Origin of the sequence: Kitasatospora sp. NPDC101183 (assembly GCF_044767945.1) — a bacterium.
Taxonomy (GTDB): Bacteria; Actinomycetota; Actinomycetes; order Streptomycetales; family Streptomycetaceae; genus Kitasatospora.
On the sequence record NZ_JBIWOW010000039.1, the window covers coordinates 1 to 54,217 of the forward strand.

Annotated in this window: 46 protein-coding genes, 2 tRNA genes and 1 rRNA gene; 14 read left to right on the forward strand and 35 right to left on the reverse strand. The window is 72.8% G+C overall.

What is annotated here, in order from left to right:
* Nucleotides 1–151: 151 nt before the first annotated feature.
* The 5 genes from clpX to ACIRRS_RS35210 all read right to left on the reverse strand — a co-directional run bounded on the left by clpX (nucleotide 152) and on the right by ACIRRS_RS35210 (nucleotide 5,089).
* Nucleotides 152–1,441 (reverse strand): ATP-dependent Clp protease ATP-binding subunit ClpX, encoded by a 1,290-nt coding sequence (clpX, locus tag ACIRRS_RS35190; RefSeq protein ID WP_030058268.1) that lies wholly within the window; start codon nucleotides 1,439–1,441, stop codon nucleotides 152–154.
* A gap of 251 nt (nucleotides 1,442–1,692) precedes the next feature.
* Nucleotides 1,693–2,355 carry an ATP-dependent Clp protease proteolytic subunit gene (locus ACIRRS_RS35195; RefSeq protein WP_402980044.1) on the reverse strand — a complete coding sequence of 221 codons (663 nt, stop codon included), beginning with the start codon at nucleotides 2,353–2,355 and terminating at the stop codon, nucleotides 1,693–1,695.
* Between the two features lie 56 nt (nucleotides 2,356–2,411).
* Nucleotides 2,412–3,029, reverse strand: a complete 618-nt coding sequence (locus ACIRRS_RS35200; RefSeq protein WP_045696927.1) for an ATP-dependent Clp protease proteolytic subunit — start codon at nucleotides 3,027–3,029, stop codon at nucleotides 2,412–2,414.
* Between the two features lie 268 nt (nucleotides 3,030–3,297).
* Nucleotides 3,298–4,704, reverse strand: a complete 1,407-nt coding sequence (tig, locus tag ACIRRS_RS35205; protein WP_402980047.1) for a trigger factor — start codon at nucleotides 4,702–4,704, stop codon at nucleotides 3,298–3,300.
* Nucleotides 4,705–5,015: 311 nt separating this feature from the next.
* Nucleotides 5,016–5,089 (reverse strand) — tRNA-Pro (locus tag ACIRRS_RS35210).
* Between the two features lie 158 nt (nucleotides 5,090–5,247).
* Here ACIRRS_RS35210 and ACIRRS_RS35215 point away from each other — a divergent pair.
* Nucleotides 5,248–5,318 (forward strand) — tRNA-Gly (locus tag ACIRRS_RS35215).
* A 56-nt stretch (nucleotides 5,319–5,374) separates the two neighbouring features.
* On the opposite strand, the gene ACIRRS_RS35220 is transcribed toward ACIRRS_RS35215, so the two are convergent.
* Nucleotides 5,375–5,911, reverse strand: coding sequence for a hypothetical protein (locus ACIRRS_RS35220; RefSeq protein WP_402980050.1), 537 nt, complete (start codon nucleotides 5,909–5,911; stop codon nucleotides 5,375–5,377).
* A 192-nt stretch (nucleotides 5,912–6,103) separates the two neighbouring features.
* Here ACIRRS_RS35220 and ACIRRS_RS35225 point away from each other — a divergent pair, with 192 nt between their 5' ends.
* Entirely contained in the window at nucleotides 6,104–6,889 is a 786-nt protein-coding gene (locus tag ACIRRS_RS35225; RefSeq protein WP_402980053.1) for a DUF6348 family protein, read from the forward strand.
* Nucleotides 6,890–6,926: 37 nt separating this feature from the next.
* On the opposite strand, the gene ACIRRS_RS35230 is transcribed toward ACIRRS_RS35225, so the two are convergent.
* The 4 genes from ACIRRS_RS35230 to ACIRRS_RS35245 form a co-directional block, all read right to left on the reverse strand.
* Nucleotides 6,927–7,124: a hypothetical protein gene (locus ACIRRS_RS35230; RefSeq protein ID WP_031075624.1), complete on the reverse strand. Its 198-nt coding sequence runs from the start codon at nucleotides 7,122–7,124 to the stop codon at nucleotides 6,927–6,929.
* 567 nt (nucleotides 7,125–7,691) lie between these two features.
* Nucleotides 7,692–8,909 (reverse strand): PP2C family protein-serine/threonine phosphatase, encoded by a 1,218-nt coding sequence (locus ACIRRS_RS35235; protein ID WP_402980056.1) that lies wholly within the window; start codon nucleotides 8,907–8,909, stop codon nucleotides 7,692–7,694.
* Between the two features lie 281 nt (nucleotides 8,910–9,190).
* Nucleotides 9,191–9,676, reverse strand: a complete 486-nt coding sequence (locus tag ACIRRS_RS35240; RefSeq protein WP_402980059.1) for a ribose-5-phosphate isomerase — start codon at nucleotides 9,674–9,676, stop codon at nucleotides 9,191–9,193.
* Nucleotides 9,677–9,743: 67 nt separating this feature from the next.
* Entirely contained in the window at nucleotides 9,744–10,343 is a 600-nt protein-coding gene (locus ACIRRS_RS35245) for a biotin transporter BioY (protein ID WP_402980061.1), read from the reverse strand.
* Between the two features lie 265 nt (nucleotides 10,344–10,608).
* Here ACIRRS_RS35245 and ACIRRS_RS35250 point away from each other — a divergent pair, with 265 nt between their 5' ends.
* Together ACIRRS_RS35250 and pepN are read left to right on the forward strand one after the other, a co-directional pair.
* Nucleotides 10,609–12,033, forward strand: coding sequence for an amino acid permease (locus tag ACIRRS_RS35250; protein ID WP_402980064.1), 1,425 nt, complete (start codon nucleotides 10,609–10,611; stop codon nucleotides 12,031–12,033).
* A 167-nt stretch (nucleotides 12,034–12,200) separates the two neighbouring features.
* Nucleotides 12,201–14,762 carry an aminopeptidase N gene (pepN, locus tag ACIRRS_RS35255; protein ID WP_402980066.1) on the forward strand — a complete coding sequence of 854 codons (2,562 nt, stop codon included), beginning with the start codon at nucleotides 12,201–12,203 and terminating at the stop codon, nucleotides 14,760–14,762.
* A gap of 83 nt (nucleotides 14,763–14,845) precedes the next feature.
* Here pepN and ACIRRS_RS35260 read toward each other — a convergent pair whose 3' ends face one another.
* On the reverse strand, nucleotides 14,846–16,216 hold the full coding sequence (locus ACIRRS_RS35260) for a glycoside hydrolase family 18 protein (protein WP_402980069.1): 1,371 nt from the start codon (nucleotides 16,214–16,216) through the stop codon (nucleotides 14,846–14,848).
* A gap of 214 nt (nucleotides 16,217–16,430) precedes the next feature.
* Entirely contained in the window at nucleotides 16,431–19,091 is a 2,661-nt protein-coding gene (acnA, locus tag ACIRRS_RS35265; protein ID WP_402980072.1) for an aconitate hydratase AcnA, read from the reverse strand.
* 279 nt (nucleotides 19,092–19,370) lie between these two features.
* Here acnA and ACIRRS_RS35270 point away from each other — a divergent pair, with 279 nt between their 5' ends.
* The 3 genes from ACIRRS_RS35270 (at nucleotide 19,371) to ACIRRS_RS35280 (ending at nucleotide 21,523) form a co-directional block, all read left to right on the forward strand.
* Complete coding sequence (locus tag ACIRRS_RS35270; RefSeq protein WP_402980075.1) at nucleotides 19,371–19,892, forward strand: SigE family RNA polymerase sigma factor; 522 nt, start codon at nucleotides 19,371–19,373, stop codon at nucleotides 19,890–19,892.
* A 44-nt stretch (nucleotides 19,893–19,936) separates the two neighbouring features.
* A complete protein-coding gene (locus ACIRRS_RS35275; protein ID WP_402980078.1) occupies nucleotides 19,937–20,890 on the forward strand; it encodes a hypothetical protein in 954 nt (317 codons plus the stop codon).
* A 99-nt stretch (nucleotides 20,891–20,989) separates the two neighbouring features.
* Nucleotides 20,990–21,523 (forward strand): superoxide dismutase family protein, encoded by a 534-nt coding sequence (locus tag ACIRRS_RS35280; RefSeq protein WP_402980081.1) that lies wholly within the window; start codon nucleotides 20,990–20,992, stop codon nucleotides 21,521–21,523.
* 12 nt (nucleotides 21,524–21,535) lie between these two features.
* Here ACIRRS_RS35280 and argF read toward each other — a convergent pair whose 3' ends face one another.
* The 3 genes from argF to ACIRRS_RS35295 form a co-directional block, all read right to left on the reverse strand.
* On the reverse strand, nucleotides 21,536–22,537 hold the full coding sequence (gene argF / locus ACIRRS_RS35285) for an ornithine carbamoyltransferase (protein WP_402980084.1): 1,002 nt from the start codon (nucleotides 22,535–22,537) through the stop codon (nucleotides 21,536–21,538).
* 158 nt (nucleotides 22,538–22,695) lie between these two features.
* Nucleotides 22,696–25,320, reverse strand: a complete 2,625-nt coding sequence (locus ACIRRS_RS35290; protein WP_402980087.1) for a polynucleotide kinase-phosphatase — start codon at nucleotides 25,318–25,320, stop codon at nucleotides 22,696–22,698.
* The gene (locus ACIRRS_RS35295; RefSeq protein ID WP_402980090.1) at nucleotides 25,317–26,876 is read right to left on the reverse strand and encodes a 3' terminal RNA ribose 2'-O-methyltransferase Hen1; all 1,560 of its coding nucleotides are present in this window, start codon (nucleotides 26,874–26,876) and stop codon (nucleotides 25,317–25,319) included. Before ACIRRS_RS35295 ends, ACIRRS_RS35290 begins: the two co-directional genes overlap by 4 nt.
* 163 nt (nucleotides 26,877–27,039) lie before the next feature.
* On the opposite strand from ACIRRS_RS35295, the gene dapD reads away from it, so the two are divergent.
* The gene (dapD, locus tag ACIRRS_RS35300; RefSeq protein WP_402980093.1) at nucleotides 27,040–28,032 is read left to right on the forward strand and encodes a 2,3,4,5-tetrahydropyridine-2,6-dicarboxylate N-succinyltransferase; all 993 of its coding nucleotides are present in this window, start codon (nucleotides 27,040–27,042) and stop codon (nucleotides 28,030–28,032) included.
* A gap of 145 nt (nucleotides 28,033–28,177) precedes the next feature.
* Here the strand turns inward: dapD and ACIRRS_RS35305 are convergent, their stop codons facing one another.
* The gene (locus tag ACIRRS_RS35305) at nucleotides 28,178–29,083 is read right to left on the reverse strand and encodes a UTP--glucose-1-phosphate uridylyltransferase (protein ID WP_402980096.1); all 906 of its coding nucleotides are present in this window, start codon (nucleotides 29,081–29,083) and stop codon (nucleotides 28,178–28,180) included.
* Between the two features lie 299 nt (nucleotides 29,084–29,382).
* Nucleotides 29,383–29,577 (reverse strand): hypothetical protein, encoded by a 195-nt coding sequence (locus ACIRRS_RS35310; RefSeq protein ID WP_402980099.1) that lies wholly within the window; start codon nucleotides 29,575–29,577, stop codon nucleotides 29,383–29,385.
* 12 nt (nucleotides 29,578–29,589) lie between these two features.
* Between ACIRRS_RS35310 and ACIRRS_RS35315 the strand changes: the two genes are divergently transcribed.
* Nucleotides 29,590–29,817 (forward strand): hypothetical protein, encoded by a 228-nt coding sequence (locus tag ACIRRS_RS35315; protein WP_402980102.1) that lies wholly within the window; start codon nucleotides 29,590–29,592, stop codon nucleotides 29,815–29,817.
* A 7-nt stretch (nucleotides 29,818–29,824) separates the two neighbouring features.
* On the opposite strand, the gene ACIRRS_RS35320 is transcribed toward ACIRRS_RS35315, so the two are convergent.
* A complete protein-coding gene (locus tag ACIRRS_RS35320) occupies nucleotides 29,825–30,760 on the reverse strand; it encodes an NADP-dependent oxidoreductase (protein WP_402980158.1) in 936 nt (311 codons plus the stop codon).
* Nucleotides 30,761–30,840: 80 nt separating this feature from the next.
* Between ACIRRS_RS35320 and ACIRRS_RS35325 the strand changes: the two genes are divergently transcribed.
* Nucleotides 30,841–31,809 carry a GlxA family transcriptional regulator gene (locus tag ACIRRS_RS35325; protein ID WP_402980105.1) on the forward strand — a complete coding sequence of 323 codons (969 nt, stop codon included), beginning with the start codon at nucleotides 30,841–30,843 and terminating at the stop codon, nucleotides 31,807–31,809.
* 309 nt (nucleotides 31,810–32,118) lie between these two features.
* Here the strand turns inward: ACIRRS_RS35325 and ACIRRS_RS35330 are convergent, their stop codons facing one another.
* The 6 genes from ACIRRS_RS35330 to ACIRRS_RS35355 form a co-directional block, all read right to left on the reverse strand.
* The gene (locus ACIRRS_RS35330) at nucleotides 32,119–32,754 is read right to left on the reverse strand and encodes a DUF6099 family protein (RefSeq protein WP_402980107.1); all 636 of its coding nucleotides are present in this window, start codon (nucleotides 32,752–32,754) and stop codon (nucleotides 32,119–32,121) included.
* Nucleotides 32,755–32,911: 157 nt separating this feature from the next.
* A complete protein-coding gene (locus tag ACIRRS_RS35335; protein WP_402980110.1) occupies nucleotides 32,912–33,334 on the reverse strand; it encodes a nucleotide pyrophosphohydrolase in 423 nt (140 codons plus the stop codon).
* Nucleotides 33,331–34,584, reverse strand: coding sequence for an AAA family ATPase (locus tag ACIRRS_RS35340; protein WP_402980112.1), 1,254 nt, complete (start codon nucleotides 34,582–34,584; stop codon nucleotides 33,331–33,333). The genes ACIRRS_RS35335 and ACIRRS_RS35340 overlap by 4 nt, the downstream gene beginning before the upstream one ends.
* Before the next feature lie 221 nt (nucleotides 34,585–34,805).
* Entirely contained in the window at nucleotides 34,806–35,654 is an 849-nt protein-coding gene (locus tag ACIRRS_RS35345; RefSeq protein WP_402980115.1) for a putative RNA methyltransferase, read from the reverse strand.
* Between the two features lie 77 nt (nucleotides 35,655–35,731).
* Complete coding sequence (locus ACIRRS_RS35350) at nucleotides 35,732–36,487, reverse strand: RimK family alpha-L-glutamate ligase (protein WP_402980118.1); 756 nt, start codon at nucleotides 36,485–36,487, stop codon at nucleotides 35,732–35,734.
* The gene (locus ACIRRS_RS35355) at nucleotides 36,484–37,374 is read right to left on the reverse strand and encodes a RimK family alpha-L-glutamate ligase (RefSeq protein WP_402980121.1); all 891 of its coding nucleotides are present in this window, start codon (nucleotides 37,372–37,374) and stop codon (nucleotides 36,484–36,486) included. The genes ACIRRS_RS35350 and ACIRRS_RS35355 overlap by 4 nt, the downstream gene beginning before the upstream one ends.
* Nucleotides 37,375–37,636: 262 nt before the next feature.
* Here ACIRRS_RS35355 and ACIRRS_RS35360 point away from each other — a divergent pair, with 262 nt between their 5' ends.
* Nucleotides 37,637–38,542: a GNAT family N-acetyltransferase gene (locus ACIRRS_RS35360; RefSeq protein ID WP_402980124.1), complete on the forward strand. Its 906-nt coding sequence runs from the start codon at nucleotides 37,637–37,639 to the stop codon at nucleotides 38,540–38,542.
* A 23-nt stretch (nucleotides 38,543–38,565) separates the two neighbouring features.
* Here ACIRRS_RS35360 and ACIRRS_RS35365 read toward each other — a convergent pair whose 3' ends face one another.
* The 4 genes from ACIRRS_RS35365 to ACIRRS_RS35380 all read right to left on the reverse strand — a co-directional run bounded on the left by ACIRRS_RS35365 (nucleotide 38,566) and on the right by ACIRRS_RS35380 (nucleotide 43,084).
* Nucleotides 38,566–38,994: a fic family toxin-antitoxin system, toxin component gene (locus ACIRRS_RS35365; protein ID WP_402980127.1), complete on the reverse strand. Its 429-nt coding sequence runs from the start codon at nucleotides 38,992–38,994 to the stop codon at nucleotides 38,566–38,568.
* A complete protein-coding gene (locus ACIRRS_RS35370; protein ID WP_402980130.1) occupies nucleotides 38,991–39,227 on the reverse strand; it encodes a toxin-antitoxin system HicB family antitoxin in 237 nt (78 codons plus the stop codon). Before ACIRRS_RS35370 ends, ACIRRS_RS35365 begins: the two co-directional genes overlap by 4 nt.
* Before the next feature lie 161 nt (nucleotides 39,228–39,388).
* A complete protein-coding gene (locus tag ACIRRS_RS35375; RefSeq protein ID WP_402980133.1) occupies nucleotides 39,389–41,968 on the reverse strand; it encodes a collagenase in 2,580 nt (859 codons plus the stop codon).
* A gap of 165 nt (nucleotides 41,969–42,133) precedes the next feature.
* A complete protein-coding gene (locus ACIRRS_RS35380) occupies nucleotides 42,134–43,084 on the reverse strand; it encodes a LysR family transcriptional regulator (protein ID WP_402980135.1) in 951 nt (316 codons plus the stop codon).
* Nucleotides 43,085–43,450: 366 nt separating this feature from the next.
* Between ACIRRS_RS35380 and ACIRRS_RS35385 the strand changes: the two genes are divergently transcribed.
* On the forward strand, nucleotides 43,451–43,645 hold the full coding sequence (locus tag ACIRRS_RS35385) for a hypothetical protein (RefSeq protein ID WP_402980138.1): 195 nt from the start codon (nucleotides 43,451–43,453) through the stop codon (nucleotides 43,643–43,645).
* 52 nt (nucleotides 43,646–43,697) lie between these two features.
* Here the strand turns inward: ACIRRS_RS35385 and ACIRRS_RS35390 are convergent, their stop codons facing one another.
* Nucleotides 43,698–45,044, reverse strand: a complete 1,347-nt coding sequence (locus ACIRRS_RS35390; protein ID WP_402980161.1) for a class I SAM-dependent RNA methyltransferase — start codon at nucleotides 45,042–45,044, stop codon at nucleotides 43,698–43,700.
* Nucleotides 45,045–45,409: 365 nt separating this feature from the next.
* The gene (locus ACIRRS_RS35395) at nucleotides 45,410–47,485 is read right to left on the reverse strand and encodes an APC family permease (protein WP_402980164.1); all 2,076 of its coding nucleotides are present in this window, start codon (nucleotides 47,483–47,485) and stop codon (nucleotides 45,410–45,412) included.
* Between the two features lie 268 nt (nucleotides 47,486–47,753).
* Here ACIRRS_RS35395 and ACIRRS_RS35400 point away from each other — a divergent pair, with 268 nt between their 5' ends.
* Together ACIRRS_RS35400 and ACIRRS_RS35405 are read left to right on the forward strand one after the other, a co-directional pair.
* Entirely contained in the window at nucleotides 47,754–48,422 is a 669-nt protein-coding gene (locus tag ACIRRS_RS35400; RefSeq protein ID WP_402980141.1) for a potassium channel family protein, read from the forward strand.
* Nucleotides 48,422–49,093 (forward strand): potassium channel family protein, encoded by a 672-nt coding sequence (locus ACIRRS_RS35405; RefSeq protein ID WP_402980144.1) that lies wholly within the window; start codon nucleotides 48,422–48,424, stop codon nucleotides 49,091–49,093. The genes ACIRRS_RS35400 and ACIRRS_RS35405 overlap by 1 nt, the downstream gene beginning before the upstream one ends.
* Before the next feature lie 73 nt (nucleotides 49,094–49,166).
* Here ACIRRS_RS35405 and ACIRRS_RS35410 read toward each other — a convergent pair whose 3' ends face one another.
* From ACIRRS_RS35410 to rrf, 5 genes are all read right to left on the reverse strand, one after another.
* Nucleotides 49,167–49,949, reverse strand: a complete 783-nt coding sequence (locus ACIRRS_RS35410; protein ID WP_402980147.1) for a DUF3159 domain-containing protein — start codon at nucleotides 49,947–49,949, stop codon at nucleotides 49,167–49,169.
* Nucleotides 49,946–50,359 carry an OB-fold nucleic acid binding domain-containing protein gene (locus ACIRRS_RS35415; RefSeq protein WP_402980150.1) on the reverse strand — a complete coding sequence of 138 codons (414 nt, stop codon included), beginning with the start codon at nucleotides 50,357–50,359 and terminating at the stop codon, nucleotides 49,946–49,948. Before ACIRRS_RS35415 ends, ACIRRS_RS35410 begins: the two co-directional genes overlap by 4 nt.
* A gap of 101 nt (nucleotides 50,360–50,460) precedes the next feature.
* Nucleotides 50,461–51,141 (reverse strand): response regulator, encoded by a 681-nt coding sequence (locus ACIRRS_RS35420; protein ID WP_045703856.1) that lies wholly within the window; start codon nucleotides 51,139–51,141, stop codon nucleotides 50,461–50,463.
* 65 nt (nucleotides 51,142–51,206) lie between these two features.
* The gene (locus tag ACIRRS_RS35425) at nucleotides 51,207–53,852 is read right to left on the reverse strand and encodes an ATP-binding protein (RefSeq protein WP_402980153.1); all 2,646 of its coding nucleotides are present in this window, start codon (nucleotides 53,850–53,852) and stop codon (nucleotides 51,207–51,209) included.
* 273 nt (nucleotides 53,853–54,125) lie between these two features.
* A 5S ribosomal RNA gene (gene rrf / locus ACIRRS_RS35430) occupies nucleotides 54,126–54,217 on the reverse strand; the annotation flags it as partial.

A 54,217-nucleotide genomic window follows, 5' to 3' on the forward strand; every position in this document is an offset into this window, starting at 1 on the left:
ACCAACACACCGGCCCCCCCCCCCCCCCCCCCCGGGGCCCCCCCCCGGGGGGGCCGCCCCCCCCCGGCGGGGGGGGGCCCCCCCCGGGGGGGCGCCCCCCCCCCCCGGGGGCGCCCCCCCCCCTCCTCACGTCTCTTCACGGCCTGGGCCGTCAGGCGCTCTTGTCCCGGCGCTCCCGCTTGATCATGTCGCGCGGGACGAGGGTCGGGATCGCGTGCTTGGAGACGACGTCCCCGGTCACCACCACGCGGGCGACGTCCTGGCGCGAGGGGACCTCGTACATCACGGACATCAGCACCTCCTCCATGATGGCCCGCAGACCGCGCGCGCCGGTGCCGCGCAGGATCGCCTGGTCGGCGATCGCCTCCAGCGCGTCCCGGGAGAACTCCAGCTCCACGCCGTCGAGTTCGAACAGCTTGCGGTACTGCTTCACCAGCGCGTTGCGCGGCTCGGTGAGGATCTGCAGCAGCGCCTCGCGGTCCAGGTTGTGCACGCTGGTGATCACCGGCAGACGGCCGATGAACTCGGGGATCATGCCGAACTTCACCAGGTCCTCGGGCATCACCTGGCGGAAGTGGTCGCTGGCGTCCGACTCCCGCTTGGAGCGGATGTTGGCGCCGAAGCCGATGCCCTTGGCACCCGCGCGGCCCTCGATGATCCGCTCCAGGCCGGCGAACGCGCCGCCGACGATGAACAGCACGTTGGTGGTGTCGATCTGGATGAACTCCTGGTGGGGGTGCTTGCGGCCCCCCTGCGGCGGCACCGAGGCGGTGGTGCCCTCCAGGATCTTCAGCAGCGCCTGCTGCACGCCCTCGCCGGAGACGTCCCGGGTGATCGACGGGTTCTCGCTCTTGCGGGCGACCTTGTCGATCTCATCGATGTAGATGATCCCGGTCTCGGCCTTCTTGACGTCGTAGTCGGCCGCCTGGATCAGCTTGAGCAGGATGTTCTCGACGTCCTCGCCGACGTAGCCGGCCTCCGTCAGCGCCGTGGCGTCCGCGATCGCGAACGGCACGTTCAGCATCCGGGCCAGGGTCTGCGCCAGCAGCGTCTTGCCGGAGCCCGTGGGGCCCAGCAGCAGGATGTTCGACTTGGCCAGCTCGATGGCGTCCTCGCGGCCGTTGCCCCCGCTGCGGCCCGCCTCGCCCGCCTGGACGCGCTTGTAGTGGTTGTAGACCGCCACCGACAGCGCCTTCTTGGCGAGGTCCTGGCCGACCACGTACTGGTCCAGGAACTCGTAGATCTCACGCGGCTTCGGAAGCTCCTCGAAGCGCACCTCGGAGGTCTCGGCGAGTTCCTCCTCGATGATCTCGTTGCACAGGTCGATGCACTCGTCGCAGATGTACACGCCTGGGCCGGCGATCAGCTTCTTCACCTGCTTCTGCGACTTGCCGCAGAACGAGCACTTGAGCAGGTCGCCACCGTCTCCGATGCGTGCCACGAGGTGCTTCCCCTTCGCCAGGGGCCCCGCAGGGGTTCCGGGGCCTGGTGCTGTGGACCGTCGACGCCCGACGGCGATCGGTCTCGCTATCCGAAGGTACTCTGCCGAGCCCGGGATTCCGGCCTCTTCGCCGGGTCTGCCCTACGCCCTCGGCGAATTGATACCGAACAGATGCCGTCGGCGGAGTCCGTCCGAACCGCGGCGGGGCCGCGCACACCGGGGTGCGCGACCCGCCGCGGCGAGTACTGGCCTCAGGAGGTCAGCGAGGTCTTGCGGGTGGAGATGATCTGGTCGATCAGGCCGTACTCCACGGCCTCCTCGGCGGTGAGGATCTTGTCGCGCTCGATGTCGTCGCGCACCTGCTCCACCGACTTGCTGGAGTGCTTGGAGAGCATCTCCTCCAGCTGCTCGCGCATCCGGAAGATCTCCCGGGCCTGGATCTCCAGGTCCGACACCTGACCGCGACCGGTCTCGGTGTACGGCTGGTGGATCAGGATACGGGCGTTCGGCAGCGCCATCCGCTTGCCGGGGGTGCCGGCGGCGAGCAGCACGGCGGCGGCGGAGGCCGCCTGGCCCATGCAGACCGTGGTGATGTCCGGCTTGACGTACTGCATGGTGTCGTAGATGGCCGTCAGGGCCGTGAACGAACCGCCCGGCGAGTTGATGTACATCTGGATCTCGCGGTCCGGGTCCATCGACTCCAGGCACAGCAGCTGCGCCATGATGTCGTTCGCCGAGACGTCGTCGACCTGCGAGCCGAGGAAGATGATGCGCTCCTCGAAGAGCTTCGCGTACGGGTCGTACTCGCGGATGCCCTGCGTGGTGCGCTCGACGAAGCGCGGGACGATGTAACGGCCCTCGGCGCGCATGTCCTCGACGCGCGCCTTGGCGGCCGACAGGCTGGGGATGTTCATGGGGGTCCTTGTCCTCCGGGGCGTTGGGACGGTGGTGTCGTGGGCCGGGCCGAGGCTCAGGCGCCCGTGCCGCCGCCGCCGGGGACGTCCGCGGCGCTGTGCATGATGTCGTCGATCAGGCCGTAGGCCTTGGCCTCCTCCGGCGTGAACCAGCGGTCGCGGTCGGAGTCCTGGGTGATCTGCTCGAAGGTCTGGCCGCTGTGGTGCGCGATCAGCTCGGACATGCGCTTCTTGGTCCGGAGCAGCTGCTCGGCCTGGATGCGGATGTCGGTCGCGGAGCCGCCGAGGCCCGCGGAGGGCTGGTGCATCAGGATGTTGGCGTTCGGCAGCGAGAAGCGCTTGCCGGGGGTGCCCGCCGTCAGCAGGAACTGGCCCATCGAGGCGGCCATGCCCATCGCGATGGTCACGACGTCGTTCTTGATGTACTGCATGGTGTCGTAGATCGCCATGCCGGCCGAGATCGAGCCGCCCGGAGAGTTGATGTAGAGGAAGATGTCCTTGTCCGGGTCAGCGGCCAGCAGGAGCAGCTGGGCGGTGATCTTGTTGGCGATGTCGTCGTCGACCTGCTGGCCGAGGAAGATGATCCGCTCGCCCAGCAGCCGGTTGTAGACCTGGTCGCCAAGGCCGCCGAGCACGTCACCAGCGGCGGCGTGCGGCGCCATCGGGCCAGGCATCTGCATCTGCGGGAACGTCACTTAGCCACCTGCTCAGTCGATTTGGAGGGCCGCTCCGCGGCCCTCACGGTGTCGCGCAGCTTCCGGGTATCACGTCGTGATTGTTGCTGTCCAAGGACCCTAACGCGCAGGCAGGGCCGCAGAATCCCTCACGCAGAACTGTTCGCTGTGAGCGCAGGGTCCCCACCCCCGCGGGGCGGGACGACAGCGGGCCCGGACACCGTACGGCGTCCGGGCCCGCTGTGTGCCTCAGGGGCTACCGGGGCGCTCAGGCCTCGGTCTTCTCCTCGGCGGCGGCGTCCTCGACCGCGGGGGCCTCGGCGGCGGCCTCGGCGGTCTCGCCCGCCTCGTCCTCGTCGTCGAAGTTGATCTCGTTGCCCTCGGTGTCGACGACCTTGGCGGCCTCGACCACGGTGGCGAGCGCCTTGCCGCGGGCGACCTCGCCGACCAGCATCGGCACCTGGCCGCCCTGGACGACCTGCTGCGCGAACTGGTCCGGGGTGAGGCCCGAGCCGGCGGCGCGGCGGATGAGGTGCTCGGTGAGCTCCTCCTGGTTAACACCCAGCTCCTCGTCGGCGACGATCTGGTCCAGGACGAACTGGGTCTTGATGCCCTTCTTCGCCTGCTCCTCGATCTCCGCGTCCCACTCCTCGCGGGACTTGCCCTGGGTCTCCAGGTAGGTGTCGAGGTTCAGGCCCATCGGCTCCAGCTGGTGGTGCTCCAGGTTGTGCTTGCGGGTCTGGATCTCGTCCGCGAGCAGCTTCTCCGGGAACTCGATCTCGACCAGGGCGAGCAGCGCGTCGAGCACCTTCTCCTGGGCCTGGGTGGCCTGGTCGTACTCCTTCATGCGCTCCAGGCGCTTGCGGGAGTCGGCGCGCAGGTCCTCCAGCGTGTCGAACTCGCTGGCCAGCTGGGCGAACTCGTCGTCCAGCTCCGGCAGCTCCTTCTCCTGGACGGCCGTGACGGTGACGGTGACCTCGGAGGTCTTGCCCGCCTGGGTGCCGCCCTTGAGCTCGGTCTCGAAGGTCTTCGACTCGCCGGCCGACAGGCCGACGACGGCCTCGTCGATGCCGTCGATCAGACGGCCCGAGCCGATCTCGTAGCTCACGCCGGTGGCGGTGCCGTCGTCCGGCACCTCGCCGTCGACCTTGGCCTCGAGGTCGACGACCACGACGTCGCCCTCGGCGGCGGCGCGCTCGACGTCCTTGACGGACGAGAAGCGCTCGCGCAGCTGCTCGAGCGACTTGTCGATGTCCTCGTCGGCGACGACGATCGGGTCGACGGTCACCTCGATGCCGGAGAACTCCGGCAGGGTGACCTCCGGACGGACGTCGACCTCGGCGGTGAACTTGAGGTCACCACCGTCGGCGAGCTTCTCGACACCCTCGATGTTGGTGATGTCGGGCTGTCCGAGGACCTCGATCTTGCCCTCGTCGACGGCCTGCGTGTAGAAGCGCGGCAGGGCGTCGTTGACGGCCTCCTCCAGCACGGCGCCACGGCCGAAACGCTGGTCGATGACACGGTTCGGGATCTTGCCCTTGCGGAAACCCGGGACCGAGACCTGCTGGTTGATCTTCTTGTACGCCGCGTCGAGGCTGGGCTTGAGCTCCTCGAAGGGCACCTCGACGGTGAGTCGAACCCGGGTCGGGTTCAGAGTCTCGACGGCGCTCTTCACGGTAAAGGTCTCCTATGGGCTTGCGGTCAGGTTGTCTACGCCCGCCCCTCGCCGCCCGGCCGGAGCCGGTACGGATGGGTCGGACGAGACGGGCGATGGGCGGTTGGAGCTGCATCTCCCGTGGGGGTGGACGGTGAGCTTGACTCCTCGCCCTCGTGCGGTTGACCTGGGTGGACGCCACAGGGACTACCGCCAGCGCCCCATCCTACCGGTACCACGAAAGGCGGACGCCAGGCGCCACCGTACCGCCGTTCACAGGCGCGTACACAGAACAGGGCCCCGCCCCTTCCGGACGAGACCCTGCCGCACTGTCGGGGTGGCCGGATTCGAACCGACGGCCTTCCGCTCCCAAAGCGGACGCGCTACCAAACTGCGCCACACCCCGTGGTGCCGAGAGGAAGCGTACACGCCGTGCTGGAAAGGCTCGTGGACTTGTCCGGGGCGGTCGGCGGAGACCACCGAGCGAAAAGCGGTGTGCGCGAGAGCGGTGGGACCGGGTACGCTGTCCCACGACCTTCCGGGCGCTGGTGCCCGGCGGATCGCGCGGGCGTAGCTCAATGGTAGAGCCCTAGTCTTCCAAACTAGTCACGCGAGTTCGATTCTCGTCGCCCGCTCCGTTCGACGGCCCCGGTGCTTCTGGCACCGGGGCCGTTCGCGTTTCCCGCCCCGCTCAGAGGCCCAGCCAGGCGGCCCGGGCGGCCGTGCGCTCCAGCAGCTGGTGGACGTCGGCCTGCCGGGTGGCGGGGTGGTCGTTGTAGGCGTCCGGGGAGTCCGCCCGGCGGCCGGTGGCGTGCAGGACCTCCATCAGCTGCGCCCGGCCGGTGCGCACCACGGCCGGGGTGCCGTAGCCGTGGGCGAGGACGGCGGCCTGGGCGCCCAGGAGGCAGACCCGGCCGCGCTCGTCCCACATGGCGCCCTGCAGCCAGCCGTGGACCAGGAGGTAGCGGGAGGCGAGCCGCAGGTGGTCGGCGGCGGTGACGGGCACCGGGCGGGGCGGGCGGCGCAGGGCGCGGTCGAGCAGGGTGGCGCGGGGCTGCGGGTGGCCGGCCCACCAGGGCTGCGGGGTGCTGCCGTAGGGGCAGACGTACGGCGCCGGGGCGCGGGCGGGGGCGGGCAGCGAGGCCAGGTACGCCTCGATCTCGGCGACCAGGCCGGTGCCGTCCGGGTGGACGAGGAGTACGGGGGGCGTCGGGGCGGTGCGGGGCATGTCGGGTTCTCCGGGGCGGCCGTCGTGCGGGGTCCGCTCCCCAAACTGGGGCACAGTGGACATTTCCGCGACCGGAGGGCGGTGGCGCCCGCGCGCTTTCCCGGCGGGGCGTCCGGCCGATAGCCTCGGCGACGTTCGAGTGCGGTTCGAACGGGCCTGGACCCGCCGCGCTCCCTAGGTGGAGGAGTCCCGGTGCGTCCGGAGGAGCGACTGGCCGTCATACAGCGCTGCGTGGTGCGGGAGATGGCACGCCTGGGCCAGGAGTTCGCGGTGGACGGCGAGGTGGTGCGCGGCCCGGGCACCACGGCGGTGGCGGTGCGCGAGCACCCGGGCGACGACGGCGCCGGGCACGTCGACCTCGGCTTCGTGCTGCACCTGGGACGGGCGGACGCGCCGGTGGTCTGGGACTGCGCGGCCGGCCTTGGCAAGACCGAGGAGGAGAAGCTCGCGAACGCCGTGAGGATGTGGGCGACCACCACCGCCTCGGTGCTGGTCGAGCTCGCGGACGGGCGCGGGGTGCACGCGGACCACCCGGACGTCCCCGAACTCCCGGGCTGGCACGCGGTGCAGGGGCCGGCGGCGGTGTTCGGGTTCGGCAACGAGCACCTGGCGGCCTGGCTCGCCGAGAACCGGGTGCTGCCGGCACTGGCGCCCGCGCTGCGCACGGAGGTCTCCGGGCCCGGGCCGGTGGGGGTCAAGCTCTTCCTGGGCGGGAAGGCGGGCGACGACGTGGCCGAGGTCCGGGTGGGCGGAGAGGTCTCGGAGGCGGCGTCGGCGGCGCTGCGCGCGCTGGACTGGCCGCGCGGTGAACGGCTGTGCTGGGCGCGGCTGTTCGTGCTGCTGACGGCCGAGCAGGCACGGGCTCAGCCGGTCGCGGCGCCGGCGGCCGTACGGTCGGCGGCGGTCGTGACGGCCCCGGCGGTACGCCCCCGGGGCCTGTTCGCGCGCTGGCGGGATGCCAGACGGGCCGGCCGGTAGTCCCCCGTCCCCCTGGGGTCCGGGCGGCCCGACCGGGTCAGCCGCCGGTGATGTTGGAGATACTGTGCGACAGGTTCTGCAGCAGTGACGTGATCGAGCCCGCGACCGTGGTCTCGTGCAGCATGAAGCCGAACAGGGCGGCGACGATGCCGTGCGCGATCTTCATCTGCTTGTTGCGGATGAAGATGATGCACAGGATCGCGAACAGGACCAGCGCGGAGACGGAGAGTGCCACCCGGACTCACTTCCTCGATTTCATAGCGTGGTGCCACCGCCCGGCGACACCTGCGAATGCCGGACCCCGGCCTGTCCGACGGTCCCGAGGCGGAATCGCGGACCGTCCGGCGCACCGCCGGTGCGGAAGGCCACGGTCGACCGTCTGCTGCCCTGTCGCACGTGTCACCCCCCATCCCCCGAATCCTGAACAGTCCCGCCCGGACTCAGTGTGGTCGACCGTGCCGATTGCGTAAAGGTCTGACAGTCAGCCCAACGCCGACATCCTGCGATGCGAGACGAGTTTCCGCCGACCGGGACGATAGCCGAGCCGTTCTGACGAATCGTCGGCGGGGCCGGGCTGAGCGGCCCCGGAGCGGCCGGAGGCGGGGAACGGAAGCCGCTGGTCCGGTCCGCCGACGGGCCGTCCGATTTGGCCGAAGATCAGCTACGGGGCTTGACAGTTACTCGCCCGCTCGCCTCCGGGGCGCTCTTGACCCGGTGCCGACGGTCGGCGCTCCCTCGCTCCTCCGTCGCTCCCTCGCTTCTCCCTTTCGACACCGGCGCGCCCCTTCGGCTCGGGGCGGGTTCAGTCGCGCCACAGCAGGAGGACGGCGCGGTCGTCGTTGATGTCCCGGGCGACCGTCTCGATCAGCGCGGCGGCGGCGCCCGCGCCGGAGCCCCGGCCGCCGCCGGGGACGAGCCGGTCGGCCTCCCCCATCAGCCGGTCCATGCCCTCGGTGAGGTCCCGGCCGGGGGCCTCGACCATGCCGTCCGTGCAGAGCAGCAGGACGTCGCCGCGGCCCAGCCGGCCGCGCACGCCCTCGAACTTGGCGCCGTCGTAGATGCCCAGCAGCGGGCCCTCGGCCTCCTTGACCTCCCAGCGCCCCTCGCCGGCCAGGCGCTGCATGCCCGGCAGGTGGCCGGCCGAGAGCAGCTCGTACTCGCCGGTGTCGAGGTCCAGCACCAGGTGGACGGCGGTGGCGAAGCCCTCCTCCCAGGACTGGCGCAGCAGGTAGCCGTTGGCGGCGGGCAGGAAGTCGTGGGCGGGCAGCGAGCCGACCAGGCCGCCGAAGGCGCCGGAGAGCAGCAGCGCCCGCGAGCCCGCGTCCATGCCCTTGCCGGAGACGTCCGCGAGGACGACCTCCAGCAGCCGCCGGCCGGGGCCGGTGCGGGCGGCGACGACGAAGTCCCCGGAGAAGGACTGGCCGCCGGCCGGGCGCAGCGCCATGTCCGCGTGCCAGCCGTCGGGCAGGTCGGGCACCCGGCTCTGCACCCGCAGCCGTTCGCGCAGGTCGAAGAGCATGGTGGAGCCACCCCACCAGGGCACGCCGACGCGGGCGCGGAACTGGGCCAGCAGCAGGCCGCCGACCCCGGCGGCGCCGACCACCAGGGCCGCGCCGGGGGTGACCCCGTAGACGTACGCCTCGGGGTTCTCGCTGGCCACGCGCTGGCCGGTGTGGAACACGGACTCGGCGGAGAGGCCGAGCGCGGCCAGCGCGTACAGGACCACCAGGCTGCCGGGGCGCAGCAGCAGGGCGCCGGCCAGGATGGGCAGGACGAGGGCCGTGGGCGGCGCCCAGTCCGGGAGCCAGACGTTGAGCAGGATCAGCAGGGGGACGAGCAGGGCGAGCGCGCACAGGACGGGCCAGTCGGCGGCTCCGCCGCGGAAGTAGTCGACCCCGGCCGTGCGCAGCCTTCGGCGGGCCCGGCGCAGCGTCCGGCGCAACCGGGCCGTCACGGACTCGGCGGCGCCGGGCCTCGTCGCAGTCGTCTGGGGCGGTGCGCCCGGCGGTCTGCCAGCCATGGGGTCCGACCCTATCCACGGTCCGGCTCCGCGTCGACGGGCCGGGGGCGGGCGCCGGCGGGCGGGCGCGGGGAGCTCAGCGGGTTTCGGCCGTTCGGCGCGGTGGCGGGCGCCCCGTCAGGAAGCGTGCGCCGGTTGGGCGTACGGGGCTCGCGGGGCGCGTGCGCGCCCGGCGTGCGGGGGTGTGCGCGCGCCGGGCTCTGTGGCCGATGCCACAGGGACGGCGACGGCCGGCCGCACGGGGTGCGGCCGGCCGGGGTCGGTCGGGGGTCCGGGAGGGATCAGCCCTGCGGGTGGTGGGCCGGGATCGGCGGGAGCTCGCCGGTGGTCTCGTACTCGCTCAGCATCTCGATCCGGCGGGTGTGCCGGGCCTCGCCGCTGTAGGGGGTGTTGAGGAAGACCTCGACGAACTTCGTGGCCTCCTCGACGGTGTGCATCCGGCCGCCGACGGAGATCACGTTGGCGTTGTTGTGCTGGCGGCCGAGCTCGGCGGTCTGCGTGCTCCAGGCCAGCGCCGCGCGGACGCCCTTGACCTTGTTGGCGGCGATCGCCTCGCCGTTGCCGGAGCCGCCGATCACGACGCCCAGCGCCTCCGGGTCAGCGGCGGTGCGCTCGGCGGCGCGCAGGCAGAACGGCGGGTAGTCGTCCTCGGCGTCGTAGATGTGCGGCCCGCAGTCGACCGGCTCGTGGCCGGCCTCCTTGAGCCACTCCACGAGGTGGTTCTTCAGTTCGTATCCGGCATGGTCGGAGCCCAGGTAGACGCGCATGGCACGAGTGTGGCACGCGCGTCCGCCGGGCCCGGCCAAGGCCCTCTCGTTGGCGCCCAGGGGCTCGTCAGCGCCGGCCGAGCAGCTTCCAGGCGAGCGGGAGGGCGCCGGCGGCGAAGGCGGCCTTGAGGGCGTCGCCGACCAGGTAGGGGTAGAGGCCGAGCTCGGCGGCGCGGGCCAGGGAGACGTGCAGCGACAGGGCCAGGTAGGGGACGCCGACCGCGTAGATCGCCAGGCTGCCGAGGACCATCGTGACGGCCGTGTTCACCGGGGTGCGGTCGGCGCCCCGGCGGGCCAGCGCGCCGGTGAGGGCGGCGGCGAGGACGAAGCCGAGCACGTAGCCGAAGGAGGGCATGGCCCAGCCCGAGGTGCCCTCGGCGAACCAGGGCAGGCCCGCCATGCCGGCCAGCAGGTAGAGGGCCAGCGAGGCGACGCCGCGCCGGGCGCCGAGCGCGGTGCCGACCAGCAGGGCCGCGAAGGTCTGGCCGGTGACCGGCACCGGCGAGCCGGGCACGTTCACCGACAGCTGGGCGGCGAGGCCGGTCAGCGCGGCGCCGCCGGCCACCAGGGCCAGGTCGCGGGCCTGGGCGCCGAGGCGGGTGGTGGCGGCGGGCAGCAGGTCGGCGAGGACGGCGCGGTGCGGCGTCGGGGTGGCGGCTGTGGCCATCGGACTTCCTCCGGGACGGTCTGGGTGAACACCTGTGAACCTACGCGGTGATCCACCGGCCCACCGGCACGGATTCGGACAAACACGCGAGCCCGGCTGTTGTCGAGTCCGGCCCGAGGTGACGATCGGCGCCCGAATTGCCACCTTCCGTCACTGTTCGGTCCGCATGACGGACCCGGATGCGAGATTCTTGGCATGAACAGGGATGCCACCGGATATTGGACAGCTCATGTCGCATTCCGCACAGTCTGGACGTTCCACGCCTATGGCCCCCACCACCGCACCCCCGGCTCCCGGGACCACCGACGCCGACGCGGCCCAGGGCGCCCCGCAGCTGGGCCACGGGCTCAAGCAGCGCCACCTGTCGATGATCGCCCTGGGAGGAGTGATCGGCGCCGGCCTGTTCGTCGGCTCCGGCGCGGGCATCGCGGCCGCCGGCCCCGCCATCATCCTGGCCTTCGCCCTCTCCGGCCTGCTGGTCATGCTGATCATGCGGATGCTCGGCGAGATGTCCGCCGCCCGGCCCGCCTCCGGCTCCTTCTCGGTGCACGCCGAGAAGGAGATCGGCCCCTGGGCCGGGATCACCGCCGGCTGGATGTACTGGGTGATGCTCTGCTGCGGTGTCGCCGCCGAGGCCACCGCCGCCGGGAAGATCGTCAACGGCTGGATACCCGGGGTCTCCTCCTGGGTGTGGGTCGCCCTGTTCATGGTCTTCTTCTGCGTCAGCAACCTCACCGCCGTGAAGAACTTCGGCGAGTTCGAGTTCTGGTTCGCCACGATCAAGGTCACCGCGATCATCGCCTTCCTCGTCCTCGGCGCCCTCGGCATCGCCGGGGTCATCGGCCCCGGCTCCCCCGGCACCGCCAACCTCACCGGCCACGGCGGCTTCCTGCCGGGCGGCGTCAGCGGACTGATCGTCGGCCTGCTCGCCTCCGTCTTCGCCTACGGCGGCCTCGAGACCGTCACCATCGCCGCCGCCGAGTCCGACGACCCCAGGCGCAACGTCGCCAACGCCGTGCGCACCGCCGTGTGGCGCATCGCGATCTTCTACATCGGCTCGATGGCCCTGGTCGTCACCCTCGTCTCCTGGAAGGACCCGGCCGTCGCCGCCGACGGGCCGTACGTCACCGTGCTGCGCCACCTCGGGGTGGCCGGGGCCGGGACGATCATGCAGGCCGTGGTGCTCATCGCCCTGCTGTCCGCGATGAACGCCAACATCTACGGCGCCTCGCGCATGGCGTACTCGCTCGTCGGCCGCGGCCAGGGCCCCCGGGCGCTCGCCAAGGCCTCCGGCGGGGTGCCGCGCCGGGCCGTGCTGGCCTCCTGCCTGTTCGGCTTCCTCGCCGTCCTGGCCGCCAAGTTCTGGCCGGACACCGTCTTCACCTGGCTGATGAACACCACCGGCGTCGCCATCCTCGTCGTCTGGCTGTTCATCTGCCTCGTCCAGCTGAAGATGCGCCGCCGCCTGGAGCGCGAGAGCCCCGAGCTGCTCACCGTCCGGATGTGGGGATTCCCGTACCTCACCTGGATCGCCACGGCCGCCGTCGTCGGCATCCTCGCGCTGATGACCACCACCGAGGGCAACCGGCAGCAGCTGTACGCGGCCGCCGTGCTCGTCGCCCTGCTGAGCGGCGCCGGCGTCCTCAAGCAGCGCCGCGACCGGGCCGCTGCAGCCGCCGCCGCACGCTGACCCCGCCTCGCTCAAGGGCCCCCGGAACCCCGTTCCGGGGGCCCTTCCCGTCCGGCACCGCCGTGAAAGGATGCCCCTGCGCGCACGGAGCACACCACTGACACCGCGCGCGGGACCGCACCACCCACCCCCGCACCACCGTGCGAGCCGGACAAAGGAGTACCGCCGTGCCGGGCAAGAACCTGAGCCGTGAGGAAGCCCAGCAGCGGGCCGCCGTCCTGGCCGTGGACGGCTACGAGGTCCGCCTCGACGTCACCTCCGCCCCCGATCCGGCGGCCGCGACCTTCCGCTCCACCACCACCGTCGCCTTCCGCTGCTCCGAGCCCGGCGCGAGCACCTTCCTCGACCTGCTCGCCACCGCCGTCCGCTCCGTCACCCTCAACGGCCGCGCCCTCGACGCCGCCGCCTACGACGGCGCCCGGGTGCACGTGGACGGCCTCGCCGCCGAGAACGTCCTCACCGTCGAGGCCGACTGCGCCTACAGCCGCACCGGCGAGGGCCTGCACCGCTTCGTCGACCCCGTCGACGGCGAGACGTACCTCTACACCCACTACGAGCCGGCCGACGCCCGCCGGGTGTTCGCGAACTTCGAACAGCCCGACCTCAAGGCCCCGTTCACCTTCACCGTGACCGCCCCGGCCGACTGGAACGTGTGGTCCAACGCCGAGCACGTGAGCGTCCTGCCCGAAGAGGGCTCCCGCACCTGGGAGTTCGCGCCCACCAAGCGGATCTCCACCTACCTCACCGCCGTCGTCGCCGGCCCGTACCACCTCGTCCAGGACGAGTACAGCCGCGAGCTGCCCGACGGCACCGTGCTGGAGATCCCGCTCTCCGCGATGTGCCGCAAGTCCCTCGCCCCGTACTTCGACGCCGACGAGATCCTCGGCGTCACCAAGCTCGGACTCGACTTCTTCCACGAGGAGTTCGGCTACCCGTACCCGTTCGGCAAGTACGACCAGGCGTTCGTCCCCGAGTACAACATCGGCGCCATGGAGAACCCCGGCTGCGTCACCTTCAAGGAGGACTTCGTCTTCCGCTCCAAGGTCACCGACGCCGCCTACGAGAACCGCGCCAACGTCATCCTCCACGAGATGGCGCACATGTGGTTCGGCGACCTCGTCACCCCCCGCTGGTGGGACGACCTGTGGCTCAAGGAGTCCTTCGCCGACTTCATGGGCTCCTACGGCCTGATCGGCGCCCGCACCCGCTACTCCTCCGCCTGGGTCACCTTCGCCAACCAGCGCAAGGCCTGGGCCTACCGGCAGGACCAGCTCCCCACCACGCACCCGATCACGGCCGACATCCGCGACCTCGAGGACGCCAAGCTCAACTTCGACGGCATCACCTACGCCAAGGGCGCCGCCGTCCTCAAGCAGCTCGTCGCGTACGTCGGTTCGCAGGCCTTCTTCGAGGGCTCCCGCCGCTACTTCCAGCGCCACGCCTTCGGCAACACCGAACTCGCCGACCTGCTCGGCGCGCTGGAGGAGACCAGCGGACGCGACCTCAAGTCCTGGGCCGCCGCCTGGCTGCAGACCTCCGGCGTCAACGCGCTCACCCCGCAGGTCACCACCGACGCCGGGGGCCGGATCACCGAGCTCGCCGTCCTCCAGGACGGCGACATCCTGCGCCCGCACCGCATCGCCATCGGCCTCTACGACCGGGACGAGGACGGCGCCCTGGTGCGCACCGGCCGCCTGGAGGTCGACGTCACCGGCGCCCGCACCGTCGTCCCCGAGGCCGCCGGCCGGGCCCGCCCCGCGCTCGTGCTGCTCAACGACGAGGACCTGACCTACTGCAAGATCCGCTTCGACGAGGAGTCCCTGGAGGCGCTGCGCACCGGCCTCGGCGACATCGGCGACGACCTCGCCCGCGCACTGGCCTGGTCCGCCGTCTGGAACCTCACCCGCGACGCCCTGATGCCCGCCCGCGACTACGTCGCCCTGGTGCTGCGCTTCGCCGGCCAGGAGGGCAACATCGGCGTGCTGCAGTCCCTGCACACCCAGGCCAAGACCGCCGTCGACCTGTACGCCGACCCCGAGTGGCGCGGCGAGGGCGCCCGGCTGCTCGCCGACGGCGCCCTGCGCGAGCTGCGCGCCGCCGTCCCCGGCAGCGACCACCAGCTGGCCTGGGCCCGCTTCCTCGCCCAGACCGCCGGCGGCGCCGAGCACCTCGGCCTGGTGCGCGGCCTGCTCACCGGCAGCGCCCGCATCGACGGCCTGGACGTCGACCAGGAGCTGCGCTGGGCCCTGTGGCTGGCCCTGGCCGCCGCCGGGCAGGCCGGGGACGAGGAGCTGGCCGCCGAGCTCGCCGCCGACAACACCGCCGGCGGCAAGCGCCAGTACACCCTGTGCCTGGCCGCCCGGCCGACCCCGGAGGCCAAGGCCGCCGCCTGGTCGGCCGTGGTGGACTCGGACGAGCTGCCCAACGCCCTGGTCGAGGCCAACATCGCGGGCTTCGCGCTGCCCTCCCACCGGGACCTCACCGCGCTGTACGCGGCGCCGTACTTCAAGCTGCTGGAGCGGATCTGGTCCGAGCGGACCATCGAGATCGCGATGCGCTTCGTCGGCGGGTTCTTCCCCCTCGCCCAGGCCGACGCGCCGACCCTCGCCGAGGCCGACGCCTGGCTGGACGCGCACCCGCAGGCGGCCCCGGCGCTGCGCCGCCTGGTGCTGGAGCGCCGGGACGACCTGGCCCGGGCGCTGCGGGCGCAGGACTGCGACCGGGGCTGACGACCTCCCGCCCGCACCGAGGGGCCCCGCCGTACGCGTCGTACGGAGGGGCCCCTCTCATGTTCCGCGTTCCGCGCGTGCGGTCAGTCGCGGCGCAGGCCGCGGTCGATGGCGGCGATCGCGCTGCCGCGCGCGTCGTCGCCGTCCAGCGACCAGACCATCACGCCGCCGAGGTCGTTCCAGCGCACGTAGCGGGCCTTCTGGGTGAGGACGTCGGCGGTGTCGTAGCTGTAGAAGGTGGTGCCGTCGTACTTCCAGGACGCGCCGTGGTCGCGGTCGTAGTAGACCTTGCCGGGCAGGGCGTTGACCTCGCGGTAGGAGAGGTCGGGGGCGGCGGCGGTGGACTTCTGGTAGAGGCCGCCGCGGGTGCCGGGGGCGACGCCCGTCCAGCCGTGGCCGTAGAGCGGGGCGCCGAGGACGAGCTGCTCGCCGGGCAGGCCGCGCTCCTGGTAGTGCTCGGCGGCCTTGTCGGCGGAGCGCTGGCGCGGCTCCGGGTCGGTCGGGTCGGAGTACAGGTTGGCCTGGTGGTTGGCCGGACCCTTGGCCTCCCAGGGGCCGTGCAGGTCGTAGGTCATGAGGTTGAGCCAGTCCACGGACTCGCTCAGCTGCGGCAGTTCGAGCCGGTCGGCGACGGTCTCGTTGGCGGCGACGGCGGCGGTGAGCAGATAGTGCTTCCCGCGCTTGCCCTGCGCGTCGCCGTCGCCCTGGTTGTCCTCGTCGCCGGCCTTGTGGTGGCCGCCGCCGCCCAGCGCGTCGAGCTGGCGGCGGAACTCCCGCATCAGGAGGGTGAAGTTGCGGCCGTCCTCGGGGCGCACCACGTTGCCCCCGTCACCGCCGCCGCCCGGGTACTCCCAGTCGATGTCGATGCCGTCGAAGACGCCCGCGGCGGCGCCGGCACCGCCCTCCGGGGAGCCGGGCAGGACGGGCACGTTGCCCTTGATGTACAGGTCGATGCAGGAGGAGACGAACTTCTGCCGGGAGGCCTCGGTGGCGGCCGCGTCGGAGAAGTACTTGGACCAGCTCCAGCCGCCGAGCGAGATGACGGTGCGCAGCTGCGGGTTCTTCGCCTTGAGCTTGCGCAGCTGGTTGAAGTGGCCCTTGAGCTTCTGGCCGGGCTTGTCGGCGACGCCGTCCACGGAGTCGGCGGCGGAGAAGGGGCGCTGGTAGTCGTCGAGGGCGTCGCCCTGGCCGGACTCGTTGCTCTCGAAGCAGGTGCCGTCCGCGGAGACGTTGCCGAAGGCGTAGTTGATGACGGTCAGCCGGGAGGCCTGACCGGACTCCTGGACGCGCTTGGCGGAGCTGTCGGCGCCCCACTGGGTGAAGTAGCCGACCCGCTGGCCCTTCAGCTTGGGGCCGTGTCCGTGGCCGCCGTCCGCCGCGTTCGCGGTGGCGGGGGCCGCGATGACCGCGGCGACGGTTACGGCGGCGAGCAGGGCTGAGGCGCGATTGGGCATACCGGACCCGTTCTCTGAGGCGTCGTCAACTTCATGGTCTGATCAATGGTCTGGACCAGATTGCACAGAGGTTTAGTCCATCCGCCGTTCATCGCACAAGGGGGCGGGTGCGGTCGGCGCAGTATGCAAAAGGGGGCCGGACCCGCGAAAGCGCGGGTCCGGCCCCCTTTTCAGGAGTTGCTGAACTCAGCCGGTGCTCAGCCGCTGTGCCCGATCAGCCGATGAGCGAGCGCAGCACGTACTGCAGGATGCCGCCGTTGCGGTAGTAGTCCGCCTCACCGGGGGTGTCGATGCGCACGACCGCGTCGAACTCCTTGTCACCAGCCTTGACCTTGACGGTCTTCGGGGTGCGGCCCTCGTTGAGCTCGGTCACGCCGGTGAAGGAGAAGGTCTCCTCGCCGGTCAGGCCCAGGGACTCGGCGTTCTCGCCCTCGGGGAACTGCAGCGGCAGGACGCCCATGCCGATCAGGTTCGAGCGGTGGATGCGCTCGTACGACTCGGCGATGACGGCCTTGACGCCCAGGAGCGCGGTGCCCTTGGCGGCCCAGTCGCGGGACGAGCCGGAGCCGTACTCCTTGCCGGCCAGGACGACCAGCGGGACGCCGGCGGCCTGGTAGTTCTGCGAGGCGTCGTAGATGAACGACACCGGCGCGTCGGCCTGGGTGAAGTCGCGGGTGTAGCCGCCCTCGGTGCCCGGCGCGATCTGGTTGCGCAGGCGGATGTTGGCGAAGGTGCCGCGGATCATGACCTCGTGGTTGCCACGGCGCGAGCCGTAGCTGTTGAAGTCGCGCTTCTCCACGCCGTTGGCGGTCAGGTACTGCGCCGCCGGGGTGCCGGGCTTGATGTTGCCGGCCGGGGAGATGTGGTCGGTGGTGACCGAGTCGCCCAGCTTGGCCAGGACGCGGGCGCCGGCGATGTCGCTCACCGGGCTCGGGGTCTTGGCCATGCCCTCGAAGTACGGGGGCTTGCGGACGTAGGTGGACTCGGCGTCCCACTCGAAGGTGTTGCCGGTCGGGACCGGGAGCGACTGCCAGCGGTAGTCGCCGGCGAAGACGTCCTGGTAGCCCTTGTCGAACATGGCCTCGTCGATGGAGGCGGCGACGGTGTCGGCGACCTCCTGCTCGGACGGCCAGATGTCGGCGAGGAAGACGTCGTTGCCGTCGGCGTCCTTGCCCAGGGCGTCCCGGGTGATGTCGACGTTCATGTTGCCGGCGAGGGCGTAGGCGACCACCAGCGGCGGGGAGGCCAGGTAGTTCATCTTGACGTCGGGGTTGATCCGGCCCTCGAAGTTGCGGTTGCCGGAGAGCACCGAGACGACGGCCAGGTCGGCCTCGTTGACGGCGGCCGAGACCTCCTCGGGCAGCGGGCCCGAGTTGCCGATGCAGGTGACGCAGCCGTAGCCGACCAGGTTGAAGCCCAGCTTCTCCATGTACGGGAGCAGGCCGGCCTTCTCGTAGTAGTCCATGACGACCTTGGAGCCGGGCGCCAGGGTGGTCTTGACCCAGGGCTTGACCGTCAGGCCCTTCTCCACGGCCTTCTTCGCCAGCAGGGCGGCGCCCAGCATGACGGAGGGGTTGGAGGTGTTGGTGCAGGAGGTGATCGAGGCGATCACGACCGCGCCGTTGTCGATCTCGTAGGTCGAGCCGTCGGGGGCGGTGACGGCGGTCGGCTTCGAGGCCTCGGCGGAGTAGGTCGGCAGCGCCTCGGCGAAGCGGCTCGCGGCCTCGGCCAGGATCACGCGGTCCTGCGGGCGCTTCGGGCCGGAGATCGACGGGACGACGGTGGAGACGTCCAGCTCCAGGTACTCCGAGTACACCGGCTCGTGGGCCGGGTTGTGCCAGAGGCCCTGCTCCTTGGCGTAGGCCTCGACCAGGGCGAGCTGCTGCGCGTCGCGGCCGGTGAGCTTCAGGTAGTTGATGGTCTCGGCGTCGATCGGGAAGATCGCACAGGTCGAGCCGAACTCCGGCGACATGTTGCCGATGGTGGCGCGGTTGGCCAGCGGGATGGCGCCGATGCCGTCGCCGTAGAACTCGACGAACTTGCCGACCACACCGTGCTTGCGCAGCATCTCGGTGATGGTGAGCACCAGGTCGGTGGCGGTGGTGCCGGCCGGCAGCTCGCCGGTCAGCTTGAAGCCGACGACGCGCGGGATCAGCATGGAGACCGGCTGGCCGAGCATGGCCGCCTCGGCCTCGATGCCGCCGACGCCCCAGCCCAGCACGCCCAGGCCGTTGACCATGGTGGTGTGCGAGTCGGTGCCGACGCAGGTGTCCGGGTAGGCCTGGCCGCCGCGGACCATGACGGTGCGGGCCAGGTGCTCGATGTTCACCTGGTGGACGATGCCGGTGCCCGGGGGGACGACCTTGAACTCGTCGAAGGCGGTCTGGCCCCAGCGCAGGAACTGGTAGCGCTCCTTGTTGCGGCCGTACTCGATCTCGACGTTCTGGGTGAACGCGTCCTTGGTGCCGAACTTGTCGGCGATGACCGAGTGGTCGATGACCAGCTCGGCCGGGGCCAGCGGGTTGATCTTGGCCGGGTCGCCGCCCAGCTCCTTGACGGCCTCGCGCATGGTGGCGAGGTCCACCACGCAGGGCACGCCGGTGAAGTCCTGCATGATCACGCGCGCGGGCGTGAACTGGATCTCCTGGCTCGGCTGGGCGTTCTCGTCCCAGTTGCCGAGGGCGCGGATGTGGTCGGCGGTGATGTTCGCGCCGTCCTCCGTGCGGAGGAGGTTCTCCAGCAGCACCTTGAGGCTGTAGGGCAGCCGCTCGGAACCCTCGACGGCGGAGAGCTTGAAGATCTCGTACGACTCGTCGCCCACCTGCAGCGAGCTGCGGGCGTCGAAGCTGTTCGCGGACACGACTGACTCCTTCATGGGTGCTTCGTGCTTCGTGCGGCGTCCGGCCGTCACGCGATGGTAAGGTCAGCCTTACTTAGGCTTGCCTCACCCGCATCGCCGGTGAGCGCCTCTCGGCAAGTATCTTGATGTCGAGATATATGCTACGGGCCAGTTATCTCGATGTCGAGATAAACCATAGTGCATACCGCCTCCTCCACCATCGCAGCCCCTCCCCCGTAACGCAGTTCCCGGGCTCGCGCGTCCAGTCGGGCACAGGGGCGACGGACGCCCCCGCACAGGGGGCGAGGGGGAAGCGTGATCGGGACGACGCGACGGGCCGAGGAGGCCGCGGAGTTCGAGGAATTCGCGCACAACCGGGGGCAGCGGCTCTTCCGCACCGCCCTGCTGCTCTGCGGCGACTGGCACCTGGCCGAGGACCTCACCCAGACCACCCTCGCCAAGCTCTACGCCTCCTGGCCCAAGGTCCACCGGGCCGAGAACCAGGACGCCTACGCCCGCGGCACCCTCGTGCGGACCTACCTCTCCCACCGCCGGCTGCGCCGCACCGGCGAACGCCCCTCCATCGGCGACCTCCCCGAGGGCGTCACCCCCGGCGACGACCCCGCCCTGCGGATCACCCTGCTCGCCGCGCTCGCCGAACTGCCGCCGCGCGACCGGGCGGTGCTCGTCCTGCGCTACTGGGAGGACCGCAGCGTCGCCGAGACCGCCGTCGAACTCGGCCTCAGCGAGGGCGCGGTGCGCGCCCAGGCGCTGCGCGCCCTCAACCGGCTGCGCGCCGTCCTCGGGCCGGACGCCGAGAAGCTCGTCCTCTCCTGACCACCTCGTGCTCCGACCACCTCGTGCTCGAAAGGACCTCGACCGTGAACGACCAGGACACGGACGGCAGCAGGCTGTCCACCGCCTTCGAGCGGACCATGGCCGGCGTCGGCACCGACCTCGCCCCCCTGATCACCGCCGGCGCACGGCAAGGCCGCTCCCTGCGCCGACGGCGCAGGCTGGTCGCGGCCGCAGCCGTGACCGCCGCGGCCGCCCTCGCCGTCGGCGGCACCGTCGCGCTGCGCACGGACGGTACGGGCGGCGCATCCGTCACGGCCGCCGCCCAGGCCTCCGCCGGAGGGTTCCCGCAGCCGCGCCACCACGCCGACGACTACGCCGAAGGGCTGTACCCCGGCGACAACGAGAACACCGGCAAGGTCACGCTCACCGGCCACGCCGCGCTGGCCGCCCTCGTCAAGGCCCTGCCCCCCGGGGCCCGGACCTCCGACTACGCCGGCCACCACGCCCGGACCCACTCGTCCAACGCCAGCCTGCCCGACGAGGTCTTCGCCAGCGGCGGCATGCTGTACGACGACGGCGCCGGCCCGGCCCTCGTCCAGGTCGTCCTCCAGGCCAACCCCGGGACCCTCCCGGGCGCCCCCGGCCCCGAGGAGCGCCACGGCTGCGCGACCGTCAACAAGGACGGCCGGTACCGCTACTGCTGGGACGGCACCCTCCCCGACGGGAGCCGGCTGCTGCTCCTCGAACGGGCGGAGGGGGAGAGCCTCCAGCGCGAGGCCCGCGTCCTGCGCCCGGACCGCACCGAGGTGTCCGTCACCGCCTCCAACCTGGCGGAGGTCGACGGCCACGCCAAGCCCCAGGTGGTCCGGGAGGGGCTGCCGCTCGGCCTCGACCAGCTGAAGGCCGCCGCGCTCTCCCCCGACCTCCGGGCGTTCATCGGCGTCGACGAGGCGGAGCGGGCGGGCCGGACGATCAGGCCCTTCCACGACGACAGCCCGCACAGCGGCCCGACCTCGCCCCCCGCCACCCCCAGGTGAGGCGAGCGGCGGCGGCGTCCACGGCGGCGGTGTCCTCGGCGGCCCGGGGGCGTTAGCAGGGGGACGCACGAACACCGCCGCCCGTGGAAGGCCCGCCCGATGCCCGTTCCGTACGCCGCCGCCCTGCTGCCGCTGGCGCTGCTCGCGCCCGCCGCCTCGCCCGTCTCCGTCGTCGAGGCCGACTTCGACCCGGCGAGCGCCTTCGTCCCGCCCGCCGCGATCAGCTACGCGCAGGACCTGGTCCCCTACGGCTCGCACGCCCGGGTCGTCACCGACCGCTCGGTGCCCGGGCGCACCACGCTCACCCTGACGGTCAGCGGGCTGGCCGCCGACCACGCGTTCCCGGTGCACCTGCACACCGGCACCTGCGGGGCCGACCCGGCCTCCTCGGGGCCGCACTACCAGGACGTCGTGGACCCGGTGCAGCCCTCCGCCGACCCGGCGTACGCCAACGAGCGCAACGAGCTGCGGCTGGTGCTGCGCACCGACGCCGACGGGGAGGGCACCGCCTCCACGGCGGTGGACTGGCAGCCGCGGGCGGGCGGGGCGCGCTCGCTGGTGCTCCACGCCGGCGACCCGGCCGGCCCGCACGGGGCGGGCGACCGGGTGGCCTGCGTGAAGCTGGGCGACTAGGCCCTCTGGCCCTCAGGAGCCGAGGGTGGCGACCAGGACGGCCTTGATGGTGTGCAGGCGGTTCTCGGCCTGGTCGAAGACGATGGAGTGCTCCGACTCGAACAGCTCGTCGGTGCACTCCAGCTCGGTCATGCCCGTCGCCTCGTGCATCTGCCGGCCGACCGCCGTGCCCAGGTCGTGGAAGGCCGGCAGGCAGTGCAGGAACTTCACGTCCGGGTTGCCGGTGGCCCGGACGGTGTCCATGGACACCTGGTACGGCTTGAGCAGGGCGATCCGCTCGGCCCAGACCTCCTTGGGCTCGCCCATGGAGACCCAGACGTCGGTGTAGAGGAAGTCGGCGCCGGCCACGCCCTCGGCCACGTCCTCGGTGAGGGTGATCCGGGCGCCGCTGCGCTCGGCCAGGGCCCGCGCCGCCTTCTGCACGTCCTCGGCCGGCCAGACGGCGCGCGGGGCGACGATCCGGATGTCCATGCCCAGCAGCGCGCCGGTGACCAGCAGCGAGTTGCCCATGTTGGAGCGGGCGTCGCCCAGGTAGGCGAGGGCGACCTCGCCCAGCGGCTTGGCGGTGTGCTCGGTGACCGTCAGCACGTCGGCCAGCATCTGGGTGGGGTGCCACTCGTCGGTGAGGCCGTTCCAGACGGGGACGCCGGCGTACTCGGCCAGCTCCTCGACCACCTCCTGGCCGTGGCCCCGGTACTCGATGCCGTCGAACATCCGGCCCAGCACCCGGGCGGTGTCCTTGACGGACTCCTTGTGGCCCATCTGGGAGCCCGACGGGTCCAGGTAGGTGGTGGTGGCGCCCTGGTCGTGGGCGGCGACCTCGAAGGCGCAGCGGGTCCGGGTGGAGGTCTTCTCGAAGATCAGCGCGATGTTCTTCCCGCGCAGCCGGGGCTGCTCGGTGCCCGCGTACTTGGCCGCCTTCAGCGAGGCGGCGAGGTCCACCAGGAAGCGGAACTCCTGGGGCGTGAAGTCGAGCTCCTTGAGGAAGTGCCTGTTCCGGAGGTTGAAGGCCATGCCGGGCTCCTGGGGGTGACGGGGTCTGATGACGCGGACGCGGTTGACGGTGCGGGAGCAGGCAAGTGTATACGAGAGGTCGAATTTCTATGCAGAACGGGGGGTGGAGGAGGGGAAGCCCCTGGTGGGACTCCCCCTCGAACACCGCGCCCGGCGGGTCAGAGCCTCGGGTCGACCGGCTCCGACTCCAGCGCCAGCACCGCGAACACCGGCTCGTGGACCCGCCACAGCGGCTCGCCCGCCGCCAGCCGGTCCAGCGCCTCCAGGCCCAGCGCGTACTCGCGCAGCGCCAGCGAGCGCTTGTGGCCGAGCGTGCGCTGACGCAGCCGGTCCAGGTGGCCGGTGTAGTCGGGGCCGTAGATGATCCGCAGGTACTCGCGCCCGCGCACCTTCACGCCCGGCTGCACCAGTCCGCCGGGGCGGCCCTCGCCGCGCCGCGTCCGCACGAGCGAGGCCAGCGGCTTGACGACCATGCCCTCGCCGCCCGCCCCGGTCATCTCCTCCCACCAGGCGACGCCGGCGGCCACCGAGGACTCGTCCTCGGTGTCGACCAGCAGCCGGGCGGTGCGGTGCAGCAGCTTCTCCCCCGCCGGGCCGTCCGCGTCGACCAGGCGGTCGATCCAGGCGAGGTGCTCGTCGTGCGGGCGCACGGCGAGGTTGACGCCCTCGGCGGCGAGCACCTGGAACGGCGCCAGCCGGATGCCGGACAGGCCCTCCGTCGGCCAGCAGTAGCGCCGGTACGCCTCGGTGAAGGCCTGGGCGCCGTCGGCGCGGCGGCGCTGGCGGCCGGCCAGGTCGTCGACGTCGAGGCCGCGCGCGGCGGCCCGCTCCAGGGCCTCCAGGGCCTCGGGCAGGGCGGCGCCGGCGGCGGCTCCCACCGCCGCGTACTGGCGGCGCAGCAGCTCCACGGCCTTGAGCGACCAGGGCATCAGCTCGGCGTCCAGCAGCAGCCAGTCGGTGCCCAACTCCTCGAACAGGCCCGCCTTTTCGGCCGCCGTGCGGACCCTTCCGAGGACGGCCGAGGTCAGCTCCGCGTCGGCCAGGAAGGCCCGGCCGGTACGCGTCCAGATCGCGCCCGGCCCGGCGGTGCCGAAGCGCCGCTCCAGCGCCGCGTCCTCGCGGGAGACGAGCAGCACGGCGCGCGAGCCCATGTGCTTCTCCTCGCAGAGCACGTGGCGCACGCCGTCCGCGCGGTACCCGGCGAAGGCCTCCTCCGGGTGCTCCAGGTACCCCTCGCGGCGGGAGGTGGCGCTGGGCGCCATCGTCGCGGGCAGGTAGGCGAGCAGCCTCGGGTCCAGCGCGAAGCGGCTCATCACCTCCAGTGCGGCGGCGGCGTTCTCCTCCCGGACGGCGACCCGGCCGTGCAGGGCCGTCTCCACGGTCCGGCGGCCGGACACGTCGGCGAGGTCCAGCGGACGGCCCTCGCGGGCGCCCGGCGCGTCCGTGACCAGCGGGCGCACCGGGGCGTACCACTCCTGCTCGGCCTCGACGCTCACCAGTTCGCGCTCCGGGTAGCGCAGCGCCGTCATGCTGCCGCCGAAGACGCAGCCGGTGTCCAGGCAGATAGTGTTGTTGACGAAGCTCGCCGTCGGCACCGGGGTGTGGCCGTAGACGACCAGGGCGCGGCCCCGGTACTCCTCCGCCCACGGGTAGCGTTCCGGCAGGCCGTACTCGTCCGTCTCGCCGGTGGTCTCCCCGTACAGGGCGTGGGAGCGGACCCGGCCCGAGGTGCGGCCGTGGTAGCGCTCGGGCAGGCCGGCGTGGCAGACGACCAGGGCGCCGCCGTCCAGCAGGTAGTGGCTGACCAGGCCGCGCATGAAGGCGCGGACCTCGGCCCTGAACTCCTCGCTCTCGCCGGCCAGCTGGTCCAGGGACTCCTGAAGGCCGTGGGAGACGGTGACCTTCTTGCCGTCCATCGCGCGGCCGAGCTTGTTCTCGTGGTTGCCGGGCACGCAGAGCGCGTGGCCGGCCGCGACCATGCCCATCACCAGGCGCAGCACGCCCGGGGTGTCGGGGCCGCGGTCGACCAGGTCGCCGACGAAGACGGCGGTGCGGCCCTGGGGGTGGGCCGCGTCGACCGGGCGGCCGTCCGCGTCCCGGGTGAGGGTGTAGCCGAGGCGGGTGAGCAGGGTCTCCAGCTCGGAGCGGCAGCCGTGGATGTCGCCGACGATGTCGAACGGGCCGGTGAGGTGACGCAGGTCGTTGTAGCGCTTCTCGAGCTCGATCCCGGCGGCCGCGACCTCGGCCTCGCCGCGCAGGATGTGCACCTTGCGGAAGCCCTCGCGCTCCAGGCCGCGCAGGGAGCGGCGCAGTTCGCGGTTCTGGCGGGGGATCACGTGGGCGGGCAGCTGGCGGTCCGGGCGGGAGCGGTTGCGCTCGGCGCACACGCCCGGGGGGACGTCCAGGACGATCGCGATCGGCAGCACGTCGTGCTCGCGGGCGATGGCGACGAGCTGCCTGCGGGCCTCGGGCTGGACGCTGGTGGCGTCGACGACGGTCAGGCGGCCGGCGGCGAGGCGCTTGCCGACGATGTAGTGCAGGACGTCGAAGGCCTCGGCGGAGGCGGACTGGTCGTTCTCGTCGTCGGAGACCAGGCCCCGGCAGAAGTCCGAGGAGAGGACCTGGGTGGGGAGGAAGTGGCGGCGGGCGAAGGTGGACTTGCCCGCGCCGCTGGTGCCGATCAGGACGACGAGGGAGACGTCGGTGACGGGGAGGAGGCGGGTGGCCGGGGCCTCGGTGGTGGTTTCGTCGGGTGCGTCGGGTGCGTCAGGTGTGTCGGTCATCGGGGGCCGCCTCCTTCGGGCGTCGCGGTCCGGGTGCGGAAGAGGGCGAGCTGGGTCGGGGCGCCGACCTCCTCGTCCAAGGGGCCGACCGGGCGCAGCTCGACGGCGTAGCCGTACGCGTCGGCGACCTTCTCCGCCCAGGCGCGGAACTCGGCGCGGGACCACTCGAAGCGGTGGTCCGCGTGCCGGACGGCGCCGGCGGGCAGGGTCTCCCAGCGGACGTTGTACTCGGCGTTCGGGGTCGTCACCACGACGGCCCTCGGCCGGGCGGCGCCGAACACGGCGTACTCCAGGGCGGGCAGGCGCGGCAGGTCGAGGTGCTCGATCACCTCGCACAGCACGGCCGCGTCGTAGCCCTTGAGGCGGGCGTCGGTGTACGTCAGCGCGCCCTGGGCCAGCGTCACCCGGGCCGCCTTGCGCTCGGGCAGGCGCTCCAGGCGCAGCTTGCGGTTGGCGGCCTGGAGGGCGCGCACGGAGACGTCCACGCCGAGGATCTCGGTGAAGCGGGCGTCCTTGAGCATCGCGCCGATCAACTCGCCCTGGCCGCAGCCGAGGTCGGCGACGCGGGCGGCGCCGCTCTCGTGGAGGGCGGCGAGGATCGCCTCGCGGCGCTGCTCGGCGAGGGAGGGCGGCCTGGGGGCCTGCGGTTCCTGCGGTTCCTGCGGTTCCTGCTGGGACTGATCCCGGGGCTGATCCCGGGGCTGTTCCTGGGCCTCTTCCTCGGGCCGGTCGTCGACGGCGTTGTCGATCTCCTCGACCTCGCGGTCGTCGGCCTCCGCGAGGCGGGCGAGCTCCAGGCGCTCCATCGCGAGCCTGGTCAGCGACCAGCGCCGGGACAGGTAGCGGCGGGTGATCAGGGCGCGCTCCGGGTGGTCGGCCAGCCAGCCCTCGCCGGCGGCGAGCAGCTTGTCGACCTCGTCGGGGGCGACCCAGTAGTGCTTGGCGCCGTCCAGCACCGGCAGCAGGACGTACAGCTGCTGGAGGGCGTCCGACAGCCTCGCCGCGTCCGAGGACAGCTCCAGGCGGACGTAGCGGGACTCGCCCCACTGCGGGAACCGCTCGTCCAGGGGGACGGGTGTCGCCCCGACCCGCCAGCCCAGCGGCTCGAACAGCCGGGCCACCAGGGCCGGTCCGCCGCCGTCGCCCACGCCGTTGGCCGGCACGGCGGGCAGCGAGATGCGCAACGGCCTTGCCTGGCCGGGCAGTTCGGGGCGCAGCTGGCAGTCGCCCTTCATCGCCGAGCGGAACACCGTGCGCAGCGCCACCGCGAGCAGCGAGGAGGCGGCGTACGGGCGGTCGTTGACGTACTGGGCGAGCGCGAAGTCCGGGGAGCCGCCACGGCCCTTGCCGCGGCCCTTGCGGACGAGCGCGATCGGGTCGACCTCCAGCAGGAGCGCCGCCGTGCACAGCTCGTCCCCGGCCTCGGGGTAGAAGACGTGCGCCTCGCCGTGCGACGTGGCGAACCGCTGGACCTTGCCCGGGTGCTTGTGCAGCAGGAATCCGAGATCGGTCGCGGGGCTCTCGGTGCTGCCGGTGGTGGAAATCGACATGAACACCCGAGCGAGTATCGCCGACGGGAAGGCGTCCGGGCACCGGGTTTTCGGGCAGCACCGGGTCGGGACCTGCGGGTCTTCCTCCGGCGGCCCGCGCACGCCCGCGCGGCGTCCGTCCACCGGGCGTGGTCGGCAGCGGGCCCCCGCATTGGTTACCGTGCTCGGTGTGACTGCTGAAACCGCCTCTTCCCGTCCGAACGGGGCCGTGGCCGCCGGCCTGGCCACCATCGCCGCCGACGGCACCGTCCTCGACACCTGGTACCCCGCGCCCGCGCTGGCCGCCGAGCCCGGCCCGGCCGGCACCGTGCGGCTGACCGCCGAGCAGGCCGAGGCCGAGCTCGGCGCCGGCGCTGCCGCCGCGCTGCGCGCCGACGCCCGCCGGGGCGTCGAGGTGGTCGCCGTGCGCACCACCATCGCCTCGCTCGACGAGAAGCCGCTCGACACCCACGACGTCTACCTGCGGCTGCACCTGCTCAGCCACCGCCTGATCCAGCCCCACGGGCAGAACCTGGACGGCATCTTCGGGCTGCTCGCCAACGTCGCGTGGACCAGCATCGGCCCCGTCGCGGTGGACCAGGTCGAGCGGGCCCGCCTCGCGGTGCGCGCCGAGGGCGGCCAGCTGGCCGTCTACGGGATCGACAAGTTCCCGCGCATGACCGACTACGTCGCCCCGACCGGGGTGCGCATCGCCCACGCCGACCGCGTGCGCCTGGGCGCCCACCTGGCCGCCGGCACCACCGTGATGCACGAGGGCTTCGTCAACTTCAACGCCGGCACGCTGGGCACCTCGATGGTCGAGGGCCGCATCAGCGCGGGCGTCGTCGTCGGCGACCACAGCGACATCGGCGGCGGCGCCTCGATCATGGGCACCCTCTCCGGCGGCGGCAAGCAGGTCGTCTCGGTCGGCGAGCGCTGCCTGCTCGGCGCCAACGCCGGCATCGGCATCTCGCTGGGCAGCGACTGCGTGGTCGAGGCCGGCCTGTACGTCACCGCCGGGACCCGGGTCACCACCCCGGACGGCACGGTGGCCAAGGCCGTCGAGCTGTCGGGGCAGGACAACCTGCTGTTCCGCCGCAACTCGCAGACCGGCGCGGTCGAGGTCATCGCGCGCTCCGGTTCCTGGGGCGGGCTGAACGCGGACCTGCACGCGCACAACTGACGCCTGCCGTAGGCCACTTCGGGCCCGGCCGCCGCTCACGCGGTGGCCGGGCCCGTTGTCGTGCGCCCGCTTCACCCGGTCGGGCGACGGGGGTTCGCTCCGAGGCGGGTCACTCCGCGTCGGGGGCTCGCTCCGAGGCGGGGTTTCACTCCGCGTCGGGGGACAGCCCGGCCGCGAGGCGGCGCAGGTCGGGGCCGTACTCGGGGTCGGCGAGGGCCGCGGCGAACTGGGCGCGCAGGTAGGCGGCCGGGTTGCCGGTGTCGTACCAGGTGCCGTCGATGACCTGGCCGTAGACGGCGCGGCGGGAGGCGTAGGCGTTGATGGCGTCGGTCAGGTAGACCTCGTCCTCCGGCTTCTCGTGCCAGCGGCGGGTGAGTTCGCGGATCTCGTCGACGATGCCCGGGGTGATCACGTAGCCGCCGATGGCCGCGTACTCGGACGGCGCGTCGACCGGCTTCGGCTTCTCCACCAGGCCGCTGATGCGCACCGATCCGCTGCCGAGGTCCTCCTTCACCACCGGCACGCCGTAGCGGTACGAGTCCTCGGGCGCCATCGGCATCAGCGCGAGCACCGGCGCGTTGGTCTGCTCGTACGCCCGGATCAGCTGCTGCGCGCGGGGCACCTCGGCCACGAACACGTCGTCCGGCCACAGGACCAGGAACGGCTCGTCCCCGAAGTGGCGCGCCGCGTTCAGCACCGGCGTGCCGTTGCCGTACGGGCCCTGCTGGTACAGGTAGCTGATGTGCCCCTTGCGGGACAGCTCCCCGATCTCCTCGACGGCGTCCGCGAAGGCCGTCTTGCCGTCGCGGCGCAGCTGGTCGACCAGCACCGGGTTGGGGCGGAAGTGCTCCTGGATCAGGCTCTTGTCGCCGGAGACGACGATCGTGATGTCGGTGACCCCGGAGTCCACCAGCTCGCGGACGGTGTGCTCGATCACCGGCTTGTCGCCGACCGGCAGCATCTCCTTCGGCGTCGCCTTGGTCAGGGGCAGCAGCCGGGAACCGAGCCCGGCCGCCGGGATGACGGCTCGGCGGATCGTCTTGGGAGCCATGTGACCCTCTTTCGCGCTTTCGCTTGGCTGACACTCACTCAGCCGTCGACGCTACCAACGGCTCGGGCACGATCATTCACCGTCGGGGGGCGGGGAGTTGAACACCTTCGCACGCTCGGCCCAACAGGGGGCGCGGGGTTGACGGGGTCGTGCTGGGGTGGCCTGGGGCCAAACTTGGCCCTTCGACAGCGACGGGCCTTGCGTGCTCTGGCACATGGGGCCAACTTTTGCCCTTGGCGCGTCGGCAGACGAAAGGCCCCGACCGGTTCGCCGGTCGGGGCCCTTCGTCGTGTTCCGGGTCAGGCCGTCCGGCTCGGGGCCGGGCGGCCCTGGCGGACCTGACGGCGGACGGCCCATGCCGCCGCGGCGAGGGTGACGAGGTTCCACAGGCCTCCGAAGAGGCCGCCGTTCTGCATGAACACCGAGGTGAACTCGCGCCACCAGCCGGATCCGCCGACCACTGCGCCATCGCCGCCGACACCCTGCTCAGCCACGTCACCGGCTTCGTGCTCCAGGAGCAGAACCAGCCCGCCGCGCCGCCGACCGTCACCGCCGAGCTCTACGCGGAGTTGCGTGCGCGGTTCCCCCTGCTGATGGACCCGTCGGCACCGCGCCCGAGCCAGGACGAGAAGTTCACCCGGAGCATCCGCCTGCTCTGCGCCGGCTTCGCAGCGCCGCCCGGCTGGCCGCCGGCGGCCTCTCCGGACTTCACCGGCACCTGCGGACAGCGGTGAACGAGCCCTACTCGGTGACGGTGAGGACGATCTTGCCGGTGACGCGGCCGGTGTCACCCAGGGCGTGGCCCTCGGCGGCCCGGTCCAGGGGGAACGTCGCCTCGACGACGGCGCGCAGCTTTCCGGCGGTGACCAGTTCGGCGATGGCCAGCATGCCGGCCTGGTCGGCCTCCACGAGCAGCGGGTGGAGGCGCACGCCGTGGGCGGCGGCCTGCTCGGCGAGGTCGGCGGGCAGCGAGCTGAGGGCGATCGTGACCAGTCGGCCGCCCGGCTTCAGGGCGGCGAGGGAGCGGGTTGCCGTGTCGCCGCCGATGGCGTCGAGGACGACGTCGACCGGGGCGATCGCGGCGAAGTCCTCGCTGCGGTAGTCGATCAGCTCGTCGGCGCCCAACTCGCGCAGCAGCGCGTGCTTCGCGGCGCTGGCGGTGCCGATCACGTACGCGCCGCGCGTCTTGGCGATCTGCACGGCGAGGTGGCCGACACCGCCCGCGGCCGCGTGGACCAGGACTCGCTGGCCCGGCTCGACGTCCGCCGCGTCGACCAGGGCCTGCCAGGCGGTCAGCGCGGCCAGCGGGATCGCGCCCGCCTGGACGTGGTCGACGCCCGCCGGCTTGCGAACCAGCGCGCGGGCGGGGGCGACCACGTACTCGGCGAAGGAGCCGACGCCATCCGGATAGGGCAGCATGCCGAAGACCTCGTCGCCGACCTCGTGGATCGTCACGCCGAGGCCGACGGCCGCGACGACGCCCGAGACGTCCCAGCCGAGCACCAGGGGCAGGCGGCCGACGAGGCCCGCGTACTGGCGGTGCTTCCAGTCGGTCGGGTTCATGCCCGCCGCGTGGACGCGCACCAGCACCTCGGAGGGGCCGGGCGTCGGGCGGTCCAGTTCCACCTCCGTGAGGACATCGGTGCCGCCGTAGGTCTGCTGGGTGATTGCCTTCATCGTGGTCATGCGGAAAGGATCGCTCGGCGCCGAGCTGCGCAGATAGCGGCCCGAAGGTCATGATGTGCAAGGATCGGGCCATGCCTGGTGCCGTACATCGTGTCGTCGTCCTGGCCCTGGACGGGGTCATCCCCTTCGAGCTGAGCCTCGCCTCCAGGCTCTTCGGCGTGGCGACGGACCCCGACGGCCGACCGCTCTACGAGGTGGTCACCTGCTCGCCGGACGGGAAGCCGGTCCGGACGGCCGCCGACTTCTCGATCGCCGTCGAGCACGACGCCGCCGTGCTGGCCCAGGCCGACACCGTGGTGATCCCCGCCTCCCAGGAGTTCGCCGAGATCTCCGGCCCGGACACCCTGCCGCGCCGGGCGGCCGAGGCGATGGCCCTCATCCGGCCCGAGACCCGGATCGCGGGCATCTGCATCACCACCTTCCTCCTCGCGGCCGTCGGCCTGCTCGACGGCCGGGCCGCCGCCACCCACTGGCACCACAGCGACCGCTTCCGGCGGCTGTTCCCGGAGGTCGAACTCGCCCCCGACGTCCTGTTCGTGGACTCCGGCCGGGTGCTCACCTCGGCCGGGGCAGCGGCCGGCATCGACCTGATCCTGCACCTGATCCGCTCAGACCACGGCAGCGCCGTCGCCAACCACGTCGCCCGCAGGTGCGTCGTCCCGCCGCAGCGCGAGGGCGGGCAGGCCCAGTACGTCGAACGGCCGGTGCCGCACAGCTCGGACGCCGGGACGTCGCGGACCCGTGCCTGGGCGCTCGACAGGCTCCACGAACCGCTCCAACTCGCCGACCTGGCCGACCACGCGGGCATGAGCCGGCGCACGTTCACCCGCCGCTTCCGGGCCGAGGTCGGACTGAGCCCCGGGCAGTGGCTCACCCAGCAGCGCGTCGACCTGGCCCGGCACCTGCTGGAGAGCAGCGACCTGCCCGTCAACCGGATCGCCGAGCGGGTCGGCTTCGGCACCGGCGCCTCCCTGCGGCAGCACCTGAACACCGCGATCGGCGTCCCGCCCGGCGTGTACCGGCGCACGTTCCAGGGCTGATTGCTGCGGGAGTTCTTCTGTCGTCTCGCGGCGCGGAAAGCCGGTGCTCCCGGGCGTGATACCCGCTCCCGGGCGTGATGCCCGCTCCTGGGCCTGATGCTCGCTCCTGGGCCTCCCGGGCGCACGGCGTTCCCGGCGCCGGGCCCGCGTCGGGGCGCGGGCCCGGCAAGGGCGCTGTCGGGTGCCTGCTGCTGCAACGCGTGCCGGGAGGCCTCCGGTGCTTCTCACGGGCCCCGCGCCGCGAGATCGCGGCGCGGGGCCCCCACTCGGTTTCCCCTTCCGATTCCCCGCCGAGCTCCGTTCCTCCGGCTACCCCGCCAGCAGCGACACCTCCGAAGCCCCGGCCACGCCGGGCACCTGACGGCCCGGCGGCGCCTCCTCCCGCGCCTTCTCACCCGGCGGGCCGAGCCGGACCACGAGTAAGGGTGACCCCCGGCCGGCCCGTTGCGGCTCCGCCCCGCCGAGCGCCGACACCTCCTCGGCCTCGGCGCAGGCCCCGGAGCGGCGTGCCGCCTCCCGCAGCCGACCGGCCAGGTCCCGGCAGTCCGACACCGCGTCCACGCCGTCGATGCACGTCCAGTAGAGGCTCTCGGTGTCGGCCCCGCAGGCCAGCACCACCAGCGTCTCCCCGACGTCCCCCAGCAGCCCGTCCAGCGCCCCCAGCATCGGCACCAGCGCACCGAGTTCGGTGAGCCTCCCGACCCGCCCGCCGCTCACCAGGGCGGCCCGCAGGACGGACCGGTCCAGGCAGACGGCCGCGTGCGCGCCCGCCTCGGAGAGCTGCTGGCCCAGGGCCGTCAGCTCCTCGTCGTCCAGGTCCGCCAGCCGGGCCCCCACCGCCTCCGTCAGCAGCGCGGCCTGCCGCGCCTCCGCCAGGACGTCGGGGACGTGCCGGGCCTCGGCCAGCGCGTGCCTGGCCGTCTTGATCAGTCGCAGCGCCTCCATGGCCACCGCTCCTCTCGCTCGCCTTCGCCGTCGACCACCGCCACCGCCGGGCGGCGGTTCGGGTGGTCACGGCGAAAGCGTGCGGAAATCGGCGGGCCTGCGCATCCACCATTCCGGATCCTGTGGACAACCCGGGGGTGTGGATAACTTCCGTCCCCTACAAGGGTTGATCGCCCACGTCCCGGTTGACGTCCCGGTTGACGTCCGTGTTGACGCCGGGGGCCTCCGGTACCGGGAAGCGGTGCTCGTTGCGCTCGATCTTGGCCGCGAGCGCCTCCAACGGATCCACCCCGACGGCCGTGCAGAACTGCACCAGGTACGCGAGCACGTCCGCGACCTCGTCGCGCACCCGGTGCGCCCGCTCCGGCTCGGACATGACCCCGGCCGCCTCCTCGGGCGTGAGCCACTGGAAGATCTCCAGCAGCTCGCCCGCCTCCACGCTCAGCGCCGCCGCCAGGTTCTTCGGCGTGTGGAACGGCTCCCACCGCCGCGCCGCCGCGAAGTCCACCAGCCGCTGCCGCAGCTCCTCCAGGGTCGGCGCACCGCCGGGGGCCGCCGGCTCCGTCACTCGTTCGCTCATTCCCCCAGGTCTACCGCATCCCGCTGCCCCGGCACCCGCCCCGGCGACTCCGGCCGCAGCACCGTCAGCCCGGACGCCGGATCGCGCCGGCACTCCACCAGCACCACGCCCCCCGCGCCGGCTCCGTCCGCCACCGCCTCCCGCGCCGCCTGCGGCTCCTGCAGTGCCGCCACGACCCGCAGCTGGTTGCGCCCCGCCATGTCCCGCGCCAGCCGCAGCAGCGAGCCCGCCTGCTCGGTGGAGAGCCCCGCCCCGAGGTCCTCCGCCAGCACCGTCAACTGCCGGTGCGCCCACGGCACTTCCGCGGCCACGTCCAGGTCGAGCACCCCGGCCCCCGTGAGCAGCACCGCCGCGAACGCGAGGTGCCGGAGCATCCCGTCCGAGGCCTGGTCGGCCCGGGTGCGCCCGCGCAGCCCCTCGTCGAAGACGGCGAGCACCCGCCGCCCGCCGGCGCTGTCGCGGTGGTCGAGGTCGAGCCCGAGCAGCGAGTACGGCGCCGCGGCCTGCGCCGCCCGCAGCAGCTTCCCGTACCGGCGCGGGCACTCGTTGCTGAGCCGGTCGACGACGGCGGAGATGTTGGCGGCGTTGCTGCGCAGCCGGGCGTTCGGGTCGGCCCGGGCCCAGCCGCGCATGAGGGCGGGTACGGGGTGGAGCGGGAAGACCTCGCGCAGCGCGGTGAGGAGGTCCTCGGCGGCGGCGAGGACCATGCGCTCGCCGCGCGAGGAGCCCGCGACCCGCAGCGGCAGCTGCGCGGTGATCATGCTGCCGCTGGGCAGCGGCGCCCGGATGTCGCCCTGGCGGCTGTCGTTGTGCCAGCAGACGTTGACGCGCCGCCGCTTGAGGTCCTGCTCGCCGGTGTCGACGAGGGTCCGGCCGTCGAGGGTGAGGGTCTCGCGCACGATCCGCACGGGCTCGTCGGTGCGGATGACGAGGTCGAGCCCGATCAGCCCGTGCGGCGACCGGACGGTGCAGCCGAGCCCGATGGCCGCGCCGCCGTGCGGGAGGCACCCGTCGAGGCCGCCTCGCACGGGCGTGGCGAGCGGGCCGGGCCGGTCGGGCAGCCCGTCGAAGGTGTCGGTGATCTCCTCGCCGAGGGCCAGCCGGGACAGGACGGCCAGCGCGTCGAGCGCGTTGGACTTGCCGACCCCGGCGGGCCCGTGCAGCACCGTGAGGGGCGCGAGCGGCAGCGTCGCGCGCCGGTAGGACTTGAAGGAGGCCAGCCGCAGCCGTTCCAGGGTCGGCCGCGGCACGGACGGCGAGGAGGTCTCGGGCGGCCGAAGAGGATCCGGGCCCGGCTCCGGGACGGACGGTCGGGGGTGGGCCGGCGCAGCAAGCCGACCAGCGTCGCGGTTCACGCCCCGGACGTTAGCCGCGGGCCCCGCGCGCTCCCGACGGCCGAAACGTTCCGGCCCGGCCGGGGCACCTGCAGATTCATCCCAACGTGGCACCCGCCGCCCCGAACCGGCGACGCTCAGCGCCGGTACCGCGCGACCGTCACCGACGCCGTCACCTCGACGGGCTCCGCGAGCCCGGCCAGCGCCGCCTCCAGCCGCCCCGGGTCGGTGTGCCAGGCGCTGGGCCCCATCCCGACGACCGTCCGCACGTCCTGTGCCCCGAGCCGCATCGTGAACTCCACCTCCCGCCGCCCGACCGGCGTCAGGTACGGTCCGAGCTTCTCCTCGATCCGCCGCTGCTTGTCCTCGTCCACCGACAACAGCCCCAGCGCGCCGACGAGTTCACGCAGGTGCCGCTCGGTCGGCGCGACCAGCAACAGGCTCCCGCCGGGGCGCAGGACGCGCCGGATCTCGGGGCCGTTGCGCGGGGCGAAGACGTTCAGCATCAGGTCGGCGCACCCGTCGCCCAGCGGCAGCGGGCGCCAGGCGTCGCAGACCACCGCGCCGATCCGGGGGTGGGCCCTGGCGGCGCGCCGCAGCGCGAACTTGGAGATGTCGAGCGCGGCCCCGGCCGCGCCGGGCAGGGCGTCGAGGACGTGCGCCAGGTAGTACCCCGTCCCGGCCCCGAGGTCGGCGACCAGCTCCGCCCCTGCGGCGGAGGACGCCTCGGCGGCGGAGGACGCCTCGGCGGCCAGCGCCTCCGCGATCGGCCGGTAGTGCCCGCCCGCCTGGAAGTCGCCCCGGGCCGCCACCATGTCCGCCGTGTCGCCGGTACCGGTGTGCGCGTCCCCGGCGAGGAGGCTGACGTACCCCTGCTTGGCGAGGTCGAAGCTGTGCCCGGCGGCGCAGCGCAGCGCCCGCCCGTGCAGGGCGAGGCCCTGCGCGCAGTGGGGGCAGGCCAGGTAGCGCTCGATGTCCTGCAGCAACGTTCCGTCTTCTCTCGCCGTCCGCTCCGGCGACCGTACGGTCCGGGGCCTGAGCGGCCAGCCTATGTGCCCGCCGATCAGGATGCCGCGACCCGTACGGCCAGGGCGGCGAGGGCCTCGGGCGCGCCGTCCTGGCCGCGGATCCCGGGGAAGGCGTTGACGTCGACGACGACCGCCTCCTCGGGCCCGTCCAGCAGGTCGACCCCGTACACGTCGAGCCCGAACACCTCCCCGGCCCGCAGCGCGAGCTCCGCCCGTTCGGCCGGCGGCTCCCACCGCCCGCCGGGCGGCTCGGCGGCGGGCGCGAGTTCGGAGCGGCGCCTCGCCGCGAAGACCCGCCCGTCGACGACCCACAGCTTCTGGTCCCACCCCGTCCCCGCGACGAACGGCTGGACGACGACGGGCTCCTGCGCCCACTGCTCGGCCAGCGCCCGCAGCCCGGCCTCGTCGTCGACCCGCGCGACGAGGTCCCCGCGCCGGCTGTGCCGGCTCTTCACCACGAACGACTCTCCGGGGAAGGCGAGTTCGCCCATCCGCCCTCCGTCGGCGGTCGCCACGAACGGCAGCCCGCCCTCCCGGGCCCGCCGCGCCATCAGCACCCGGTCCTGGCAGAGTTCCGTGGCCGCCGCCGAGTTGACCACCGGCACACCGCGCCCCTCCAGCTCCCGTGCCAGCGCCAGGAATCGGGGCCCGTGCGCCTTGAGCAGGCAGACGTCCACCGCCGCCCCCTCCCCCTCGACCCGCACGACCTCGTGCCCCCGCCGCGCCAGCAGGTCGGCGGTCGCCGCGAGCACCGGGTGCCCCGGGTCGACAGCGATCAGCCCAACCCTCACAGCGCCGCCCCCAGCGGCCCGTACGCCCCGAGCTCGGGCACGAGGGCCCCGGGCGACCCCGGCACCGACACCGCCGTCCCGCTGCGCGCCAGCCGCAGCACCGCCCGCGCCACCCTGTCCACCGCGTCCGGCACCTGCCGGAAGCTCGGGAAGTCGTTGACGTCCACCACCACGGGCCCGTCCGGCCCGAGCAGCACGTCGACCCCGTACAGGTCGAGCCCGAACACCTCCCCGACCTGCGCCGCGATCCGCGCGACCTCCGCCGGAAGCGGCACCCGTCTCTCCCGCACCCCCTGCCCGGGGTGCAGCGGCGAGGCGCGCTGCGTCGCGAACAGCTCCCCGTCGACGCTGTACACCTTCAGGTCCGTCCCCGAGTTGGGCACGTACGGCTGCGCGATCAGCAGCCCCTCCCCCGCGAGCGCCGGCCCGAGCGCGGCCATCTGCTCCGGGTGCGCGACGAGGTGGACGGCCCGCCCGGAGCTGCCGTCCGCGGGCTTGACGACCAGCGGGTACTCGGCGGCGGGTATCTCGGCGAGGCGCTCCCACCGCGCCGCCGCGTACGTGACGGGGACGGGCAGTCCGCGGGTGCGGGCGATGACGGCGGCGAGCGCCTTGTCCCGCACGCCCCTGATGGAGCGGACGTCGTTGACGGTGGTCAGGCCCACGGCCGCGGCCGCCTCCAGCAGGGTCAGCCCGGGGCCGCCGGAGACGGTCTTGAGCACCCACGCGTCGTGGCTGCCGGCCCGGACGGCCTCGGAGACCGCCAGCAGCGTGTCGCCGGGGCGCAGCACGTCCACCCGGTGCCCCCACGCGGTCAGCCGGCGCGCCACGTCCAGTGGCATGCCGTCGCGCCGGTAGTGCTCCTCCACCAGAAAGCAGAGCCTCATGGGCCTGACGTCCCCCTGATCCTTCGGTCGTCCGGTTCTTCCGCCGCTCGACGCCGCCCGCGCCGTCCCCCCGGCGGTGCGGTGAGGGCCAAAGCATGCCACGCGCCCTCCCCGCAAGATCACCGCGAGCACGTAAGCGTTCGGCAACAATCGGCACCCCAAGAACTCCCCAAGGAAGTCCAAAGATCCCCGGTCAGACGGGTTCCGCCGGAGCCGCCCAAAGTGGTGGCGGTCCGTTCCCGCGCCTGCTTGGATGCAGTGCGTGACCACCTTCGATCATGAACACGACGCCGACCGCCCCCTGCTGGACGAGATCGAGCGCTACTACGACGCCGTGCCGCGCGGCGGTGCCCGCGCCGAGGACTTCGGCCCGCTGACCCTGTTCGTCCGCGAGGGTTCGGGCTGGCCGTTCTACGCCCGTCCCAACCCCGACCACGGCGGCCCGGCCGTCACGGTCGAGGGCGTACGCGAAGTGCTGGCCCGTCAGCGCGAGTTGGGCGTGCCGGAGGCCTTCGAGTGGGTGGCCGAGCGCAACCCGGAGCTGCGCGCGGCGGTGGAGGCGGCGGGCCTGACGGTGCACGAGCACCCGCTGCTGGTGCTGGGCCCGCAGGACGAGCCGGCCGCGGTGCCGGGGGCGCCGGAGGGCGTCGAGGTGCGCGTCCTGGCCGCCGACGCACCGGAGTTGGCGATCGCCGTCGCCGTCCCGCACCTGGCCTTCGGCGAGCCGGGGACGGCCGTCGGCACGGCGGGGACGGCCGAACTGGCCGCGACGGCAGAGAAGTTGACGGCCGAGGGCTGGGTGGAGCGGACTTCGGGCCGGATCGCCTCGGGCGCCACCGCCCTGGCCGCCGCCGTCCAACGGACCGCCGTCCAGCAGGCCGCCGTCCAACAAGCCGACAGCGCCGCCGTCGTGCTCTGCGCCGGCCAGCACAACCCGGTCGGCGCCGTCACCGAGGTCGTCGGCGTGGGCACCCTCCCGGCGGCCCGCCGCCAGGGCCTGGGCCTGGCCGTCACGGAGGCGCTGGTGCACCACGCCCGGGCGAACGGCGTCCGGACGGTCTTCCTGTCCGCCTCCGACGAGGACGTGGCCCGGATCTACCGCCGCATCGGCTTCCGCCCGTTCGCGACGGCCCTCATCGCCGAGCCCGCACCCGCCCCGGAGGCCTAGGAGGACCCGAGGACGGCGGCTGCTCAGTCGTCGTCCTCGTCCTCGTCCTCCGCCCCGCTGACCCCCTCCCCCTCGGCCTCGTCCACCACCCAGGCCGCCAGCCGCTCCGCGACCCCCGACACCCCGAGCCGCCCCTCCCGGATCGCCCGGGACAGGCTGCGCACCTCGCGCGCGGTGGTGGCCACGGTGCAGCCGCTGGCGACGAGGTAGGCGTACGCGACGGCGGTGGCGAACAGCTCGTTGGTCTTCTCCAGCGCCGGCACCCGGATCAGCTGGTGCATCAACGCGGCGGCGCGGTCCTGCGGTTCGGGGTAGACGGCGATGTCGAAGATCTCCGCCTGGTGCCGGGTGACGGCCGCCAGCAGCGAGCCGTAGTCGGTGACCTGCGGGTCACCGGGCGTGTACTGCTCGGCGGTCATGAGCAGCCACGAGAGGTCGACCTCCAGCTTCAACGGCGCACGTCCTGGAGGTCGCCCGGCTCCGAGAACTCGGCGAGGAACGCCGTCTCGTACTCCTTCATGAACTGGGCGGCGGCGTCGACGAAGGCACGTCCGGACTCGCCCATGTCCTGCTGGACGAGGCGCTCGATGTACTGGTTCATGCTGATCCCCTGCTGCTCCGCCCGTTCCCGGGCCATCTCAGCGGTCGTGGCGTCGACCCTCACGTTCAGCTGCTTCTTCCCCATGCCCTTCAAGCTAGCGCCGTTGTGCTAGCACAACAAGGGCGCGCGCACACCGCCCGCACACCTCCCGCACGCCCCTGTGCAACCTGCCCGTCATCCGGCGCCCCGACACGTGCGAAGGGGCCGGGTCCGCGAAGGACCCGGCCCCGCTCGATCGAAGCGGATCAGAACTGGGTGCTGACCGTCACGCCGCTGAAGTCGGTGTTCGCGTAGAGGCTCACGTAGCGGTACCCGGAGGTCGGGTTGCTGACCGTGATGCTCTGCGCCGTCCCGGCGTTCGTCGAGGAGGCGGTGAAGGAGTTCTGCGAGGCCCAGGTGGAGTCGCTGTAGTACAGGTAGGCGCTGCCGGTGCCCCCGGTGGTGGTGATCTTCAGGGTGCTGGTGCCGGCCGGCAGGTAGACGTAGAAGTACTTCAGGCTGCCGGCCGTGGCGGACAGACCCGGGCGGGAGCAGTTCTTGCCGAGCGCGTCGGTGCGCGGGTCGGTGCAGGTCGGCGGGGTGGTGGTGCCGCCGCCGGTGGTGACGGTGACGCTCGCCGGGGTGCTGGCGGTGCGGCCGGTGTCGTCGGTGGCGGTCAGCGCGACGGTGTAGGTGCCCTTGGCCGCGTAGGTGTGGCTCGGGTTCTGCTCGTCGGAGGAGGTGCCGTCGCCGAAGGTCCAGTGCCAGGAGGCGATCCGGCCGGAGCCGGTCTGCACGGACTTGTCGGTCAGGGTGACGGTCGCGCCGTTGACGGACTGGCCGAACAGCGCGGTCGGGCCGGCCGCGTAGCAGGCGCCGGAGGCGCAGCCGTCCAGCCAGGCGTCGAAGTCGGCGTCGTAGGAGGTGCCGAGGCCGTTGTAGACCGCGTAGCCGCCCTGGTAGTCACCGGTGCGGAAGTGGCCGAGCATGGTGGAGACGTCGTTCGGGTGCTTCTCGAACATGTACCGGACGGCCAGGTAGCCCCACGGGTAGGTCCGCACGGTGTCGGAGTTGCCGTAGGTGTTCTGGAAGATCGTGCTGAGCTTGTACGTGTGCTTGGCGGCCTCGGCCATCGCCTGGGTGTCGGTGGTGCCGCGGTACGCGTAGGACTCGTACTCGGCGACGCCCTCGATCCACCAGATGTCCGGGACGGAGATCTCGGTGGAGAAGTTGCCCTTGAGGTCGTAGATGTTGTCGAGGTAGTGCGTGTACTCGTGGTTGAGGTTCCACACGTTGGCGGTGAAGCCGTCGTTCCACGCCTTCTGGTACATCACGCACACGGCCCGGTTGTTCGGGTCCGTCGGGTCCATGACGGTCTGTCCGCCGTTGTCGGTGGAGTTGTTGAAGATCGCCCAGGAGTACGTCAGGTAGTCGGCCTGGTTGGCGAAGACCGCCAGCGTGATGTTCTTGTCGTACTGGCCGGGGATCGGGCCGTTGTCCTTCACCAGGTTGTGGAAGAAGGTGTCCTCGCCGCGCAGGCTGGTGCAGACGGCGGCGAGGTCGGCGGGCGAGAGCGCCTCGGTCAGGATGGTGCGGTTGTCGCAGACCAGCTGGTTGGGCAGCACGGCCGCGGTCAGCTTCGCCGGCAGGTCGCAGGTGCCGTAGTACGAGCACAGGCCGCCGTCGTAGTAGTTGGCCTGGAACGCGGTGTGGACGTACAGCGGGCCGGTGACGCCGGTGATCTGCGCGCCGTCGAGGACGGCCTTGACCTTGTCCTTGACGGCCGCCTCGACCGCCGGGCCGTCGCCGGCCATCCGGCCGAGGTCGTTGCCCGCGTTGACGTCGAGGTAGGAGTTGGCCGTGCCGAGCAGGTCCTTGTGGCCGAGCGCGAAGTCGCCCAGCGCGGTGGCGACGCTCGGGTCCGCGGCGACGGCGGCGGCGAAGTCCGGGTTCCAGTTGCCGCGCCACAGCGGCGCGGAGAGCACGGCGTTGACGGCCTTGAGCATCTTCGGGAACGCGTTGTACGAGTTGTCGTACGAGTTCAGCACCTGCTTGTAGACGTCCAGGTAGTTGCCCTGCACGTTGGCGCTGTCGGTGAGGACGATGACCTCGTTGAGCACCGTGCCGTTGGCGTCGCTGACGTCCTTGCGGTGCGGGCTCGCGAAGAACGCGTCGAGCGCCCCGCGCGAGGCCGTGGTGAGCGCCCCGTCGTACGGGCCCACCACGTCCGCGTTGTTGGACTGCACGAACCAGCCGGCCCGCAGGAAGAGCACCAGCTGCAGGATGCCGGTGGAGTTGTCGCCCGGGTACGTCGCCGCCTGGCTCTGGAGGGCCTTGGTGACGGTGAGCATCTTGTCTTCCTTGAAGATGCTGCCCGCGTCCGTGCCGGTGACGTTGAACAGGGTGCTGACGCAGTCGGTGCTCGACCCGGTGAGGAACGAGACCAGGGCGTCCCCGCTGCGGCCGCCGAAGTCCGACGGGGCGCAACTCGCGGCCGCCGTACGGGCCATGGCCCGGGGCGCCGCCGCCTGGGCGGCCTTGCCCGGACGGGCCGAGGTCTGCACGGTGGTGCCGGCCGGCTGGCCCATGACGACCTGTCCGAGCAGCGCCGGCGGCAGCGGGGCCGCGACGGGCGCGGCCTCCTCGGTGGAGGGGGAGGCCGTGAGGAAGGCGCCGAGCGGCTTGGGGGCGACGGAGCCGGGGTCGGCCTTCGCCGTACCGCCGGCAGCCGGCCTGCCGGCGGAAGAGGGGGCGGCGAAGGCCGACACCGGCAGCAGGGTGGCGGCGGCGCAACAGCCGGCGACGAGGCCGGCGACCAGGGTGGGGAGGGGTATCCGATGGCGCACTGGTGGGGTCCTTCTCCTGTGGGGGGAGGCGCGGGAGGCCGTGCGGGGAGGGGTGGGGGAACGGTCATGATCCTGCCAGCGGCCGAAGGTCGGAACAATGTCACAGGTCATATGACATGAGCGCCGATGGCCATAACACCGCAGGCGGAATCATGACCGGCCCCGCTACGAGCGGTACGTCCGCGCCGCCCAGGCCTGGAAGGTCGGCGCCGCCGCGATGAGGTCCCGGTACGCCGCGGCCGCCGCCCCGAAGAGCGTCTCCACGACCTCCCGGCCCACCCCGGCCGGTCGCCACACCAGCAGCTGGCGCACCCAGATCGGCGTCCCCACCAGGGGTTTGACCACCACGTCGGCCAGCGGCCGGGTGGTCGCCTGGACGACGGAGACGCCGAGTCCGGCCGCGATCATCTCCTGCAGCTCCAGCCGGCCGCCGAGGAACTCGTGCACCGTCGCCGGGGCGAACCCGGCCGCCGCGCACGCCCCGTGGAAGACCCGGTGCCAGCCCGCGCCGTCGTCGGGGGTCAGGAACCACTCCTCCCCCGCGAGGTCCACCAGCGCCACCTCGGTGCGGTGGCGCAGCCGGTGCCCGGCCGGCAGCGCGACGAAGGCCGGCTCGGTGACGATGCCCCGGTGCGCGACGGCCTCCGAGTGCCGCAGCTCCCGCCCCGGGTAGTCCACCGCCACCGCCGCGTCCGCCTCCCCCCGCTCCAGCAGGTCGACGATGTCCGAGGAGCGGTAGACGGAGGACAGGGTGAAGCGCTGCCCGGGCCTCTGGTGCCGGGCCCTGGTCACCAGTCCGGGCAGGATCGGCGAGTTGGTCGCCGCCAGCCGCAGCTCGCGCGGGGCCGGCCCGGCGTCGCTCTCCGGGCGCCGGCCCAGGCAGTCGGCCCGGGTGAGCAGCTCCCGGGCGGCGGCCACCACCTCCACCCCGAAGCCGGTGGGCGCCACCCCGGCGGCCGTCCGCTCGAACAGCGGCGCCCCGAGGTGGCGTTCGATCCGGCGCAGCTGGGTGCTGGTCGCCGGCTGCGAGGCGCCGAGCAGGACGGCGGCCCGGCCGACGCTTCCCGTGTCGGCGATGGCACACAGCACCCGGAGATGCCGCAGCTCCAGCTCCATGACGTTCCCCCTCCGCGACGACTGCCACGCGGCCGCCGCCTGAGGGGGTGCAACGGCACACATGACATGTCAGCGGCTTACCTTCGCCCCGGCGAATTGCCTCGTCAAGCCCCCGCCGGGCCCCGATCGGCCCTCCCGGCGTCATCTTTTACCCGCGCATTGCACTCACCGGGCGTTCCCCGCGCCCCGCCCGGGGGCCGCGAGACTTGAAGAGTCCTTCACCATCCGGGACTCTGAACACTCCTGAAGACCTCTGAACACCTCTGAACGTCCCTGAACGTCCCTGAATATCCCTGAGCAATCCTGAAACGATCCCGAACACTCCTGAGCGTTCCCCGAGCGGCACCGACCGGTGGAGGCCGGCAGATGACAGCCATGTTCGACCAGGAGCTGCGCGAGCAGCTCGACCGGGCCCGACGGGACCTCGCGCAGGCCCGGGCCGAAGGCGACGCCGACGGCGTCCAGGCGTACGAGGGCCGGATCGCCACGCTCCTGCGCCTCGCCGCGCAGCACGGCATCGACCTGCCGCACAGCGCCGACGAAGAGGAACACAACGGCTGACGACGAAGGAGGCGGTCACCCCCGAGGGGTGACCGCCTCCTTCGTCCGGGCGTCACTCCCCGACGGGCTCCAGGATCGCCACGCACTCGAAGTGGTGCGTCATCGGGAACAGGTCGAAGGCCCGCAGCGACACCGGCCGGTACCCGCCCTCGCGGAAGAACGCCAGGTCCCGCGCCAGCGCCGCCGGGTCGCAGGCCACGTACGCGATCCGCCGCGCCTCCAGGCCGACCAGGTGCGCGACGGTCTCCCGCCCGGCGCCCGAGCGCGGCGGGTCCAGCACGATCAGGTCGGTGGCGGTGATGCCGGTGCGCGGCAGCAGCGTCTCGACCCGGTCGCACTCGATGCGCACGTTGTCCAGCACGGCCAGGTTGTGCCGGGCGTCGGCCACGGCCTGCTTGGAGGACTCGATGCCGAGCACCGCGCCGTCCTCGCCGACCCGGTCGGCCAGCGCGCCCGCGAACAGGCCCACGCCGCAGTACAGGTCGAGCGCGCTCTCGCCCCACTGCGGGTCCAGGCCCTCCAGCACCGCGTCGACCAGGGTCTCCGGCGCCTCCGGGTGGATCTGCCAGAAGCCGCCGTCGCTGACCCGCCAGGTCCGCCCGACGGCGCGCTCGCGCACGAAGGAGCGCCCGTGCACCTTGTGCACGTCGCCCTGCGCGTCCACCCGGGCGATCGAGACGGGCTTGTCCAGCTCGACGATCGGCAGCTGGGCGCCGTCGCGCGGGGTCAGGACGACCTGGCGGTCCGAGGAGCCCGTCGCCGCGATCACCTCGACGGTGGCGACGCCCGGCCAGTCGCGGGCCTCGACGCCCAGCTCGGTGACGCCCTCGGCGGCGATCAGGCAGTGGTCGATCGGCTGCACGTCGTGCGAGCGGTGCTTGCGCAGCCCGACCTTGCCGCTGTGCGCGTCCACCGTGTACTGCACCCGGGTGCGCCAGTTCGGCACCTGACCGGCCGGCGTCTTGCCGCCGACCGGCTCCACGCTGCCGTCCCAGCCCGCCTCGGCCGGGGTGAGCCCGGCCAGCTTGGCCAGCTGCTCGGTCAGCACCGAGGCCTTGAGCTTGCGCTGCCCGCCCGGGGTGACGTGCTGCCAGTCGCAGCCGCCGCACTTGCCGGGCCCGGAGAACGGGCAGGGCGCCTCGATGCGCTCCTTGGCCGGCTCCAGGACCTCCACCGCGTCCGCGCGCAGGAAGCGCGAGGTGCTGGTGCCCTCGGTCACCAGCGCGACGACCCTCTCCCCGGGCAGCGCGTGCCGCACGAACAGCACCCGCCCCTCGTGCCGGGCCACGCAGTGCCCGCCGCCGTGCGCGACGGGGCCGACCTCCACCTCGTAGCGCTGCCCGGCCAGCGGGTCCCCGGACGGCGCCTGCCGCTGCGGCCGCGCGGGGGCGGCGCGCACGGCCTTCGGCGGCCGGACGGTCTGCTTGCGCGGCGCCTTGCGGCCCGCGCCGGCCGCGCCGCCGGAAGCACCGGAGGCGCCGGAGGCCGCGCCCTTCTCCGTCTTCGCGGCCTTGGCCGCCTTGGCCGCCTTGGCCGTACCGGCTGCCTTGGCCGGCTTCGCCGTCCTCTCCGCCGTGCGCGGCTCCGGCTCCCCCGGCACGACCGGCGCCGTGCGCGCCGTCAGCCCGTCGCGGTCGGTGGCCTCCGGGCGGGACGGCTTGCCCCAGCGCGGCCGGGCGACCTGCCCGGGCTGGGAGCCGCCCCGGCGGGCGGCGCCCTTGCCCTTGCCGGAGGAACCCGAGGAACGGGGCGGAGTGTTGCGGGTCACTGGGCGGAGTCCTTGCTGCGGTCGGCGGAGGCACCGGCCCGCTGGCCGGTCCTGTCGGAATCCTTCGACTGTACGGCCTTCGGCGCCCGCGGCTCGCCACGGCGGACGGCGCCCGGCGCCGACCACGCCTTCTGCGGCCTGCGCCGCTCGGAGGACTCCAGCTGCCACGGCACCGAGGTGACCATCACCCCGGGCTTGAACAGCAGCCGCCCCTTGAGCCGCAGCGCGCTCTGGTTGTGCAGCAGGTGCTCGTACCAGCGCCCCACCACGTACTCGGGGATGTACACCGACACCACCTCGCGCGGGCTGCTGCGGCGCAGGTTCTTCACGTAGTCCAGCACCGGCCCGGTGATCTCCCGGTACGGCGAGTCGAGCACCTTGAGCGGCACCTCGATGCCCCGCTCGTCCCACTCCCGCCGCAGCGCCGCCGTGTCCGCCGGGTCGACGTTGACGGTGATCGCCTCCAGCGTGTGCGGCCGGGCGAGCCGCGCGTACGCGAGGGCCCGCAGCGCCGGCTTGTGCAGCTTGGAGACCAGCACGACGGCGTGCACCCGGGTGGGCATCACCGCGGCCTCCGCCTCCTCGACGGCGGTGAGCTCCTCGGAGACCCGGTCGTAGTGGCGGCGGATGCCCTTCATCATCACGAACAGCACGGCCATCGCCGCGATCGCGATCCAGGCGTGGCTGATCTTGGTGACCAGGACGACGATCAGCACGGCCATGGTCATCACCAGGCCGAAGGTGTTGATCGCCCGGCTGCGCTGCATGTGCCGGCGCTCGGCCGGGTCCGTCTCGGTGCGCAGCAGCCGCGTCCAGTGCCGGATCATCCCGGACTGGCTCATGTTGAAGGAGACGAAGACGCCGACGATGTACAGCTGGATCAGCCGGTTCGGGTCCGCGTCGAAGGCCAGGACCAGCACGATCGCGGCGATCGCCAGCAGGATGATGCCGTTGGAGAAGGCCAGCCGGTCGCCGCGGGTGTGGAGCTGCCGGGGCAGGTAGCGGTCCTGGGCCAGGATCGAGCCGAGCACGGGGAAGCCGTTGAAGGCGGTGTTGGCGGCGAGCACCAGGATCAGGCCGGTGACGGCGGCGACGAAGTAGAAGCCGGGCGTGAAGTTGGAGAACACGGCCTCGCTGATCTGCGCCAGCGCCGTCTTCTGGTGGTAGCCGGGCCCGGAGCCGACGAGCTGCTCGCCCGGGTTCTCGGCCATCTGCACGTGGGTGAGACTGGCCAGCCAGATGATGCCCATGAACATCACCACGGCGATGGAGGCCATCATCAGCAGCGTCGTGGCCGCGTTCCTGCTCTTCGGCTTGCGGAAGGCCGGCACGCCGTTGGAGATCGCCTCCACGCCGGTGAGCGCGGCGCAGCCGGAGGAGAAGGACTTCAGCAGCAGGAACACCATCGCGAACCCGGCCAGCGAGCCGTTGCCCGCGGTCGCCTCCAGCGTGAAGCCGGAGCTCTCGGAGGGCATGTCCTGCCCGAGCACCACGTGCCGGAAGAAGCCGTAGCCGACCATCCCGATCACGCCGATCATGAACGCGTACGTGGGGACGGCGAACGCCGAGCCGGATTCGCGCACCCCGCGCAGGTTCATCCCCATCAGCACGACGATCACGACCACCGCCACGATCGGCTCGTGCCCGCGCAGCGCCGGGACGGCCGAGACGACGTTGGCCACCCCCGAGGCGGTGGACACGGCGACGGTCAGCACGTAGTCCACCATCAGCGCGCTCGCCACGACCAGGCCCGCGTTGGGGCCGTGGTTGACGGTGGCGACCTCGTAGTCCCCGCCCCCGCTGGGGTAGGCGTGGACGTTCTGCCGGTAGGAGGCGACCACGGCGAGCATCACGATCGCCACGACGACGCCGATCTGCCAGGAGAAGTGGATCGCCGAGGCCCCGGCGACGGAGAGCGTGAGCAGGATCTCCTCGGGGGCGTACGCGACCGAGGAGAGCGCGTCCGAGGCGAAGACGGGCAGCGCGATCCTCTTGGGGAGCAGGGTTTCGCCCAGCTTGTCGCTGCGCAGCGCACGCCCGATCAGGATGCGTTTCGGAAGGTCAGTCGGCATAGGCACGTTAAGGAATCGTAGGGGTTCCCCGTCCGGGCTTGCGCCGGAGTTACCCCCCTTCGTCGAGACTGCGTTGTGCGGACCGGCTAGCGTGTCGGATACGAGCCGGCGGGCAACACTGACGTTGTCGACCCTCGTCGACGCGGTTCGAGGCGTTGCCGAGCCGGACCCCCACACAGCACTCGCCCGGCCCAACGCCGGGCGGGAAACGGAGATGATCGGTGTTTGCGCAGGTCAAGACCCCAACGGAACGCGTGAGGTAGCGCCGGTGCACATCGTCATCATGGGCTGCGGCCGCGTGGGCTCGGCCCTCGCGAGAGCCCTGGAGAAACAAGGCCACTCGGTCTCCGTGGTCGACCAGGACCCGACGGCGTTCCGCCGCCTGGGCGCCGGGTTCAACGGGCGCCGGGTGACCGGCGTCGGCTTCGACCAGGACACCCTGCGCGAGGCCGGCATCGAGGAGGCCGGGGCCTTCGCCGCCGTCTCCAGCGGCGACAACTCCAACATCATCGCCGCGCGCGTGGCCCGGGAGACCTTCGGCGTGGAGAACGTCGCGGCCCGGATCTACGACCCCCGCCGCGCCGAGGTCTACCAGCGCCTGGGCATCCCGACGGTCGCCACCGTCCGCTGGACGGCCGACCAGATGCTGCGCCGGCTGCTGCCGAGCGGCGCCGAGCCGCTGTGGCAGGACCCGAGCGGCGGCGTGCAGCTCGCCGAGGTCGCGTACGACCCCGCCTGGGTGGGCCAGCGCGTCAGCAGGCTGGAGGAGGCCTCCGGCACCCGGGTGGCGTTCGTCACCCGGCTCGGTGAGGGCGTGCTGCCCTCGCCGCAGATGGTGGTGCAGGAGGGCGACCTGGTGCACGTGATGCTGCGCCGGGGCGACCTGACGGCGGTCGAGGCCGCGTTCGCGCAGGGGCCGAAGGAGGAGGGTCACTGATGCGGGTCGCCATTGCCGGGGCCGGTGCCGTCGGCCGCTCGATCGCGGGCGAGCTGCTGGAGAACGGCCACGAGGTCCTCCTGATCGACAAGAACCCCAACTCCATCTCCGTGGAGCGGGTCCCCATGGCGGAGTGGCTGCTCGCGGACGCCTGCGAGATCACCTCCCTGGACGAGGCCGCCCTGCAGCGCTGCCACGTGGTGATCGCCGCGACGGGCGACGACAAGGTCAACCTGGTCGTCTCGCTGCTCGCCAAGACCGAGTACGCGGTGCCGCGGGTCGTCGCCCGGGTGAACAACCCGAAGAACGAGTGGCTCTTCAACGAGTCCTGGGGCGTGGACGTGGCCGTGTCCACCCCGCGCCTGATGTCCGCGCTGGTCGAGGAGGCCGTCAGCGTCGGCGACCTGGTGCGCCTGATGCGCTTCAGCCAGGGCAACGCCAACCTGGTCGAGCTGACCCTGGCCGCCGACACCGAGCTGGTCGGCACCCGCGTCGGCGACGTCGCCTGGCCGCAGGACACCGCGCTGGTGACGATCATCCGCGAGGGCCGGGTGCTCGTGCCGGGCAAGGACGACACCCTGGAGGGCGGCGACGAGCTGCTCTTCGTCGCCGCGCAGGAGCGCGAGGAGGAGCTGGAGCAGCTGCTCTCGGCGACCTCCGGCGCCCAGTAGCACCGGCCGTTCACGGCGCAGGGCCCGAACCCCGGGTGGGGTTCGGGCCCTGCCGTTCGGTCCGGGGGCGCGGCTACTTCGCCGGCTGCTCCTCGTCCTCCTCCAGCTGCGCCTTGATCGGCGGCGGCGCCTTGAGCAGGATCTGCCAGGTGACGTACATGGCCAGCAGCATCGGCGGGATGCCGAGGGCGACCTTGAGCCAGCCGAGCAGGTTGACGTTGTGGGTGAAGTACAGCGGGAAGAGGATCACCGGCTTGAGGCCCATGATCACCACCCAGGCCCAGGTCGCCTTGGTGTAGGCGGAGAAGCGGCCCGGGTTCTCCTTGCGCCAGGTGAACATCTCGCCGGTGATCGGGCCGAGCATCAGGCCGATCATCGGCCAGCGCACCAGGGCGGAGACGGCGAAGCCGGCGCAGTAGGCGACGTTCCACAGCAGGCCGGGCAGGTAGAAGTCCTCGGCCTTGCCGCTCTTCATCGCGATCCAGGCGCCGAGCGCGACGCCGAAGACGCCGCTGAAGGCGTGCTGGATGGTCTCCCGCCGGGCCAGCCGGGCCACCACGAACAGCGCGCTGAGGCCGAGCGCGGCCCAGGCGGCCTTGCTGACCTCGTGGGTCAGGTTGTAGGTGACGATGAAGACCAGGCCGGGCAGCGTCATGTCGATCATGCCGCGCACGCCGCCGAAGGCCTTGAGCACGGTGTCGGCGGCCTCCTTGGAGGCGGCGGCCCTGCGGGCGGCCTCCTCCTCGGGGGTCAGCGGCACCGGGGTCCCGTCCGCCTGGGCGTATACCGAGGTGTCCTGGGCGGCCTGGTCCGGGCCGAGCCGGGTGGCGGCGTCGCCGCCGGGCTGGTTGCTCACGCTGATTCGCTCCCGTGTCCGACCGGACGCAGCTCGTATCGGGGGTTGAACAGCACGCGGCGCCCGCGTGCGTGGCTGATCCGGCCGCTGGCGACGAGCCGGCGGCCCGGCTCTATGCCCGCGATCGAGCGGCGGCCGAGCCACACCACGTCCAACGCCTCGGTGCCGTCGAAGAGTTCGGCCTCCAGCGCCGGCACCCCGGCCCGCGGGCGGAGCGTCACCGTGCGCAGCGTGCCCGCGACGGTGACCAGGTCGCGGTCGCCGCAGGCGGCGATCGGACGGCTGCCCGACTCCGCGGCGCTCTCCTGGCGCAGCTCCTCCGCCTGCAGCTCCTCGGCCGAGGAGGTAAGCCGGCTGAGCATGCGGCGCAGGCGGCCCTGGGGCTGGTCGCCGTTCTTGTCACCACTCATGCCGGAAGGGTACCGGTTTCCGGCCCCCCGGCGGCAGGCGTCGGCCGCCGGGGGTCACTCTCCGGGGGCACCGCGCGAGGCGGCTCCCGCACCGGCTCGCACTAGCTCTCGAAGCGGTAGCCCATGCCCGGTTCGGTGATGAAGTGGCGCGGGTGCGAGGGGTCGCGCTCCAACTTCCGCCGCAGCTGGGCGAGGTAGACCCGCAGGTAGTTGGTCTCGGTGCGGTAGGCGGGCCCCCACACCTCCTGGAGCAGCTGGGTCTGGCTGACGAGCCGGCCGGCGTTGCGGACCAGCACCTCCAGCAGGTGCCACTCGGTCGGGGTGAGGCGCACGTCGGTGCCGTCCCGGTTGACCTTCTTCGCGGCGAGGTCGACGGTGAAGCTCTCGGTGACGACGAGCGAGTCGTCCTCCCCCGCGACGGGCTCCGCGCGCCGCACCGCGGCCCGCATCCGGGCGAGCAGCTCGTCCATGCCGAAGGGCTTGGTCACGTAGTCGTCGGCGCCGGCGTCCAGCGCCTCGACCTTCTCGTCCGAGGCGTGCCGGGCCGACAGCACGATGATCGGCACCCGCGTCCAGCCGCGCAGGCCGCGGATCACCTCGACGCCGTCCATGTCGGGCAGCCCCAGGTCCAGGACGACGACGTCCGGATGGCGGGCGGCTGCCAGTTCCAGGGCGCCGGCGCCGTCATGGGCCGCGTCGACCTCGTACTTGCGGGCCTTGAGGTTGATCACCAGCGCGCGGACGATCTGCGGTTCGTCGTCCACGACGAGGACCCGGGTCATTTACGGGCTCCGCCTTTCAGGGCTGTCTGACTTGATGACTCTGGATGACTGGGGAAGGTGCTGTGTCACGTGATCAGCCGCGAGAGCGGATCACGGCCATCGTCTCCCGGTTCCTCCGGCGCGGGCCGCTCGGACGCCTCCGACGGCTCCGACGGCTCGGCCGACTCCGGCGGCTCCGGCGGCCGCTCGGCGGCGGGCAGGCTGACGACCATGGTGAGGCCGCCGCCCGGGGTGTCCTCGGCGGTGACCGTGCCGTCCATCGCCTCGACGAACCCCCGCGCCACCGCGAGCCCCAGGCCCACGCCGGCGCCGCGCGGGGCGTCCCCGTAGCGCTGGAACGGCGCGAAGATCCGCTCCTTGGCCTCCTCCGGCACGCCGGGGCCCCGATCCACGATCCGCAGCTCGACCCGGTCGGGCCCGCCGGGGCGCCGCAGCGCGTCGGCCTTGACCAGCACCTTCACGCCCTCAGGGCTGTACTTGACGGCGTTCTCGACCAGGTTGGCGAGCGAGCGCTCCAGCAGCCCGCCGTCCGCCCGGATCATCGGCAGGGTCTCCGGCACCTCCAGCCGCACGGCCTCGGGGGCGACGCCGCCGAGCGCGTACGGGACCACCTCGTCAAGGTCGGTCTCCTGGATCAGCGGGGTGACGGTGCCGGTGTGCAGCCGGCTCATGTCGAGCAGGTTGTTGATCAGGTGGTCGAGCCGGTCGGCCCCGTTCTCGATGCCGGCGAGCAGCTCGGCCTCGTCCTCCGGGTCCCAGTCGACGTCGGCCGACCGCAGCGAGCTCACCGAGGCCTTGATCCCGGCCAGCGGGGTGCGCAGGTCGTGCGAGACGGCGGCCAGCAGGGCGGTGCGGATGCGGTTGCCCTCCGCCTCCCGCCGGGCCGAGGCGGCCTCCCGGGCCAGCCGGCGGCGCTCCAGCACCACGGCGGCCTGGGCGGCGAAGGCGCCGAGCAGCCTGCGGTCCGCGCCGGGCAGCACCCGGCCGCGCAGCACCAGGGCCAGGCTGTCGCCGACCGGCACGTCCACGTCGGCGTCCTCGGGCCGCTCCGGCGGGCGCGGCCCGGCGGAGGCCACCGGCACCCAGGGGGCCATCGGCTCGGGCCGCTCCAGCAGGACGGCGCTCTCCTGCCCGAAGGTCTCCCGCACCTGCTCCATCAGCGCCGTCAGCACGCCGTCCCCGTTCGGGGCGCCGCGCAGCACCGTCCCGGCGAGGGCGCTGAGCGTCTGCGCCTCCGTCTGGGCCCGGGCCGCCTGGTGGGTGCGCCGGGCCGCGAGGTCGACCACCGAGGCGACGGAGATGCCGACGATGGTGAAGATCGCCACCGCCATGATGTTCTGCGGCTCGTTGATGGTGAAGGTGTGCAGCGGCGGCGTGAAGTAGTAGTTCAGCACCGAGGAGGCGACCAGCGCCGACCCGATCGCCGGCAGCAGCCCGCCGACCAGGGCGGCCAGCACCGTCAGCGACAGGAACAGCAGCATGTCCGTGGACAGGCCCAGCCCGCCGATCGCCGTCAGCACCACCGCCAGCAGCGGCGGCCCGGCCAGCCCGATCAGCCAGCCCGCCACCGTCCGGGTGCGCCCCAGGTCGGTGACCCGCCGCACGGGCACCTTGTTGCGCTTGACGTGCCCGGCGTGCTCGTGGGTGACCATGTGGACGTCGATGTCCCCGGCCTCCCGGGTCACCGTCGTGCCGACCCCCGGCCCGTACAGGTACTGCCAGCCCGGCCTGCGGCTGGTGCCCAGCACGATCTGCGTCGCGTTCACCCCGCGCGCGAAGTCCAGCAGCCCGGCGGCGGGGTCGTCGCCCAGGACGTTGTGGAAGGAGCCGCCGAGGCTCTCCACCAGGGCCCGCTGCTCGATCAGCGTCTGCGGCGAGCTGGAGCCCGCCAGGCCGTCCGAGCGGGAGATGTGCACGGCGAGCAGCTCGCCGCCGGAGACGCGCGCCGCGATGCGGGCCGCCCTCCGTATCAGCGTCGCCCCCTCGGCGCCTCCGGTCAGGCCGACCACGATCCGCTCGCGGGCCTGCCAGATGCCCTCGATGCCCTGCTCGGCCCGGTACCTCTGCAGGTACTCGTCCACCCGGTCCGCGGTCCACAGCAGCGCCAGCTCGCGCAGCGCCGTCAGGTTGCCGGGCCGGAAGTAGTTGGCGAGGGCGGCGTCGATCTTCTCCGGCGCGTACACGTTGCCGTGCGCCAGCCGCCGCCGCAGCGCCTGCGGGGACATGTCGACCAGCTCGATCTGGTCCGCCCGGCGCACGACCTCGTCCGGGACGGTCTCGCGCTGACGCACGCCCGTGATGCCCTCGACGGCGTCGCCCAGCGACTCCAGGTGCTGGACGTTCACGGTGGAGATCACGTCGATGCCCGCCGCGAGCAGCTCCTCGACGTCCTGCCAGCGCTTCGCGTTGCGGCAGCCCGGCACATTGGTGTGCGCCAGCTCGTCCACCAGCGCCACCTCGGGGCGACGGGCGAGCACGGCGTCCAGGTCCATCTCGGAGAACCTGGCCTCCCGGTGCACCACCTGCTGCCGGAGCACGATCTCCAGCCCCGCCACCATGTCCGCGGTCCGCCGCCGGCCGTGGTCCTCCACGAACGCCACCACGACGTCCGTGCCCCGCTCCCGGCGCCGGTGCGCCTCGGCGAGCATGGCGTACGTCTTGCCGACCCCGGGGGCCGCCCCGAGGTAGATCCGCAGCCTGCCTCGTCCCATGAGCACCATTCTTGATCCGGCCCAGCCCGGGAGCCACCCCCCGGACACCTGTTCCCCTCCCCCTTCGAGACTACGGCGTGAGAGGGGATTTTCCGCAGATCCGTGCTCTGAGCAGGCTCTTTTAGCGGCATATTGACGGTGTCACACCAGGAGACGGCCGCTGAACCCCCCAACCGGCGGGGTGGAGCAGGGTGTACGTACGGGCGGAGTTCGCCGGCCCGGAAAAGCAAAAAGACCCCCTCCCGATTGGGAGGGGGTCTTTTCGGAATGATTGTTCGGCGGCGTCCTACTCTCCCACAGGGTCCCCCCTGCAGTACCATCGGCGCTATGAGGCTTAGCTTCCGGGTTCGGAATGTAACCGGGCG

What these genes read in the sequence shown, in the direction of transcription:
- ACIRRS_RS35220 (WP_402980050.1), bottom strand. Translation starts at nt 5,911, where the DNA reads ATGCCCCGCACCGCCCCGACGCCCCCCGTACTCCTCGTCCACCCGGAC.
- ACIRRS_RS35240 (WP_402980059.1), bottom strand. Translation starts at nt 9,676, where the DNA reads ATGCGCGTCTACCTGGGCTCCGACCATGCCGGATACGAACTGAAGAAC.
- ACIRRS_RS35385 (WP_402980138.1), top strand. Translation starts at nt 43,451, where the DNA reads ATGACAGCCATGTTCGACCAGGAGCTGCGCGAGCAGCTCGACCGGGCC.
- ACIRRS_RS35425 (WP_402980153.1), bottom strand. Translation starts at nt 53,852, where the DNA reads ATGGGACGAGGCAGGCTGCGGATCTACCTCGGGGCGGCCCCCGGGGTC.
- argF (WP_402980084.1), bottom strand. Translation starts at nt 22,537, where the DNA reads ATGGCCTTCAACCTCCGGAACAGGCACTTCCTCAAGGAGCTCGACTTC.
- ACIRRS_RS35405 (WP_402980144.1), top strand. Translation starts at nt 48,422, where the DNA reads ATGCGGGTCGCCATTGCCGGGGCCGGTGCCGTCGGCCGCTCGATCGCG.
- ACIRRS_RS35195 (WP_402980044.1), bottom strand. Translation starts at nt 2,355, where the DNA reads ATGAACATCCCCAGCCTGTCGGCCGCCAAGGCGCGCGTCGAGGACATG.
- ACIRRS_RS35370 (WP_402980130.1), bottom strand. Translation starts at nt 39,227, where the DNA reads ATGGGGAAGAAGCAGCTGAACGTGAGGGTCGACGCCACGACCGCTGAG.
- ACIRRS_RS35355 (WP_402980121.1), bottom strand. Translation starts at nt 37,374, where the DNA reads ATGAGGCTCTGCTTTCTGGTGGAGGAGCACTACCGGCGCGACGGCATG.
- ACIRRS_RS35290 (WP_402980087.1), bottom strand. Translation starts at nt 25,320, where the DNA reads ATGACCGACACACCTGACGCACCCGACGCACCCGACGAAACCACCACC.
- ACIRRS_RS35305 (WP_402980096.1), bottom strand. Translation starts at nt 29,083, where the DNA reads ATGGCTCCCAAGACGATCCGCCGAGCCGTCATCCCGGCGGCCGGGCTC.
- ACIRRS_RS35380 (WP_402980135.1), bottom strand. Translation starts at nt 43,084, where the DNA reads ATGGAGCTGGAGCTGCGGCATCTCCGGGTGCTGTGTGCCATCGCCGAC.
- ACIRRS_RS35395 (WP_402980164.1), bottom strand. Translation starts at nt 47,485, where the DNA reads ATGCCGACTGACCTTCCGAAACGCATCCTGATCGGGCGTGCGCTGCGC.
- ACIRRS_RS35200 (WP_045696927.1), bottom strand. Translation starts at nt 3,029, where the DNA reads ATGCCTGGCCCGATGGCGCCGCACGCCGCCGCTGGTGACGTGCTCGGC.
- ACIRRS_RS35420 (WP_045703856.1), bottom strand. Translation starts at nt 51,141, where the DNA reads ATGACCCGGGTCCTCGTCGTGGACGACGAACCGCAGATCGTCCGCGCG.
- ACIRRS_RS35325 (WP_402980105.1), top strand. Translation starts at nt 30,841, where the DNA reads ATGCCTGGTGCCGTACATCGTGTCGTCGTCCTGGCCCTGGACGGGGTC.
- ACIRRS_RS35280 (WP_402980081.1), top strand. Translation starts at nt 20,990, where the DNA reads ATGCCCGTTCCGTACGCCGCCGCCCTGCTGCCGCTGGCGCTGCTCGCG.
- ACIRRS_RS35320 (WP_402980158.1), bottom strand. Translation starts at nt 30,760, where the DNA reads ATGAAGGCAATCACCCAGCAGACCTACGGCGGCACCGATGTCCTCACG.
- ACIRRS_RS35330 (WP_402980107.1), bottom strand. Translation starts at nt 32,754, where the DNA reads ATGGAGGCGCTGCGACTGATCAAGACGGCCAGGCACGCGCTGGCCGAG.
- ACIRRS_RS35235 (WP_402980056.1), bottom strand. Translation starts at nt 8,909, where the DNA reads ATGGCTGGCAGACCGCCGGGCGCACCGCCCCAGACGACTGCGACGAGG.
- ACIRRS_RS35415 (WP_402980150.1), bottom strand. Translation starts at nt 50,359, where the DNA reads ATGAGTGGTGACAAGAACGGCGACCAGCCCCAGGGCCGCCTGCGCCGC.
- ACIRRS_RS35245 (WP_402980061.1), bottom strand. Translation starts at nt 10,343, where the DNA reads ATGGCCACAGCCGCCACCCCGACGCCGCACCGCGCCGTCCTCGCCGAC.
- acnA (WP_402980072.1), bottom strand. Translation starts at nt 19,091, where the DNA reads ATGAAGGAGTCAGTCGTGTCCGCGAACAGCTTCGACGCCCGCAGCTCG.
- ACIRRS_RS35260 (WP_402980069.1), bottom strand. Translation starts at nt 16,216, where the DNA reads ATGCCCAATCGCGCCTCAGCCCTGCTCGCCGCCGTAACCGTCGCCGCG.
- ACIRRS_RS35250 (WP_402980064.1), top strand. Translation starts at nt 10,609, where the DNA reads ATGGCCCCCACCACCGCACCCCCGGCTCCCGGGACCACCGACGCCGAC.
- ACIRRS_RS35335 (WP_402980110.1), bottom strand. Translation starts at nt 33,334, where the DNA reads ATGAGCGAACGAGTGACGGAGCCGGCGGCCCCCGGCGGTGCGCCGACC.